The sequence below is a fragment of the Phenylobacterium sp. genome (assembly GCF_036264965.1).
In the GTDB taxonomy this organism is placed as follows: Bacteria; Pseudomonadota; Alphaproteobacteria; order Caulobacterales; family Caulobacteraceae; genus Phenylobacterium.
On sequence record NZ_DATAPY010000150.1, the window covers coordinates 1 to 57,671 of the forward strand.

At 69.0% G+C, this 57,671-nt stretch carries 43 protein-coding genes and 1 pseudogene (1 of these 44 running past the window's edge); 22 read left to right on the top strand and 22 right to left on the bottom strand.

Annotated features, from left to right (window positions below; all coding sequences use genetic code 11):
* The 3 genes and pseudogenes from VHS75_RS19835 to VHS75_RS19845 all read left to right on the top strand — a co-directional run.
* Positions 1–262 (top strand): annotated as a pseudogene (locus VHS75_RS19835) (alkanesulfonate monooxygenase); the annotation flags it as partial.
* A 118-nt stretch (positions 263–380) separates the two neighbouring features.
* Positions 381–620: an antitoxin gene (locus VHS75_RS19840; protein ID WP_329640346.1), complete on the top strand. Its 240-nt coding sequence runs from the start codon at positions 381–383 to the stop codon at positions 618–620.
* Positions 621–623: 3 nt separating this feature from the next.
* Entirely contained in the window at positions 624–1,010 is a 387-nt protein-coding gene (locus VHS75_RS19845) for a PIN domain-containing protein (protein ID WP_329640347.1), read from the top strand.
* Between the two features lie 14 nt (positions 1,011–1,024).
* Here VHS75_RS19845 and VHS75_RS19850 read toward each other — a convergent pair whose 3' ends face one another.
* From VHS75_RS19850 to greA, 3 genes are all read right to left on the bottom strand, one after another.
* Positions 1,025–3,325 (bottom strand): OPT family oligopeptide transporter, encoded by a 2,301-nt coding sequence (locus VHS75_RS19850; RefSeq protein WP_329640348.1) that lies wholly within the window; start codon positions 3,323–3,325, stop codon positions 1,025–1,027.
* Positions 3,326–3,404: 79 nt separating this feature from the next.
* A complete protein-coding gene (locus VHS75_RS19855) occupies positions 3,405–4,472 on the bottom strand; it encodes a hypothetical protein (protein ID WP_329640349.1) in 1,068 nt (355 codons plus the stop codon).
* A gap of 85 nt (positions 4,473–4,557) precedes the next feature.
* Positions 4,558–5,037, bottom strand: coding sequence for a transcription elongation factor GreA (gene greA / locus VHS75_RS19860; protein WP_329640350.1), 480 nt, complete (start codon positions 5,035–5,037; stop codon positions 4,558–4,560).
* A gap of 156 nt (positions 5,038–5,193) precedes the next feature.
* Here greA and VHS75_RS19865 point away from each other — a divergent pair, with 156 nt between their 5' ends.
* A complete protein-coding gene (locus VHS75_RS19865; RefSeq protein ID WP_329640351.1) occupies positions 5,194–5,355 on the top strand; it encodes a hypothetical protein in 162 nt (53 codons plus the stop codon).
* Positions 5,352–7,322 carry an HAD-IIIC family phosphatase gene (locus VHS75_RS19870; protein ID WP_329640352.1) on the top strand — a complete coding sequence of 657 codons (1,971 nt, stop codon included), beginning with the start codon at positions 5,352–5,354 and terminating at the stop codon, positions 7,320–7,322. The genes VHS75_RS19865 and VHS75_RS19870 overlap by 4 nt, the downstream gene beginning before the upstream one ends.
* A gap of 2 nt (positions 7,323–7,324) precedes the next feature.
* On the opposite strand, the gene VHS75_RS19875 is transcribed toward VHS75_RS19870, so the two are convergent.
* Positions 7,325–8,983: a carboxylesterase/lipase family protein gene (locus tag VHS75_RS19875; RefSeq protein WP_329640353.1), complete on the bottom strand. Its 1,659-nt coding sequence runs from the start codon at positions 8,981–8,983 to the stop codon at positions 7,325–7,327.
* Positions 8,984–9,089: 106 nt separating this feature from the next.
* Between VHS75_RS19875 and VHS75_RS19880 the strand changes: the two genes are divergently transcribed.
* The 3 genes from VHS75_RS19880 to VHS75_RS19890 are packed head-to-tail and all read left to right on the top strand — an operon-like array spanning position 9,090 to position 11,358.
* A complete protein-coding gene (locus tag VHS75_RS19880) occupies positions 9,090–9,557 on the top strand; it encodes a hypothetical protein (protein WP_329640354.1) in 468 nt (155 codons plus the stop codon).
* A 57-nt stretch (positions 9,558–9,614) separates the two neighbouring features.
* Entirely contained in the window at positions 9,615–9,803 is a 189-nt protein-coding gene (locus tag VHS75_RS19885; RefSeq protein WP_329640355.1) for a DUF3008 family protein, read from the top strand.
* A 52-nt stretch (positions 9,804–9,855) separates the two neighbouring features.
* Positions 9,856–11,358, top strand: coding sequence for an amidase (locus VHS75_RS19890; protein WP_329640356.1), 1,503 nt, complete (start codon positions 9,856–9,858; stop codon positions 11,356–11,358).
* Here the strand turns inward: VHS75_RS19890 and VHS75_RS19895 are convergent.
* The gene (locus tag VHS75_RS19895; RefSeq protein ID WP_329640357.1) at positions 11,355–12,452 is read right to left on the bottom strand and encodes an acyl-CoA dehydrogenase family protein; all 1,098 of its coding nucleotides are present in this window, start codon (positions 12,450–12,452) and stop codon (positions 11,355–11,357) included. The two genes, VHS75_RS19890 and VHS75_RS19895, sit on opposite strands and share 4 nt — an antisense overlap.
* Positions 12,453–12,456: 4 nt before the next feature.
* Positions 12,457–13,635 (bottom strand): acyl-CoA dehydrogenase family protein, encoded by a 1,179-nt coding sequence (locus VHS75_RS19900; protein ID WP_329640358.1) that lies wholly within the window; start codon positions 13,633–13,635, stop codon positions 12,457–12,459.
* A gap of 120 nt (positions 13,636–13,755) precedes the next feature.
* Here VHS75_RS19900 and VHS75_RS19905 point away from each other — a divergent pair, with 120 nt between their 5' ends.
* Complete coding sequence (locus VHS75_RS19905) at positions 13,756–15,090, top strand: sorbosone dehydrogenase family protein (RefSeq protein WP_329640359.1); 1,335 nt, start codon at positions 13,756–13,758, stop codon at positions 15,088–15,090.
* Between the two features lie 8 nt (positions 15,091–15,098).
* Here VHS75_RS19905 and VHS75_RS19910 read toward each other — a convergent pair whose 3' ends face one another.
* The gene (locus VHS75_RS19910; RefSeq protein WP_329640360.1) at positions 15,099–15,470 is read right to left on the bottom strand and encodes a VOC family protein; all 372 of its coding nucleotides are present in this window, start codon (positions 15,468–15,470) and stop codon (positions 15,099–15,101) included.
* A gap of 1 nt (position 15,471) precedes the next feature.
* Positions 15,472–15,843, bottom strand: coding sequence for a VOC family protein (locus VHS75_RS19915; protein ID WP_329640361.1), 372 nt, complete (start codon positions 15,841–15,843; stop codon positions 15,472–15,474).
* 120 nt (positions 15,844–15,963) lie between these two features.
* Between VHS75_RS19915 and VHS75_RS19920 the strand changes: the two genes are divergently transcribed.
* The 3 genes from VHS75_RS19920 to VHS75_RS19930 all read left to right on the top strand — a co-directional run bounded on the left by VHS75_RS19920 (position 15,964) and on the right by VHS75_RS19930 (position 20,370).
* On the top strand, positions 15,964–18,360 hold the full coding sequence (locus tag VHS75_RS19920) for a penicillin acylase family protein (RefSeq protein ID WP_329640362.1): 2,397 nt from the start codon (positions 15,964–15,966) through the stop codon (positions 18,358–18,360).
* Complete coding sequence (locus tag VHS75_RS19925) at positions 18,357–19,811, top strand: tetratricopeptide repeat protein (protein ID WP_329640363.1); 1,455 nt, start codon at positions 18,357–18,359, stop codon at positions 19,809–19,811. The genes VHS75_RS19920 and VHS75_RS19925 overlap by 4 nt, the downstream gene beginning before the upstream one ends.
* 88 nt (positions 19,812–19,899) lie before the next feature.
* Positions 19,900–20,370, top strand: coding sequence for a hypothetical protein (locus VHS75_RS19930; protein ID WP_329640364.1), 471 nt, complete (start codon positions 19,900–19,902; stop codon positions 20,368–20,370).
* On the opposite strand, the gene VHS75_RS19935 is transcribed toward VHS75_RS19930, so the two are convergent.
* From VHS75_RS19935 to VHS75_RS19945, 3 genes are all read right to left on the bottom strand, one after another.
* Positions 20,367–21,059, bottom strand: a complete 693-nt coding sequence (locus VHS75_RS19935; protein WP_329640365.1) for an SDR family NAD(P)-dependent oxidoreductase — start codon at positions 21,057–21,059, stop codon at positions 20,367–20,369. The two genes, VHS75_RS19930 and VHS75_RS19935, sit on opposite strands and share 4 nt — an antisense overlap.
* A gap of 12 nt (positions 21,060–21,071) precedes the next feature.
* Positions 21,072–22,253 carry an acetyl-CoA C-acetyltransferase gene (locus tag VHS75_RS19940; protein ID WP_329640366.1) on the bottom strand — a complete coding sequence of 394 codons (1,182 nt, stop codon included), beginning with the start codon at positions 22,251–22,253 and terminating at the stop codon, positions 21,072–21,074.
* Positions 22,254–22,402: 149 nt separating this feature from the next.
* Positions 22,403–22,900 carry a GAF domain-containing protein gene (locus VHS75_RS19945; RefSeq protein ID WP_329640367.1) on the bottom strand — a complete coding sequence of 166 codons (498 nt, stop codon included), beginning with the start codon at positions 22,898–22,900 and terminating at the stop codon, positions 22,403–22,405.
* Between the two features lie 88 nt (positions 22,901–22,988).
* On the opposite strand from VHS75_RS19945, the gene VHS75_RS19950 reads away from it, so the two are divergent.
* Together VHS75_RS19950 and VHS75_RS19955 are read left to right on the top strand one after the other, a co-directional pair.
* Positions 22,989–25,031, top strand: coding sequence for a S9 family peptidase (locus VHS75_RS19950; RefSeq protein ID WP_329640368.1), 2,043 nt, complete (start codon positions 22,989–22,991; stop codon positions 25,029–25,031).
* Entirely contained in the window at positions 25,028–26,575 is a 1,548-nt protein-coding gene (locus tag VHS75_RS19955) for a M28 family peptidase (RefSeq protein WP_329640369.1), read from the top strand. Before VHS75_RS19950 ends, VHS75_RS19955 begins: the two co-directional genes overlap by 4 nt.
* On the opposite strand, the gene VHS75_RS19960 is transcribed toward VHS75_RS19955, so the two are convergent.
* The 5 genes from VHS75_RS19960 to VHS75_RS19980 all read right to left on the bottom strand — a co-directional run bounded on the left by VHS75_RS19960 (position 26,572) and on the right by VHS75_RS19980 (position 32,620).
* A complete protein-coding gene (locus tag VHS75_RS19960) occupies positions 26,572–28,389 on the bottom strand; it encodes an ATP-binding protein (protein ID WP_329640370.1) in 1,818 nt (605 codons plus the stop codon). The two genes, VHS75_RS19955 and VHS75_RS19960, sit on opposite strands and share 4 nt — an antisense overlap.
* 76 nt (positions 28,390–28,465) lie before the next feature.
* The gene (gene ccmI / locus VHS75_RS19965; RefSeq protein ID WP_329640371.1) at positions 28,466–29,665 is read right to left on the bottom strand and encodes a c-type cytochrome biogenesis protein CcmI; all 1,200 of its coding nucleotides are present in this window, start codon (positions 29,663–29,665) and stop codon (positions 28,466–28,468) included.
* Complete coding sequence (locus tag VHS75_RS19970; protein WP_329640372.1) at positions 29,665–30,129, bottom strand: cytochrome c-type biogenesis protein; 465 nt, start codon at positions 30,127–30,129, stop codon at positions 29,665–29,667. Before VHS75_RS19970 ends, ccmI begins: the two co-directional genes overlap by 1 nt.
* Positions 30,126–30,659 carry a DsbE family thiol:disulfide interchange protein gene (locus VHS75_RS19975; RefSeq protein WP_329640373.1) on the bottom strand — a complete coding sequence of 178 codons (534 nt, stop codon included), beginning with the start codon at positions 30,657–30,659 and terminating at the stop codon, positions 30,126–30,128. Before VHS75_RS19975 ends, VHS75_RS19970 begins: the two co-directional genes overlap by 4 nt.
* Entirely contained in the window at positions 30,656–32,620 is a 1,965-nt protein-coding gene (locus VHS75_RS19980) for a heme lyase CcmF/NrfE family subunit (protein WP_329640374.1), read from the bottom strand. Before VHS75_RS19980 ends, VHS75_RS19975 begins: the two co-directional genes overlap by 4 nt.
* A gap of 165 nt (positions 32,621–32,785) precedes the next feature.
* On the opposite strand from VHS75_RS19980, the gene VHS75_RS19985 reads away from it, so the two are divergent.
* The 3 genes from VHS75_RS19985 to VHS75_RS19995 are packed head-to-tail and all read left to right on the top strand — an operon-like array spanning position 32,786 to position 37,934.
* Complete coding sequence (locus VHS75_RS19985; RefSeq protein ID WP_329640375.1) at positions 32,786–35,230, top strand: cyclic nucleotide-binding domain-containing protein; 2,445 nt, start codon at positions 32,786–32,788, stop codon at positions 35,228–35,230.
* A 3-nt stretch (positions 35,231–35,233) separates the two neighbouring features.
* Positions 35,234–36,106, top strand: a complete 873-nt coding sequence (locus VHS75_RS19990) for a hypothetical protein (protein ID WP_329640376.1) — start codon at positions 35,234–35,236, stop codon at positions 36,104–36,106.
* 1 nt (position 36,107) lies between these two features.
* On the top strand, positions 36,108–37,934 hold the full coding sequence (locus tag VHS75_RS19995) for an FHA domain-containing protein (protein WP_329640377.1): 1,827 nt from the start codon (positions 36,108–36,110) through the stop codon (positions 37,932–37,934).
* Between the two features lie 6 nt (positions 37,935–37,940).
* Here the strand turns inward: VHS75_RS19995 and VHS75_RS20000 are convergent, their stop codons facing one another.
* Entirely contained in the window at positions 37,941–38,621 is a 681-nt protein-coding gene (locus VHS75_RS20000) for a Fe2+-dependent dioxygenase (protein ID WP_329640378.1), read from the bottom strand.
* A gap of 10 nt (positions 38,622–38,631) precedes the next feature.
* Positions 38,632–40,827, bottom strand: a complete 2,196-nt coding sequence (locus tag VHS75_RS20005) for a TonB-dependent siderophore receptor (RefSeq protein WP_329640379.1) — start codon at positions 40,825–40,827, stop codon at positions 38,632–38,634.
* 67 nt (positions 40,828–40,894) lie between these two features.
* On the opposite strand from VHS75_RS20005, the gene VHS75_RS20010 reads away from it, so the two are divergent.
* A complete protein-coding gene (locus VHS75_RS20010; RefSeq protein WP_329640380.1) occupies positions 40,895–43,066 on the top strand; it encodes a tetratricopeptide repeat protein in 2,172 nt (723 codons plus the stop codon).
* On the opposite strand, the gene gdhA is transcribed toward VHS75_RS20010, so the two are convergent.
* On the bottom strand, positions 43,051–44,412 hold the full coding sequence (gene gdhA / locus VHS75_RS20015; RefSeq protein ID WP_329640381.1) for an NADP-specific glutamate dehydrogenase: 1,362 nt from the start codon (positions 44,410–44,412) through the stop codon (positions 43,051–43,053). The two genes, VHS75_RS20010 and gdhA, sit on opposite strands and share 16 nt — an antisense overlap.
* A 209-nt stretch (positions 44,413–44,621) precedes the next feature.
* Between gdhA and VHS75_RS20020 the strand changes: the two genes are divergently transcribed.
* From VHS75_RS20020 to VHS75_RS20035, 4 genes are read left to right on the top strand one after another with little or no spacing between them, the layout of a single operon-like run.
* On the top strand, positions 44,622–46,268 hold the full coding sequence (locus VHS75_RS20020; protein WP_329640382.1) for an acetolactate synthase large subunit: 1,647 nt from the start codon (positions 44,622–44,624) through the stop codon (positions 46,266–46,268).
* 22 nt (positions 46,269–46,290) lie between these two features.
* Positions 46,291–47,739, top strand: coding sequence for an aldehyde dehydrogenase family protein (locus tag VHS75_RS20025; protein ID WP_329640383.1), 1,449 nt, complete (start codon positions 46,291–46,293; stop codon positions 47,737–47,739).
* A gap of 49 nt (positions 47,740–47,788) precedes the next feature.
* Positions 47,789–48,622: a phosphodiesterase gene (locus tag VHS75_RS20030; protein WP_329640384.1), complete on the top strand. Its 834-nt coding sequence runs from the start codon at positions 47,789–47,791 to the stop codon at positions 48,620–48,622.
* Positions 48,623–48,624: 2 nt separating this feature from the next.
* Positions 48,625–50,466: an adenylate/guanylate cyclase domain-containing protein gene (locus tag VHS75_RS20035; RefSeq protein WP_329640385.1), complete on the top strand. Its 1,842-nt coding sequence runs from the start codon at positions 48,625–48,627 to the stop codon at positions 50,464–50,466.
* A 3-nt stretch (positions 50,467–50,469) separates the two neighbouring features.
* On the opposite strand, the gene VHS75_RS20040 is transcribed toward VHS75_RS20035, so the two are convergent.
* The 3 genes in view from VHS75_RS20040 to VHS75_RS20050 are tightly spaced (at most 7 nt apart) and all read right to left on the bottom strand, a layout consistent with a single transcriptional unit that may run on beyond the window.
* Positions 50,470–54,381, bottom strand: a complete 3,912-nt coding sequence (locus VHS75_RS20040) for a multiheme c-type cytochrome (RefSeq protein WP_329640386.1) — start codon at positions 54,379–54,381, stop codon at positions 50,470–50,472.
* Positions 54,382–54,388: 7 nt separating this feature from the next.
* Positions 54,389–56,245, bottom strand: a complete 1,857-nt coding sequence (locus tag VHS75_RS20045; RefSeq protein ID WP_329640387.1) for a hypothetical protein — start codon at positions 56,243–56,245, stop codon at positions 54,389–54,391.
* 3 nt (positions 56,246–56,248) lie between these two features.
* Positions 56,249–57,671 carry the 3' portion of a heme-binding protein gene (locus VHS75_RS20050; protein ID WP_329640388.1) on the bottom strand. The gene runs 539 nt beyond the window's last position, so the window shows 1,423 of its 1,962 coding nt (coding positions 540–1,962); its start codon lies off the right edge, out of view; it ends in the stop codon at positions 56,249–56,251.

Genomic DNA, 57,671 nt, shown 5'->3' on the forward strand with positions numbered 1-57,671 from the left:
CCGGATCACCACGCTGGACCCCAACGCCCCGGGCTTCGGCAACTACGACCAGTGGCTCTCCGGCACCCAGCTGGAGCGCGAGATGAAGATCGCCGAGTACTCGGTTTCCAACCGCGGCCTGCGCCCCAACCTGATCGGCACAGCCGAGCAAATCCGCGAGCGCATCGCCGCCTACGAAGCAGCCGGCCTCAACCTCCTCCTCCTGCAGATGAGCCCGCAGTACGAGGAGATGGAGCGGTTCGCGGAAAAGGTGATCAACTGAACGACGCGACGCCGCCGTAACTCTGGCTTGGCTCGCGGGTAGAACGATCAGCTCGCGCGCCAAATCTTGTCTTCGACGCTCCCGAGACGTATATACACGTGATGACGCGGAGGACGCGATGACCACCGTCGACAGCAGGACCTTTCGCAGCGGCAACAGCGAGGCCGTCCGGTTGCCGAAGGAAGTGGCCTTCGGTCGCGATGTAGAAGTGACTGTGGTGCGGTCCGGCGACGTGCTGACGATCTATCCGAAGAAACCTCCGATGCGCGAACTTATTGACCGCCTCCGGGCGCTTCCGAAACCCAGCAGCATCGAAGTGCGCGACGAAGAGGAATTGCCGGAACGCCCGGGCCTCTGAATCTTGGCCTACCTGCTGGACACCAACATCGTGATCCGTCTTCGCGACGGTGAGGCGGAGATCGAAGACCGCGTCGCGGCCCTGTCGACCTCGGCCGTCCTTTCGATCGTAACCCGCATCGAACTCGAAGGCGGCGCTCACCGCGATCGGGCGGACGCGCTGGCGCGGCGCCTCAGGCTCGATGAGATTCTAGAGCGGATGCCCGTCCTCGCGTTCGGCGACGCAGACGCGGAGGCCTACCGCACCATTGTCGAGGCCGCGGGCTATTCGCGCCGCAAGCTGCTGGACCGGATGATCGCCGCCCAAGCGCTGGTTCACCGCGCGACGCTGGTCACCCAGAACCCGGCGGCCTTCCAGGACATCCCGGGCCTCGATCTGCTGGCCTGGTGAACCGAGATGGCTCCCTAACGCTTCCTGATCGACCCGGCGCGGAAGAGCAGCGCCATCAGGCCCAGGAACGGCAGGCAGGAGAGCAGGTCCGACCAGGCGCCGTTGAACACCGGATTGATCCCCTCCATCAGCTTGGTGATATCGCGGTCGAAATTGCCCAGGACGCCGGCGGAAAAGGCGATGCCGATGCCGGCGATCGCCCCGCCGGCGATATAGCCCGAGGCCATGAGCACGCCCGGGCTGCGGTCGGACTCCGCCGACAGTTCGGCCTCCGACAGGGTCTCGGCCCCCTCGCTGGTCTTTGGGGCCAGGTTGCGGCTGTTGCGGTCCACCAGCCAGCGCACGGCGCCGCCGACGAAGATCGGCAGCGAGGATGAGACCGGCAGGTAAACGCCCACCGCGAAGGCCAGGGACGGGATGGCGCACATCTCCAGCACTGCCGCGATCATCACGCCCAGCAGGACCAGCGCCCAGGGCAGCTGGCGGCTCAGGATGCCCTTGATGATGTAGCTCATCAGGGTCGCCTTGGGCGCGTCGTACTTGGTCACCGAGGTGCCGTCGGGGCGGACCTTCACGTGGCCGTTGATGCCGGGATCGACCAGATAGGCCAGCGTGCCGTCGTTGCGGACCAGATAGCGCGTCGCGGCGCCGCCCGACGGATCGGCCTTCTGCCAGACGTGATAGACGCCGCCGTCCTGAGCGTGCTGCGGGCCCTTCAGCGCCTCCGTAGGCAGGGCCGCGGCTGCGGCAGGCGCCACGGCGGCGGGACCGGCCGGCTGAGGCACATAGACCGTGGCCGCCTGGTTCAGCGCGAGCAGGATCGGTCCCAGCGCGATGGCGGACGCCAGCGCGCCGATCATGATCGCAATCTGCTGGGACCGCGGCGTGGAGCCCAGTAGGAAGCCGGTCTTCAGGTCCTGGGAGGTCGTGCCGCCGTTGGAGGCGGCGATGCAGACGATGCCGCCCACCGACAGCGCGGTGACGTAGTAAGTCGGCCCCGTCCAGCCCACCAGCAGGAAGATCAGGCAGGTGAGCAGCAGGGTCGCCACGGTCATGCCGCTGATCGGATTGGAAGACGAGCCCAGCTCGCCGGTCAGCCGCGAGGAGACCGTGACAAACAGGAAGCCGAACAGCACGATCAGCAGGGCGCCCAGGATGTTCATCTGCAGAGAGTGGGCCATCAGGATGCCGGCCACCAGCACCAGCAGGCCGAGCGCCACCCACTTCATCGACAGGTCCCGGTCGGTGCGCGGGACCGCGGCCGCCGCATCGCGCCTGACCCCGAAATCGGTCAGGCCGGCCTGCAGGCTGCGCCAGATGGTCGGCATGGCGCGCGCCAGGCTGATCAGGCCGCCGGCGGTCACCGCGCCGGCGCCGATGTAGAGGACGTAGGCGCTGCGAATTTCGCCCGGCGACATTCCGGCGATGGGCGCCTTGCCGGGCGGGATGATCCCCGTCGCGGCCGAGCCGAAGAACTGGATCATCGGGATCAGCACCATGTAGGCCAGCACCCCGCCGGCGGCCATGGCCGAGGCGATCCGCGGCCCGATGATGTAGCCGACGCCCAACAGCTCCGGCGAGATCTCGGCGGCGATTGAGGCCTTCGCCAGCGGCGCGCCGAACACCTGTTCCGGGGTGTCCTTCCACAGTTTGAAGACGCCCTCGCAGAGCTTGTAGACAAGGCCGACGCCGAAGCCGGTGACGATGGTCCGTGCGCCGGCGGCGATCTCCGCCTCGGTCTGCGCTTGGCCGGCCTCCTGGCCGATCTCATGCTCCCCGCGCGTCGCGCCGGCCTTCAGCACCTCGGCGCAGGCCGTGCCCTCGGGATACTTCAGGATGCCGTGCTGCTCGACGATCAGCGCGCGGCGCAGCGGGATCATCATCAGGATGCCGAGCAGACCGCCCAGCACGGCAACCAGCATCACCCGGGCGATCTCCATGTCGAAGCCCAGGATCATGATCGCCGGCATGGTCACGCCCAGGCCGAAGGCGATGGATTCCCCGGCCGAGCCTGCCGTCTGGACGATATTGTTCTGCAGGATCGAAGCCTTGGCGATGCCGAACCGCTGCAGCAGGCGGAACAGGGTGATCGAGATCACCGCCACGGGAATCGAGGCCGACACCGTCAGGCCAACCTTCAGCACCAGGTAGAGTGACGAGGCCCCGAAAACCACACCCAGCAACGCGCCGATCACCAGGTGCAGGACCGTCAGTTCCGGCAGGACGACGCTGGCCGGGATGAAGGGGATGAACCCCGACCGGGCAGGCTTGACCGGCTTGGCCTTGGCGGCGGGCTTGATAACGGCGTCGGTCACTCGGTGTCCTCCCCAGAGACGAGGGGACTAGAGCATCGCCCGCCCGCCTCCGCTAGACAGAGCATGGCGCCCGGGGCGATCAGCTGGCGTGCTGCGCCTTGCCGCCGGGCGCGGCCACCATCAGCTTGATGATCGCCTCGGTGACGTGCGGTTCGAGCCCCTCGGTGTGGCCCTTGTCCAGCCGCTCCACATCGGCGACCACGCGGCCATCCTTGCACTTGGGATAGACCCAGACGTGCGCCGAGCCGGGCCGCGCCTTCATCCCCCACACCGGATAGCCCTGGCGGGCGTAGTCCCAGACGTAGCCGGGCGTCGTATCGACCACGTCCCTTTCCTCGACCCGGGCGCTGCAGCCCCATTGGTCGGCGAGCGGCGAGGTCGCGGGCAGGCTGACGATCTCATGCTCGCCGGTCTCGAAGATGTGGCTGAACTGGCAGGCCGGCAGGTTCGCCGCGCCCAGCAGGCCGCCGCCTGCGCCGGCCGGCCGCGGGTCGGGCGGCGAGCCGTCCGCCTTCGGCGGGCCGAACCGCGGATTGATCTCGGCGCGGCCGATGCGGCCGCCGGAGAGGCTGAGCAGGCCGTCGACCTTGTCCTTGAAGAAGTCGCTACAGACTATCCGGTGCGACGTCGCCCCGCCCTGGCTGTGGCCGGCGAGCCAGAAGGACTTGATGTTCTGCTTTCCGAAGGCGTCGAACACCGCGGTCGTGATGTTCTGCAGGTGGGCGTCGTCGGCGTCGGCCACCCAGACCCGCACGCCCGGCTGGCCGGGGACACGGGATGGGGAGGTCGCCGCGGTCGGCGTCGCCACCACCAGCTTGTACTTGTCCTTGTAGTCCATGGCCGGGAAGTAGTGGCGCTGCCACTGGCCGATCGAACCGGCGCCATGGATGTTCAGGATGAAGACGACCTTGTCGCCCGGCTTCAGGTCGCAGGGGTAGTCGAGCCAGAACTTGCGGCCGGTCTTGGGGTCGGTGGCGTTGCCCGGATCGGCCAGCAGCGGCTGGCAGGCGTCGCCGTTGCAGTGGGCCGGCGGCGGGCTCTTGCAGGCCACGCCGAGGTAGTCCTTGGCGCTGGCGGCGCCGGCGGCGCAGAGCGCGGCCAGGGCGGCAAGCCCTGCGGCTATCGTGGTTCCGAGTCTGCGGTTCATCTCACCCCTCCCAAGCGGACGCCCTTGTTGGCGTCTCGGCGCGTCCAGGCTAGCAACAGCCGGCGCATTTGGCGAGCAGGTCTGACTAGTGAACCGCGACGACCTCGACCTCGGCGCCGTTGATCGTGGCGACGTCGCCCTCGCCCTTGCCGAGCAGAGCTCGGGCCAGGGGCGAGACGTAGGACACGCTGCCCTTGGCCGGATCGGCTTCGTCCTCGCCGACGATGCGGAAGGTCTGGCGGCGGCCATCCTCGCGCTCGATCTCCACCGTGCCGCCGAACTGCACCTTGCCGGCCTGCGGCTCCGGCTCGGTGAGCTGTGCGCTGCCACGGCGGGCGGACCAGTAGCGCAGGTCGCGGGTCGCCCGCGCCATGGCCGTGCGGTCGGCGCTGATCCCGCCCTCGGCCTGGGCCGCCGCATAGGCCGCCCGTGCGCTCGCCAGGTCCGCGTCGATCGCCGCCAGGCCGCTGGCGGTCACCAGGTTCGGGTGTGTGGAGATCGGCCGGTCCGGCAGGTTCGCCGCCTGGGCCTCGTAGTCTTCCTCGCGGGTGAAGGCGACAGCCATCGGTATCATCTAGGCGGTCGCGAGCTCCGGCGAAAGGCGGATACGCCCAGTGCGCCGTTGGCTCTGAAATCGGATCGCATCAGACTCAGGCGTTAATCCGCTGCTCGCCGGTCAGACCCTAAGGATCGGGACCGCCATCCGCCTGGACCGCCCTCGATGATCTTGCGCCTCTCGCAGTTCGCACACTTGGCGCCCGTCGGCGACGGGCGCGTGCTGGTGATCCATGCCGCAACCCAGATGCGGCTGGTGGTCGACCACGAGCTGGCCGAAATGATCGAGTTCTTCAGCATCGAGAAGGAGCCCACCTGGCCGAAATGATCGAGTTCTTCCGCACGCCGAGGGATCTCGGCGAAAATGCCGAGGTGGGCTCCTTCTCGATGCTGATCGAGCGCCAGATCCTGACCGACAAATCTCCCGAGGAGGAACTGGCGGAGCTTTCGGCGGAACTAGGCGCCTACTACGGGCGCGATCCGGTCGAGGCCCTGGACCGCTTGCGGCGCGAGGCCAAGGAGGGCGGCGAGGCCTACTGGTCGACGGGCGCGGCGCTGAGTGCTGCGGACCTGCAGCCGGGCGCCCGGCGCCTGGACGTGCTGCTGTTCGGCGACTGCGACATCCAGATGGAGGCCGACTTCCTTCGCCGCGAAGCCGCCGCACGCGGCGTCGACCTGAGGGTCGCCGCGACCTTTCCCGACGACCTTCGTCTGGCCGCCGAGCGCCAGCACGACGCGATCATCATCGGCGCGCTCTCCGCCCGCCACGCGATCACCGATCCGCTGGCCGCCGACAGCCAGGCGCCGCCATGCGCGCCCTACATCGCCCAGGCCCGCGGGATCATCGAGGGCCTGCGCGAGCACACCGCCGCCCCGATCCTGATCGACAACCTGCCTGAGCCGACCGTCCAGCCCTTGGGCATGGCCGACCGCGGCGGCTATGGCCACCGCAACCGTTTCCGCCTGGCCAACGTCCTGCTGTCGGACCTGGCCGAGACCTATCCGGACGTGCATGTCATCGACGTCGCCGCCACCCTCGCCGCGGCCGGCGCCGAGCGACTGCTGGACGACGGCCAGGTCGGCTACACCCACTTCGGATCGCCCGGCTGGATGCTGCAGCGGCCGGCCGACGAGAAGTCCGCGGTCCACGACATCTTCCCCGACACCGCCCCTCTGGCGCAGGCGGTCGGCGGCGACGCCTATGGCCGCGAGGCGGTCATGGCCAAGGCGCACGTCAACGCCTTGCTGACCGTCACCGGCCAGGACCGCAAGAAGTGCGTGATCGTCGACCTCGACGGGGTGCTCTGGCCGGGGGTCCTAGCCGAGACCGGGACGCCGTTCGCCTGGTCGCCGGAGGTCAGCGGACCGTTCTCCTACGTCGGCCTGTTCTTCGGCCTGCACGAGGCGTTGCTCAGCCTGAAGCGGCGCGGAATCCTGTTGGCCTGCGTCAGCAAGAACGATGAGGCCACGGTCCGCGAGCTCTGGAAATACGAGAACCACTATCCGCGCGAGCGCCTGCTGACCCCCGACGACTTCGTCACCTGGCGGGTCAACTGGACCAACAAGGCCGACAACATCGCCTCGATCGCCGAGGAGCTCGGCTTTGCGCTCGAGACCTTCCTGTTCATCGATGACAATCCGGTGGAACGGGAGAACGTCCGCCAGCGCCTGCCCGAAGTGGAGGTGTGGGGCGAGGAGCTATTCAGCCTGCGCCGGCGGCTGTTGAGCGACCCCCGGCTCCAGGCGCCGCGGGTGACCGAGGAGTCGGCCCAGCGCACCGCCCTCACCCAGGCCCAGCTCAGCCGCCAGCGCACCCGGGCCGACAGCGCCGACGAGCAGGCTTTCGTCGCCTCACTGAACGTGCAGACGAGCATCGTGCGCCTGGAGCCCGGCGCGCGCCTGGACCGCGTCGAGGAGCTGTTCCAGCGCACCACCCAGTTCAACGCCACCGGCGCGAAGTTCTCGGCCCTCGACCTGGCCCATCTGATCCTCCGCGACGACGCCAGCGTCTTCACCGTCCAGGTCGCCGACCGCTTCGGCGACCACGGCCTGGTCGGCGCGGCGGTGATCGACGCCGGGGAGATCACGGCCCTGGCGCTGAGTTGCCGGGTGCTCGGCCTCGGCGTCGAGCACCGGTTCCTACAGGCCATCCTCAAGGCCCTGAGCGCGGACCACGCGCAACTGACGGCGCGGATCATCGAGACCTCGCGCAACACGCCCGTGCGCAACCTCTACCGCGACAACGGCTTCGAGCTGGTCGGCGATAACCTCTGGCGCCGCAGCCTGGAATCCTGACCTCAGGCCAGCGCCGCGCGCTGGGCGCGATCCGGGTCGTCCTTCACCGTGCAGACCGCGTCGAACAGCATGTTGGGGATGGCGGCCGTCGACACCGCCGGCCAGTGCGGCAGGCCTTTGTGGTTGGGATTTCCGGTGCGCGCGAAGGCGATCCAGGCGTCCGACATCCTGGCCGACAGGGCGCGGGCCTCGGCCGTGCCGCCGGTGGCGTTCAGGCAGCGGTCCACATTGTCGAAGGCATAGGCCATCTCGGCGCAGTGGAAGGCGCGCACCCGGCCGTGGAGCACGGTCTTCGGGTTATAGTCGAAGCGATAGAGGTAGGCGGACGCCGCGCCCTGCCTGGCCTTGGTCTGCGCCTGCACCACCGCCGGGACCCGGAACTGGGCCGAGACGACGCGCGACAGGATCTCCACCGGCTTGGCCTTGGGATCGGCGGAGCGAAAGGCCGCCCAGGCGGCGGGCGACGCGCCGCCGAAGGAACGGGCCGTAGCCTTGGCGCGATCCTCGTCGATGTCCTCCAGCGTCGTATTGCCCAGGCTGGGCGAGAACTCGTTGAGGTTGGTCCCGATGATCATCGGCACATTGGCCGAGAGCGCCGGCGCGCCATTGGCCCAGGTGGGCCCCGGGATCGCCGTCCCGTCGACCACGGGCGCCCAGCCGAGGTTGATCTTGCCCGGCGGGGGTTTCGGCATGGCGTTCTTCGCCTTCTCGGCGGCGGCCACCAGGGCCATCGGCGGCACGGACGCGAGTTTGCCGAGCTCGCCGGGCGCGATGTCGAGGTTCTTCAGGACGGCTTCGGCCAGACGCTTGGTGTAGCCGGTGTCGCCCACATCAAGCAGCGAGCCGCTCTCGACGATGGCCTTGTGGAACAGGCCCCTGGCGCTCGGCATGGCCATGAGCGTCGAGACCTTCGCCCCGCCGCCGGACTGGCCGAAGATGGTGACGTTGCTGGGATCGCCGCCGAAGGCCGCGATATTGTCGCGCACCCACTGCAGGGCGACGACAAGGTCCAGCTGGCCGGCGTTGCCGGACATGGCGTAGCGGCTGTCGCCGGAGGACGACAGGTCCAGGAAGCCGAAGGCGCCCAGCCGATGGTTCACCGAGACGAACACCAGGTCGCCTTTGCGCGCCAGTCGCTCGCCATCATAGGCGGGTAGTTCCTGCGAGGAGCCGGTCTCGTAGCCGCCGCCGTGGATCCAGACCATCACCGGCCGCGCCTTGCCGGTGACGCCGCCCGACCAGATGTTCAACCGCAGGCAGTCCTCGCCCGGATAGCCGTCGTCCCAGTCGTAGATGAAAGCGGTCTCGTCGCTCTGCCAGCCGCCGCGCACCACCTGCGGGCAGCAGGGGCCGTAGCTTAGGGCCGAGCGCACGCCCTTCCACGGCGCCGGCGCCTCAGCCGGCAGGAAGCGCGCCGCACCCGCCGTGGTCCTGCCGTAGGGGATACCTTTGAACGTATGGACGCCCTGGCGCACGCAGCCACGCACCTTGCCCGAGCGGGTCTCGACGATGGCCGACGGCGGCGTCGACAGATGCTGCGTCCCGGCCCCGGCGCTGCCGCCCGGCTTGGCCTGTGCTGCCGGCGCCGCGGCCATCAGCCCGCCAAGCGCGCCCGCGGTCAGCAGGCCCCGTCGCGCCACGCCGTCTCTGGCCTCGCCCATCGCCGTCTCCCCTTTTGTTGTTGGAAGTATCCGATCATCCGGTGCGGACGGTGGCAACGGGCAAGCCTGCAATTGAACCGCAATCCGGCGACGCTATCGTCGCGCCATGAAGCACGCATTCAGCCTCGCCCTGCTCCTCGCCGCCGCAGCAGGCGCCGCCGTCGCGGCCCCGCCCCAGCCCGACTATCACCCCAGCATGGGCGACCTGATGACCATGGCCGTCCAGCCCCGGCACACCAAGCTCAGCCTGGCCGGACAGGCCCATAACTGGACCTACGCGGCCTACGAGACCGACGAGCTGCGCCACGCCTTCGACCGCATCGCCAAGACCATCCCGGTCTACCGCGACAACGATATCGCCGGCGCCGCGCAGCAGAACATGAAGGCGCCCCTGGATGCGCTCGATGCGGCGATCAAGGCGCGCAATCCGGCGGCCTTCACGCTCGCCTACGGCAGGGTCACCAAGGGCTGCAACGCCTGCCATCAGAACCTCTCGCATCCCGAGGTGGTGATCAAATCGCCAGCCGCGGGCGCCTATCCCGATCAGGATTTCCGGCCGCGCGCCGGCAAGTAGCGAAACCACGCCGGCGATTTCGAGTTGAAGGGGGACCTTGAAAATCAGGAGGTCCACATGCCCGCCAAGTCCGCCACCCAGCAAAAGGCCGCCGGCGCTGCGCTCTCCGCCAAGCGCGGCGACACGCCGAAGTCCAAGCTCCGGGGCGCGTCCAAGTCGATGATGTCGATGAGTGAGACGGAGCTAGAGAAGATGGCCCACACCAAGCGCAAGGGGAAACCCGAGCACGTCGGCAAGAGCCACTAAGGCTAGCTCGGCCGGCATTGCGCGCGGGGGTCGCCGCGCTCAAGCTCGCGCCATGACTCGCATCACCCGTCGCGCCCTCGCCGCTGCGCCGCTGGCCCTGGTCGCCGGCCACGCCCTCGCCGCGCCCAGGCCGCTGCCGCCGTCGCTCGCGCCCGCCTCGCCCTGGCCTGATGCGACGGAGACCGCCGCGCGCATCCGCCGGGGGGAAATCACCGCCGCCGAGGTGGTCGAGACCGCCATCGCCCGGTGCGAAGCGCTGCAGCCGACCCTGAACTTCATCGTCAACTCGGACTTCGACCGGGCGCTGGCCAAGGCCAAGGCGGGGCCGCCGGCGGCCCCTTTCGCGGGCGTGCCGTTCCTGGTCAAGGACCTGGTCGACTACAAAGGCCTGCCGACCCGCTTCGGGTCGCAGTCCGCCCGGATGGCGCCGCCGGCGACCGAGCAGGCGCCCAACTGCGACGCCTTCGACCGCGCCGGCCTGATCGTCCTGGGCAAGTCGGCGACGCCGGAAGCGGGCTTCCTGCCCAGCACCGAGCCCCTCGCCACGGGACTGACCCACAACCCCTGGGATCTGACCCGCTCCACTGGCGGCTCTTCGGGCGGCTCGGCGGCCGCGGTCGCGGCGGGCGTCGTGCCCGCGGCCCACGCCACCGACGGCGGCGGCTCGATCCGCATTCCCGCCAGCCACTGCGGCTTGTTCGGACTCAAGCCTTCGCGCGGCCGGATCGACGATTGGGAGGGCAAGGGCGGCATCACCGCGTTCGGCGTCGAGCACGTGCTGACCCGCAGCGTGCGCGACAGCGCCGCCCTCCTGGCCCTGACAGAGGACCACAAGCCCGACGCCAGCTTTCCGCCGGTGGGCGTTGTGGGCGGCCCCAGCAAGAAGCGCCTGCGCGTCGGCGTCATGATGGCCAACGGCGAAGGCCATTCGCCGACCGCGGAGGTGATGGCCGCCAACGATCATGCCGCCAAGCTGGTCGCAAGCCTCGGCCACCGCGTCGACTACGTCCGCCTGCCCTACGACGGCGACCAGTTCATCCATGACTTCCTGGCGCTCTGGGCCAGTAGCGCAAAACAGCTGGCCGACCGCGTGGCCAAGGCCACAGGCCGCAAGCCTGACGACAGGCTGCTGGAGCCCTTCAGTCTGGGACTGGTGGACATGGCGGCGCGCGCCAAACCCCAGGAGCTGGACCAGGCGCTGAGGCGCCTCGAGGCCAATGTCCTGGCCTATGACACCTGGTTCACCGCCTATCAGTTCGACGTGGTGCTTTCCCCGGTGCTGTCGTCAGATCCGCCGAAGCTGGGCGAGATCGGGCCGCTGGTTCCATTCGACACCCTGGTCGCGCGGCTCATCGAGTACGTCGGCTACACCCCGATCCACAACATCGCCGGCGCCCCGGCGATGAGCGTCCCGCTCTACTGGACCGAGGCCGGCCTGCCGATCGGGACCATGTTCGCCGCGCGCGCGGGCCACGAGCGGATGCTTTTCGAATTGGCCTACGAACTGGAAGCCGCCAACCCCTGGGCCCAGCGCGTCCCGCCGGTGCACGTCTAAGCCGCCGCCAGTCCCTGCAGACGCGCCGCGATCTCCCGCACCCGCTCCGGGCCGCCGAGCAGCTGGCGGTTGAGGCCCAGGCGCTTGAACCAGAAATGCAGGCCCAAGAGGTCGGTGATGCCCATGCCGCCGTGCACCTCTGTCGAGGTGCGGGCCACGAAGCGGCCAACCTCGGAGGTCAGCGCCTTGGCGTGCGCCGCCATCAGCGAGGCCTCGCCAGAGACGCCTTGGGCCGCGGCGTCGAAGGCATAGGCGGCGTACCAGACCAGCGAGCGGCAGGGCTCCAGCTCGGCGGCCATCTCGGCGCACAGGTGCTTCACCGCCTGGAAAGACCCAATCAGACGGTCGAACTGGCGGCGCTCCTTGGCGTAGGCCACGGCCTTGTCGAGCATGACCTGCGCCGCGCCCAGGCTGTCGGCGGCCACCATCAGCCAGCCGGCGTCGCGCAGCGCCGCCAGCAGTTCCGGCCCGCCGCCCAGAGGCTCGGCGACGACGCCGCTGAAGGTCAGTTCCGCCAGCCGCCGCGTCTCGTCGATCCCGGGCATCAGGCTTCGTGTCAGGCCCGTCGCGTCACCCTTCACCAGATGCAGGCCGCCACTAACGTCCGCTACGACCAGCAGTCCCGCCGCCATGCCGCCCGGCACGAACAGCGCCTTGCCGCTGAGCTTGCCGCCGTTCGCCGTCACGCCCGCGCCGTCACGCGCTCCAGCGATCGGCTCGGAGATCGCCGCGGCCGCCATGACCTCGCCGGACGCCATCTTCGGCAGCCACAGCGCCTGCTGCGCCGCCGAGCCGCCGCGCAGCAGGGCGATGGGCCCGAGCACAACGCCCATGAACGGCACGGGCGCGATGGCCGCGCCGAGGGCTTCCGAAGCCAGGGCCGCGTCGAGCATCGTCAGGCCGAGGCCGCCATGCGCCTCCGGGATCACGATCCCCGCCAGGCCGAACTCGACCAGCGCCTGCCAGACGTCGGCGCCCTTGTCCTTCAGGTCGCCGGCGAACCTGCGCACGCGATCCAGACTGGACGCCTGCTCCAGCGTGCGGACCAGGCTTTCCTGCATCAGCCGCTGGTCCTGGGTGAGGGCGAAATCCATGCGTCTAAGCCGCCGCCGGCTTGGGTTCGCGCGGAAGGCCGAGCCCGCGTTCGGAGATGATGTTCTTCTGGATCTGGGCGGTCCCGCCGCCGATGATCAGCCCCAGGTCGAACATGTAGTTCCACTGCCAGCGGCCCTTGGCGCGCAGGTGCGGCCCGTCCGTGTAGAGGATGCCCAGCTCGCCCAGGGCGTCGATAGCCAGCGCCGCCAGCTGGTGGTTCAGTTCGCAGCCCTGCAGCTTGACGATCAGGCCCGCCAGGCCCGTCGGCTCCTGCGTGAGCTGCGCGGTCAGCAGGCGAAGGCCGTTGAACTTCATCGCCAGCACCCGGCCCTGCAGCTGCATCAACCGGTCGCGGAAGACCGGATTGTCGATGACCTTCTGGCCATCGACCGTCTCGGATTTCATCAGCTCGATAAGGGCGTTCAGCCGCGCTTCCGTGGCGTTCGGATCGCCCAGCATGCCGCGCTCGTGCTTCAGCGTGGTGTTGGCCACGAACCAGCCGCGCCCGCGCCCGCCGACCACCTGATCCTGCGGCACCCGGACGTCGGCGAAGAAAACCTCGTTGAATTCCGACCCGCCGGTCATGGTCTTCAGCGGCCGGACCTCGATGCCCGGCGTATCCATCGGGATCAGCACGTAGGATATCCCCTCGTGCTTGGCGGCCTGTGGCTCCGTGCGGATCAGGGCGAACATCATCTGGGCCATGTGCGCCGTGCTCGTCCAGATCTTGGATCCGGAAATTACGAAGTCTTTTCCGTCCTCTACAGCCTTTGTTTGAAGGTTCGCGAGATCTGAGCCTGCGCCCGGCTCGGAGTAGCCCTGGCACCAGACGATGTCGCCCCTCAGCGTCGGCTCGATCCAGCGCGCCTTCTGCTCTTCGGACCCCACCTCCAGCAGGGTCGGGACCAGCATGGAGACGCCCTGGTTGGCGATGCCGCGCGGCGCGGCGGCGGCGATGAACTCCTCGGCGATGATCCGCGACTTCAGGATGTCGGGCTCGGCGCCATAGCCGCCGTACGCACGCGGGATCGTCCGGGCCGCATAGCCGTGGGCGATCAGCGTCTGCTGCCAGGCCTTAGGGGCCTTGGCGGCGCCGGCGGCGTAGTCGTCGCGGTGGGCGGTGAGGAAGGCCTTCACCTCGCCGCGGAACGCCGCCATTTCGGGCGTTTCGTTCAGGTCCATGTCGTCGCTCCCTGACCCCATGGGAGCGCCTTTCCGGCCCCTGCGCAACGGCGCCGCCACGTCAGGGTGCAACAGATGCGGCGAAGCTTGGGTTATAGTTCGGACAGGGAGACTTCACACATGCGCCAAACCAGCCTCTTCGCCGCCGCGGCCCTTGCCGCCCTGTCGCTCAGCGCCTGCATGCCCGCGGGTTCCTCCGACGCCTGGAAGGGTTACGGCCCCAATCCGCCGCTGCCCAAGCCGGAGCATTCCCTGATCCCCACCGTCGGCACGCCCAAGGTCGTGGGCTGGGCCGAGGGCGCCGCGCCAGTCGCGCCAAAGGGCTTCACGGTCACCCGCTACGCCGAGGGCCTGGACCATCCGCGATGGCTCTACGTCCTGCCGAACGGCGATGTGTTGGTGGCGGAGTCGGCCTCGGAGGTCTCCACAGCTGACAAGTCGAACCAGGGGATCAAGGGCTTCTTCCAGAAGATGTTGATGAAGAAGGTGGGCTCCGCCAAGCCCAGCCCGAACAAGATCTTCCTGCTGCGCGACTCCGACGGCGACGGCGTGGCCGAAAGCCGGATGCTGTTCGCCCAGGGCCTGACCCGGCCGTTCGGCATGACCCTGGTCGGCCACACCCTCTACGTCGCCAACGACAACGGCGTGGTGAGCTTCCCCTACGCCGATGGCCAGACCAGCGAGACCGGGACCGGCCAGAAGGTGTTCGACCTGCCGGGCGGGCCGATCAATCACCACTGGACCAAGAACGTGGTCGCCAGCCGCGACGGGACCAAGCTCTACGCCACGGTGGGGTCCAACTCGAACGTCGGCGACAACGGCCTGGAGAACGAGACCGGCCGCGCGGCGATCTGGGAATACGACATCGTCACCGCCCACCCGCGGATCTTCGCCAGCGGCATCCGCAATCCCAACGGCATCGACTTTGAGCCGACCACCGGGGTCATGTGGACGGTCTCCAACGAGCGCGACGAAATCGGCAACGATCTGCCGCCGGACTTCCTGACCAGCGTCAAGGACGGCGCTTTCTACGGCTGGCCCTGGAGCTATTGGGGCCACAACGTCGACGTCCGCGCCAAGCCGGCCAATCCGGAGATGGTCGCCAAGGCCATCGCCCCGGACTTCGGCCTGGGCGCCCACACCGCCTCGCTGGGCCTGATCTTCTACACCGGCGCGGCCTTCCCGATGTCCTATCGCGGCGGCGCCTTCATCGGCCAGCACGGCTCGTGGAACCGCAAACCGCTGAACGGCTACCAGGTGGTGTTCATCCCCTTCGCGGGCGGCCAGCCGCAGAACGCCCCGCAGGCCTTCCTGACCGGCTTCCTGGACAAGCATCAGCAGATCCAGGGCCGCCCGGTCGGCGTGGTCGTCGACAGGACCGGCGCCCTGCTGGTCGCCGATGACGTCGGCGGGATCGTCTGGCGGGTGACCCCGACGCCGGCCGCGGCGAAATAGCTTCGGCGCTATTCGCCCATATAGACAACGCAGAGCTTGTTCCCGTCCGGATCGCGGAAGTAGGCGCCGTAGAAATTGGCCATCCGCTGGCCGGGCGGGCCCTCGCAGCTCGCGCCCGCCGCCAGGGCCGCGGCGTAGGCCTGATCGACCGCCGCCGCCGAGCCCGCCGCCAGGGCCACCATCGCGCCATTGCCCCCGGTCGCCGCTTCGCGATCGAACGGCAGGACGATCCCCAGCATCGCCCCGCGGCCCGGCCCGCCATAGTACTGCGACCGCTCATAAGTGAGCGTTCGGCGGCCGCCCAGCGGCGCCAGGGCGGCGTCATAGAACGCCCTGGCCCGATCGAGATCGTTGGTCCCGATCGTGGCGTAGCTGATCATCTCAGCCCAGCTTGAAGACGCAGATCTTGTTGCCATCGAGATCGCGGAAATAGGCGCCGTAGAAGGTCGGCATACGTTGGCCGGGCGCGCCGTCGCAGGTGGCGCCCGCGGCGATGGCGGCGGCGTGCGCCGCGTCGACCTGCTCGGTCGTCGCGGCGGGCAGGCCGAACATGCTGCCGTTGCCGACGCTCGCCGGCTGCTCGTCATAGGGCTTGGAGATGGCGATCATCCCAGGCGTCTCCTTGGAGCCGTAGAACTGCATCCGCTCGCCGTTGGCGAAGGTGCGTCGGCCGCCCAGCGGCTCCAGCACGGCATCGTAGAAGATCTTGGCGCGGTCGAGGTCGTTCGTTCCGATGGTTGCATAGCCGATCATGGCGTTTCCCCTTGCTGGTTCAGGGAACTCTAAAACCCTACCCCAGGGGCGCCGCAAGCCTGCGTGGACGAAACCGTCGATCTGTCGTCAACTCTTCGCAACAAGGGTTGGGGAGCGGACATGATCAGGATCGGCAAGACGCTGCTGGGCGCGATCGCAGGCCTGCTGTTCGCCGGCGCGGCGTCGGCGCAGTCGACCGCGGTGAAGCAGGAGGCTTGGAGCGTCGCGGGCCTCAACGCGCCGGCGCAGATGGTCGTCGACCGCTGGGGCATCCCGCACATCTTCGCCGCCAGCAGCCGTGACGCCTTCTTCCTACAGGGCTACAACGCCGGCCGCGACCGGCTCTGGCAGATCGACCTGTGGCGCAAGCGCGGCCTGGGGCGGCTCTCGGCCAGCCTGGGGCCGTCCTATGTCGCCCAGGACCGCGCCGCACGGCTCTTCCTCTATCGCGGCGACATGGCGGCGGAGTGGGCCGCCTATGCGCCGGGCGCGCGCGACGTAGTCGAGGCCTTCGCGTCGGGCGTGAACGCCTATGTGGCCGAGGTGAACGCCGGCAAGCGGCCCCTGCCGGTCGAGTTCAAGCTGACCGCCAGCAAGCCAGAGATGTGGGCCGCCGAAGACATCCTGCGCATCCGCAGCCACGCTCTGGTCTCCAACGTCTCATCCGAAGTCGCCCGCGCCCAGGTGGCCTGCGCCGCGGGTCTGCCCGCCGACCGCCTGCGCCGCACGCTGTCGCCGGCGCACACCCCGGTCGTGCCCGCCGGCCTCGACCCCTGCGTGGTCCCAGCGGACCTCTTGAAGGACTATCTGCTGGCCACTGAGCCGGTGAGCTTCGAGGCCCTGACCGCCGGAGGGAGGAAGGCCGAGGCTGCGCCGCAGGTGCAGCTGGCCGAGGCGCTCGACGCCTATCAGAACGAGGGCTCCAACAACTGGGTGATCGCGCCGTCGCGCACCGCCACCGGCCGCCCGATCCTGGCCAACGACCCGCACCGGCCGGTGGGCGCCCCGTCGCTGCGCTACATCGTCCACCTGAACGCGCCGGACCTCGACATCATCGGCGCGGGCGAGCCCGCCCTGCCCGGCGTCTCCTTCGGCCACAACGGCCAGATGGCCTGGGGCCTGACCATCTTCTACATCGATCAGGAGGACCTCTACGTCTACGACACCAAGGGCGACTCCTACCGCTACAAGGGCGGCTTCGAGCCGATGAAGGTGGTCCACGAGACCATCGAGGTGAAGGGCGAGGCGCCGCGCGACGTCACCCTGAAATTCACCCGCCACGGCCCCGTGCTGGACGAGACGCCAGACACTGGAAAGGGGGGCCACGCCTTCGCCATGCGCACGGTCTGGAACCTGCCCGGCGCCTCCGGCTACTTCGGGTCGTCGCGGATGTGGCGGGCGAAGTCCTGGGCCGACTTCAAGGCCGGTCAAGAAGCCTGGGGCACGCCGCCGCTCAACCTGGTCTTCGCCGAGGCCGGCGGCGACATCGGGTGGTCGGCGGCCGGCCTGACGCCGTCGCGGCCCAACTGGGACGGCCTGCTGCCCGTGCCCGGCGATGGGCGCTACGAATGGGCCGGGATGATGCCGGAGAGCCAGCTTCCGGCCCTGCACAATCCGCCCAGGGGCTTCGTCGCCACCGCCAACCAGATGAACCTGCCGGCCGACTACCCGGCTAACCGGACAATCAGCTACGAGTGGGCCGACCGCTCGCGGATCACCCGCATCGAGGAGGTGCTCTCGGCCCAGCCCAAGGCGACGCTGGCCGACTCTATGGCCCTGCAGACCGACAGCCACGACGCCATGTCGCGGCGGACCATCGCCCTGCTGAAAGGCCTGAGCTCACCCGACCCCGCGGTCACGCGGGCCCTGGCGTTGCTCCGCGCCTGGGACAATGACGAGACCACCGGCAGCGCCGCCGCCGCCATCTATCAGGTCTGGGTAAGCAACCATCTGGGCAAGGCCGTCGTCGCGTCCGCGATCCCGTCGGCCGCGCGTACGCTGGTCGGTTCGGGCAGTGTCGACGGGGTGGTGACCTGGCTGGAAGCGCCCGAAGCCGCAGCGACCCGCGACGCTCTCCTGCTGGCCAGCCTCGCCGAGACCGTGGGCGACCTGAAAACCCGCCTGGGGCCGGACATGGCCACCTGGAGCTGGGGCCGGCTGCACCATGCCGACTTCGTGCCGTCCATCGCGGTCCTGGCCAACCGCCAGCTCGCCCAGCAGATGAGCACCGGCGCACTGGAGATCCCGGGCTCGGCGCAGAGCCCGCGCGCGGCCACCTATCGCCCCGGCGACTTCAACCAGACGGCCGGCGCCTCGGTCCGGCTGGTGATGGACGTCGGCGCCTGGGACAACTCCGTCGCCGTCAACACCCCCGGCCAGTCCGGCGACCCGTTCAGCGTCCACTACCGCGACCTCTTCCCGCTGTGGGCCGCCGGGTCCTACGTGCCCCTGGACTTCAGCCGCGCCGCCATCGATCGCGACGCCGAGTTGGTGGTGAAGCTGGAGCCCGCGAAATGAGAGCGATCCTCCGCAACCTGCTGGTAGCCGCCCTGGCGCTGGCGGCTACCCAGGCCGCCGCCCAGGAAAACGAACGCGCGACCAAGAGCCCGGACCGCACCGCCTGCGGCTCGCCCAAACCGGATGACGCGATCCGGGGTTGCAGCCACATCCTGCAGGATAAGGGCCTGCCCAACGGCGACCGGGCCATCGCGCTCCGCGATCGCGGCGTCGCCTTTCAGAACAAAGGCGATCTCGCCCACGCTATCGCCGACTACGACGCCGCCATTGGGCTCGGCGAGAGCGCGGCCGGCAACGCCACCGTCTTCGCCAAGACGCACGTCAACCGCGGCATCGCCTACGCCGCCAAAGGCGACGACGCCCGCGCCCTCAACAACTACGCCGCAGCCATCGCGCTCGATCCCCGGGTCGGCGTCGCCTATCTCAACCGCGCCGCGATCTCCTTGAAGCGCGGGGACAAGGCCGCCGCCCTGGCCGATCTCAGCGAGGCAGTGCGGCTGTCGCCGAAGGACGCAGCCGCCGTCGTCAGCCGCGGGGCCCTCTACGCCAACGCTGGCGACTACGCCCACGCCATCGCCGATTTCTCAGCCGCCATCGCCCTCAATCCCGCCGACGCCAACGCCTGGCGCAACCGCGGCATCACCTACCGCAAGACCGGCGACGCCGCCCGCGCCGCCGCCGACGCCGCCGAGGCCCTGCGGCTAGAGCCCAACCTGAACGGCGCGCATCGCGACCGCGCCCTGGCGCTCGCCGCCAACGGCGACGCGGAGACCGCCATCGGAGAGTTCGGCCGCGCCATTGCGCTCAACCCCACCGACGCGGAGACCATCAAGGCGCGGGGCGACGCCTATTTGGCGCGCAATCAGCACGACCTGGCCATCGCCGACTATAGCCGCGCCATCGGCCTCGATCCGGATTTTCGCGACGCCTACAACAACCGCGGCGCGGCCTATATCGCCAAGGCCGACTGGGACCACGCCATCCCCGATCTCGGCCGGGTGATCGAGCTCGATCCGAGTCTCGCCGCCGCCTATTTCAACCGCGGCCAGGCCTTCGAGGCTAAGAGCGCCCGCGCCCACGCCATCGCCGACTTCGACAAGGTGATCCAGCTCACCCCCGACGCCCAGTCCGCCTGGCGGCATCGCGGCTTCCTGCGCCATGCGAACGGCGACTACGCCGGCGCGGCCGCCGACTACGCCAAGGCCGTGGCGCTCGACCCCAAAGACCAGGAAGCCTGGCGCGGCAAGGGTGCCACCGAACTCGACGCGCGCAAGACCGACGCCGCCATCGCTGACCTGACCCAGGCGATCGCGCTCAACGACAAGGACGCTCTCGCCTACCGCTTCCGTAGCCAAGCCTACGGCATGAAGAAGGATATGCGGCACGCGGTCGAGGATGACGAAGCGGCGATCCGCCTCGATCCGAAGCTGGCACAGCGCGCCCCGCGCTAGCCGGTTTGGCCGCCTGTCGTTTCCCGCGCTGTCCGCGCGTCTGACCTGATGGGCTCGCCGATCGGGGCGGGCGGCGGGAGGTCATCGGATGAGCAGCGACATCAACCGCAGGGGATGCCTGGGCCTCGCCCTGGCAGTCACCTCGGGCGCGCAGGTCAAGGCCGCGGACGCAGGGCCGGCCCTCGGCAATCGCGCGCATTTCCTGGCGCGGCCGGAATATCGCGACGCGCTGGTGAAGTGCCTTTCAAAGGTGCTCGGTTGTGGAGAGGCGACGGTCCTGCCGACCCATGACCCGGCCGGGCCGATCCTGGCGTTCAGGTTCCCCGGCGGCGGTTCGATCAGCGTCCAGTTCACGGCCGGCGCCCTCGACGAGGCCTCGGCGCGGCGTGGAGCCTGGCTGGAGCTCCGGACGTCCGATCCGGCGGGCTTGGAGGCGGCCGTGCACGCGGCGGGCCTGCCGCAGATCCACTACCCCGCGACTGCGACCTTCTATTTCGCGGTCCCCGGCGGCCAGGTGTTCGGTATCGCCCGTCAAGATCGTCCCGAGCTGGCGGGCTAGACCCGTCCGGTCACCGGGATCAGGGCGCCGGTGACGGCGCTGGCCTGCTCGCCGGCCAGGAACAGCATGACCGCCGTCAGTTCCTGCGGCGTCACCCAGGTCGCGAAATCCGCCTTGGGGAGGTCGGCGCGGTTGGCCGGTGTGTCGATGATCGAGGGCAGGACCGCATTGACGGTGACGCCGCTGCCCTTGAGCTCCTCGGCCAGCGCCTCGGTGAGGCGATGCACCCCGGCCTTGGAGGCGGCATAGGCGCCCATGCCGAGCGCGGCCTTCACCGCGCCATTTGCGCCGACGTTGACGATGCGTCCGGCCTTGCTGCGCTTCAGGTGTGGGATGGCCGCGCGGCAGACGTTGGCCGCCGTCTCGACATTGAGCCGGAAAAGCTTGCGCCAGGTCTCGGCGTCGCCTCCCTCCACCTTTTCCCAGGCAAAGCCGCCGGCGATGTTCAGCACCGCGTCCAGGCCGCCGAACCGCGCCGCCGCCGCGTCGATGGCCGCCTTGGCGCTCTCCGCGTCGGTGAGGTCGACGCCGCCCAAGATCAGGACGTCATCACCGTCGGCAAGTCCGTGCGGCGTGTCATGAACGTGGTCGATCAGGGCCACACGGCAGCCCTGGCCCACCACGGCCTTGGCGACCGCGGAACCCAGCGCGCCGGACGCGCCGGTGATGGCGAAGACGCGGCCGGCCATCGCGGGTAGGCCCTAGAGCCGCTCGACGATGGTCACGTTGGCGAGGCCGCCGCCTTCGCACATGGTCTGCAGACCCCACTTCTTGTTGCGGGCCTTCAGCGCGTGCAGCAGCGTGGTCATCAGCTTGGTGCCCGAGGCGCCCAGCGGGTGGCCGAGCGCGATGGCGCCGCCGTTGACGTTGAGCTTCGACGGGTCCGCGCCCGTGGTCTTCAGCCAGGCCACCGGCACCGAGGCGAAGGCCTCGTTCACTTCGAAGAGATCGATGTCGTCGATCGACATGCCGGCCTTCTTCAGCGCGCGCTCGGTGGCCGGAAGCGGGGCTTCCAGCATGATCACCGGGTCGTGGCCGATCAGGGTCAGGTTGTGGATGCGGGCCAGGGGTGTGAGGCCGTATTCCTTCAGCGCCTTTTCCGAGACCACCATGACGCCGGAGGCGCCGTCGCAGATCTGGCTGGAGGTGGCCGCGGTGATCGCGCCGCCCTCGCGCAGAAGCTTCACGCCCTTGATGGCGTCCAGGCTGGAGTCGTAGCGGATGCCTTCGTCGCTATCGTGGCGAACGGTCGAGCCCTCGTCGCCCTTCCCGTCGCGGCCGTCGATGGCGATGATCTCGTCCTTGAAGGCGCCGGCTTGCGTGGCGGCGATCGCCCTTTGGTGAGAACCATAGGCGAATTCGTCGAGCTGATCCTTCGACAGGCCGTACTTGGCGGCCATCATCTCGGCGCCCATGAACTGGCTGAACTGGATGTTCGGATAGCGCTTCTGCTGGTTCGGGCTCATCGGATTGCCGAAGCCTTCCTTGGCCGGCAGGGCGACGGAGAGGCCCATCGGCACGCGGGTCATGCTCTCGACACCTGAGGCGATGACCACGTCCATGGTGCCGCTCATCACCGCCTGGGCGGCGAAGTGCAGCGCCTGCTGCGAGGAGCCGCACTGGCGGTCGACGCTGGTGGCCGGGACGCTTTCGGGAAGCTTGGACGCCAGCACCGCGCCGCGCGCGATGTTGGTGGCCTGCTCGCCCACCTGCATGACGCAGCCCATGACCACGTCTTCGACGACCGCCGGATCGATGCCGGTGCGATCGATCAGTTCGTTCAGCACCACCGCGCCCAGGTCGGCCGGATGCCAATCGCGGAGACGTCCGCCCTTGCGCCCGCCGGCAGTCCGCGTTGCAGCTACGATATAGGCTTCGGCCATCGCCGTACTCCCTGGTGAAAATCCAAGCGCTCTATAGGCGCGTCAAAACGACTGTATGCCAAGCGCCTCTATGGGCGCGTCAAAACGACTGTATGAAGGCGCCGCTGCGTAAGACAAGACCGGTTGACGCGAACGTCAACGTGCCGGCGTCAATCCGCGAAGGTGTCCTGCAGGATTCTTTCCAGCCAATCAGCGTCCAGCTGGTCGAAGGCGCCGGTGGCCTCGGCGTCGACGTCGAACACCGCGATCAGCCGGCCGTCGGCGTCGACGACCGGCACCACGATCTCGCTTTTCGAGCGGCTGTCGCAGGCGATGTGGTCGGGGAAGGCCTCGATGTCCTGCACGATCTGCGTCTGGCGGCTGCGCGCCGCCGTCCCGCAGACCCCGCGCCCGAAGGCGATGCGCAGACAGCCCAGCGTGCCCTGGTAGGGGCCCACCACCAGCTCCTCGCGCTTGTCCGGATCGACCACATAGAAGCCGGTCCAGAAATAATGGTCGAAGCTGGCCGCCAGCATCGAGGCCACCGTGGCCATGCGAGCCGTCAGATTCAGCTCGCCGTCGAGCACCGCGGCGATCTCCGCGGCCACAGCGGCATAGCGTTGCGCCTTCTCGGTGGGCAGATTCTTGTCGTTGAAGGCTTCGGCCATGGAACAGGCATGTAGCGATCCGCGGCGCGCTGGACAAACCCTCCCGGCGCAGCCTTTCTAGGCGCGCTTCAAGTTTCGGGGATCATTCATGCGTCTTGCCTTGCTCGTGTCCGCGCTCGCGATCGCCTGCGCGTCGTCCGCCTCCGCCCAGGCAGTCGACGGCCCCAACCGCCTCTTCCAGGGCCGCGACATCTTCGGCCTGCGCGCGGCCGGCGATCCGCAGGTGCGGCCGGACGGCGGCATGATCGCCTACGTGCGCACGACCCAGGACATCATGACCGACAACGGTCACCCCTCGATCTGGCTGATCGATCCGGCGACCGGCGCCCAGACGCCGCTGGCCGCGGACGACACGGCGAACCTGCATCCGGTCTGGTCGCCGGATGGGACGCGCATCGCCTACATCTCCGCCGGCCCCGGCGGCGCTCAGCTTTACGTTCGCTGGATGGCCACCGGCCATTCGGCCAAGGTCGCCAACCTGGAGCAGGCGCCCAACGCCATCACCTGGTCGCCGGACGGCAAGACGCTCGCCTTCGTCATGCTGACGCCCGTCCCGCCACAGCCGCTGGGCGCGCCGATGGCGCCGCCTCCTGGGGCCCACTGGGCCGAACCGCTGAAGCTGATCGAGCGGCTCACTTACCGCCGCGATGGCGCGGGCTATATCAGGCCCGGCTACCGCCACCTGTTCACGGTCTCCGCCGACGGCGGCCAGCCCCGGCAGATCACCTTCGGCAAGTTCGATGAGGGCGGCCAGCTCGCCTATACGCCGGACGGCAAGAGCCTGCTCTTCTCGTCCAATCGTTCGAAGGACTGGGAGCGGGACGCCGGCGAGAGCGACATCTACGAGGTCTCCATCGCCACCGGCGCCATGACCCAGCTGACCACCCGCAAGGGACCCGATCAGGCGCCGACGCCCTCGCCGGACGGCACGAAGATCGCCTACGTCGGCTTCGACGACAAAGGCCACCGCGGCTACGACAACGTCCACCTCTACGTCATGGACCGAGACGGCAAGAACAGCCGCGTGATCAACGGCGACTTCGACCGCAGCGTGGGCCGGCCGGCCTGGGCCGCCGACGGCAAGAGCATCTACGTCGACTACGCCGACCACGGCGTCACCAAGGTCGCGCGTGTCAGCCTGGACGGGAAGATGACCGAGGTCGCCAGCGGCCTGACCGACGGCGCGGAAATGGACCGGCCCTATACCGGCGGCGAGTTCTCGGTCGGCAGGAACGGGCTCGTCGCCTTCACCATGGGCGACGCCTGGTCGCCGCCGGAGATCGGGGTGATCAAGGGTGGCAAGACCGTCAAGCTGACCCACCTCAACGAGGACCTGTTCGCCGACAAGACCCTGGCCAAGGTCGAACCCCTGGCGGTGAAATCGTCCTTCGACGGCAAGCCGATCGACGCCTGGCTGGTCACCCCGCCCAACTTCGACCCGTCGAAGAAGTACCCGCTGATCCTGGAGATCCACGGCGGGCCGTTCTCGGCCTATGGCCCGGTGTTCTCCACCGACGACCAGCTCTATGCGGCCGGCGGCTACATGGTGGTCTACGCCAACCCGCGCGGCTCGACCTCCTACGGCGACGCCTTCGCCAACGAGATCGACAAGAACTACCCCAGCCACGACTACGACGACCTGATGAGCGCGGTGGACGCCACCATCGCCAAGGGCTCGGCCGATCCGAACCACCTCTATGTGACCGGCGGCTCCGGCGGCGGGGCGCTGACCGCCTGGATCGTCGGCAAGACCGCCCGCTTCCGCGCCGCGGCCGCCCAGAAGCCGGTGATCAACTGGACGAGCGAAGTGCTGACCACCGACGGCTACAACTTCATGGCCACCTCGTGGTTCGGCAAGATGCCGTGGGAGGACCAGGCGAACTACTGGAGGCGTTCGCCGCTGTCGCTGGTCGGCAATGTCACGACGCCCACCCTGGTGATCGTCGGCACCGAGGACCACCGCACCCCGCCGTCGGAAGCGGAGCAATTCTTCGATGCCCTGCAGCTGCGCGGCGTGCCCACCGAGATGATCCAGGTGCCGGGCGCCTCGCACGGCGGCCTCGCGGAACGGCCCTCGCAGGCGGCGGCCAAGGCCGCAGCGATCATGGCCTGGTTCCACCGCTACCAATGAGCGCGCGCACCCTCGCCACGGCCCTTGTCCTCGCCGGCCTGACCGCCGGCGGGGCGAGCGCCGCACCGCCACGCTCGGCCGGGATCAAGAACCCCGACACCAAGGCCTGGTGGCAGATCGCCGAGGCGCTCTCCTCCGACGCCATGGAGGGCCGCGACATCGGCTCAGCGGGCTACGACCGCGCCGCCGACATCGTGGCGGCGAAGTTCAAGGCCGCGGGGCTGAAACCGGCCGGCGACAACGGTGGCTGGTTCCAAGTCTTCCCAGTGCACGAGAGCCGGGTCGAGACGGCGGGGACCAGCTTCACCATCTGGCGGGGCGACCGAGCGGCCACGCCGCTCAAGTTCCTGCACGAAATCACCGTGCGTCCCACCGACAGCCTACCCGCGCAGATGGACGGCGAGCTGACCTTCCGCGGCTATTGCGGGTCGAAGGACCTGGCGGAGGCCCGCGGCAAGGTAGTGGTCTGCTTCAACACCAAGCGCACAGGCCTGCCCACCGCCGGTCAGCGCGTGCAGGCCGCGTCGGCCGCGGGCGCCGCCGGCTTGATCCAGGTGGACGACCCCTATTTCACCATCGAGCCGCCGCGTTGGCCGGCGGCCTACGCGCGCGCGGTCGCTATCGTCGGAACCCCAGCGCCCGCTGCGGCGAGCCTGCCGGTGATGACGTTGAGCGCCGAGGCCTTCAAGACCATGCTGGCGGGGTCGGGCCAGAACGCCGACACCGTCCTCAAGGCCGGCGGCGACAGGCAGCCGCTGACCGCCTTCGACCTGCCCGGACTGCGGCTGAAAGCGCAGTTCCACCTCACGCGTCGCGACTACACGGCCAAGAACGTGATCGGCGTCCTGCCGGGCCGCGACCCGAAGCTGAGCGACCAGTACCTGGCGCTGACCGCCCACCTGGACGGCTATGGCTACGGCGAGCCGGTGGGCGGCGACAACCTCTACAACGGCGCGCTGGACGACGCGGCCTATGTGGGCACGCTGATCCGCTTCGCCGACAAGCACAAAGCCAAGCCTCTGCGCCGCAGCGTGGTCATCGCGGCCTTCACCGGCGAGGAAAAGGGCCTGCTCGGCGCCCACTGGTTCGTGGACCACCCGACCGTGCCCAAAGCCGCCATCGTCGCCGACATCAACCTCGACCAGCTTCGCCCGCTGTTCCCGCTGGAGCTCATGACCGAGCTGGCCGTGGACGACACGACGCTGGGCCGCATGGCCCGCGAGGTCGCCGCCTCCATGGCGATCCGCATCCAGCCCGATCCGGAGCCGGAGCGCAGCCTGCTGACGCGCGCCGACCACTGGCCGTTCATGCAGGCCGGCATTCCCGGGACCGGCTTCATCTTCGGCTATGTGCCCGGAACCGAGGCGGAGCGGCGCTATCGCGAGTGGTACCAGGTCCGCTACCACCGCCCGCAGGACGACCTGACCCAGCCGATGGATTTCGAGGCGGCGGGCAAGTTCAACCGGTTCTTCTACAGGCTGGCCGAAAGCGTCGCCGACGCCGACGACAAGCCGACGTGGCTGAAGGCCCCGCCGGCGCGCTAACCCACTTCCGCCCGCGCGCCGCCGCCCGGCTTGGCCTGCGCGGGAACCGCGGCGCTGGTCAGCGCGGCGTAGAGGTCGGCGGCCTGGATCGGCTTGGCCACGTGGCCGTCCATTCCCGCGGCGGTGTACTGGTCGACGTGGTGCGACATGGCGTTGGCGGTCAGCGCCACGATCGGCGTGCGCGGCCGGCCCGTCGCCAGTTCCTGGGCGCGGATCTGGGTGGTGGCGGTCAGGCCGTCCATCACCGGCATCTGGATATCCATGAGGATCACGTCCCAGTCGCCGGCTTCCCAGGCCTCAAGCGCCAGGCGGCCGTTGTCGACCACGGTCGGATCGACGCCCATCTGGTGCAGCAGGGTCTTCAGGACCAGCTGGTTGATGGCGTTGTCCTCCGCAGCCAGCACGCGCAGGGCGATTTCCGACTGCTCGGCGCGCAGTTCCGCCACACCGCCGCCGGACGCCACGGCCTTTTCCTCGCCGACCCACCTGAGCGGGACACGCAGGATGAACTTGGATCCCAGGCCCAGCTCGCTCTGGACGTCGATCTCGCCTTGCATCAGCTGGGCGAGCTCGCGGCAGATGGCCAGGCCCAGGCCGGTGCCCCCGAACCGCCGCGTCGTGGACGAGTCCAGCTGGTCGAACTTGGCGAACAGCTTCGGCAGGCTCTCCGGCGGGATGCCGACGCCGGTGTCCTTCACCGACAGTTCCAGGATGTCGCCGTCGCGCCGCGCTGTGACGCGGATTTCGCCCTGCTCGGTGAACTTCAGCGCGTTGGAGATCAGGTTGTAGAGGATCTGCCGCAGCCGCGTGGGGTCGCCCAGATAGCGGCCGCGGGCGGCTTCGATGTCGAGGGCGAAGGAAAGCCCCTTCTTGTTGGCCAACGCTGTGAAGGCCGAATAGGCGCCGCGCGCCACCTCGGCCAGTTCGAACTCCAGCTCCTCCAGCTCCAGCTTGCCGGCCTCGATCTTCGACAGGTCGAGCACATCGTTGAGGATGGCCAGCAGGGCTTCGCCGGAGCGGTGGATGACGCTTAGACGATCGCGCTGGCGCTCGGAGAGCTCGTCGCCGACCATGGCCTGGGCCATGCCCAGGACGCCGTTCAACGGCGTGCGGATCTCGTGGCTCATGGTGGCCAGGAAGGTCGACTTGGCGGCGTTGGCGGATTCGGCGGACAGCTCGTTTTCACGCGCCTTTTGGCGGGCCTGACGCAGGGCCGAGCGCGAGCGGTCGAGCAGACGGCGCGACAGGAAGAAGAAGTTGGTGATGCTGACCGCCGCGGCGAGGCAGGTGACGATCTCGCCCACCCGCCATCCGCCGGTATGGGTCAGGTCGAAGGCGATGAAGAGGAAGGTCCCGACATAGGGCGCCAGCAGCATCCGGAAACGCTTGAGGTCGGAATAGTACTGCAGCAGCACATAGGCCGAGCCGACGAAGGTGGCGACGATGGCGAAGGCGCGCTGTAGATCGTCGCCGGCAGCCCAGATCGCCACCAATATGCCGGCCTGCAACAGGGTCGAGACGGCGGTGTTGAGGCTGATCAGCCGGCTCACCCAAGCCTGGGCGCTCGCGGTCTGTTCCCTCTCGGCGGCGCTGACCAGGCGAATGCCCGCGGCCAGGCCGATCCAGACGATGGCGAGCCAGGCGCAGGTCCATATGAGACCGATGGATTGGACAGCGACGGCGGCCACGGCCAACGAGGCCACGATCCGGGGCCACAGGTTGCGGGCTGACGCGCCATAGAGGCGCAAGCCCTCCGAGACCTGCTGACGACGCGCGGGCGCTTGCGGCGCCGTACGGCTGGCCTCTCCGCTCAACAGCAAATCCCCCCATATCGTTGGGATGATCCTGGCCGAATAGAGTTAACCGCGCGTCAAACGCATACCCATGTTTTCACACTCCGGGCACGCCCAGGCCCGCGGCTGTTTGGCGCAGAGCCGCCTGGTCGGCCGGCGATCCGGCGAAGGCCTTGGCCGCGTCGCGGTAGGCCTGGGCGGCGGCCTGCGGCTGGCCCAGCACCATCCGGGCGCGGATCAGCCGCTGCCAGCCGTCCAGATCGCGCGGATTGGCCTTCAGGGCGGCGGCCTGTTTCGCCACCATGCCTTCGATCATCGCCTGGCGGCCCTCGGCGCTCATCTGGCCGGCGGCGGCGACCTGATCGGAGGTCGGACCCGGCGCAGGACTGGGCGGTCCCGCGTCAGCCGACGCGGTGGCGGCCGGCGCAGGCGGCAGGCGGCCGGTCAGGTCGATGTGGCGCTCCTGGGCGACCTTCTCCACGAAGCTGCGGACCTCCGGCGCCCAGGGCGCGTCCGGCGGGGCGCTCTTCAGGAGCGCGATCCAGTCGTCCATCGCCCCTTTGGCGTCGCCCTTCTGGTCCTTGGCGATGGCCAGGTAGTAGCGGGCGCGCGGGTCGCTGGCGTCCAGCGACACGGCCTTGCGGAAGATGCCCTCGGCCGCCGGCGTCACCTGGCCCTGGGCGGCCAGGACGGTGGCCTCGCCCTGGGCGGAGAGGTACTCGCCATTGTGCGGATCCAGGGCCACCGCGCGGCCGTAGGCGGTGGCGGCGTCGGCGTTGCGGCCCACCTGCAGGTAGGACCAGCCGAGCATCCGCCAGCCCTCGGCGTCGTTGGGCGAAGCCTTCATGCGCTGTTCGAGCTGGCCGATCATCGAAGCCACCTCGCCGTTCGGATGGCCGGGCGGCAGCGCGCCGCTGGCGGCGGTCGCCGGGGGCTGACTGCCCGTCGCGTTGGGCTGACCGATCTTCAGGTAGAGCCCCGTGGCGGCCAGCACCACGACGGCGACCAGGCCCAGCGCCAGGATCAGCAGCGTGCGTTCGCTGAGCGGCCGCGCGGGCGCGTCCGGCTCCTTGCCCTCGGCCAGCACCCGGCGCTTGACGTCGGCCTTCAGCGCCTCGGCTTCGTGCGCCGGCAGGGCGCCGGCGGCGGCCTGGGCTTCGATCTCGCCGATCTGGCCCTTCAGCACCTCGGCGACCGAGCCGCGGGCGGTCCGCGCCGCGTCGTGGCGGCGGATCAGCGGGATGGCCAGGCCCACAGCGGCCAGGGCGACCATCAAGGTCAGGATCATCCAGAGCATCAGTCGCCTTTGTCCGCCGCGAGCAGCCGCGCCGCCTCGGCCTCGTCCGCCGCCGAGAGCGGCGACTCGGACCGCGCGGCCCGTCCGCGCATGTAGACCGCCACGCCCGCGCCGCCCAGCAAGAGCACCGCCAGCGGCCCCAGCCAAAGGGCCCAGGTGTTCGGCTGGAACGGCGGCTTCAGGAGCACGAAGTCGCCGTAGCGGGCGACCAGATAGTTCACCGCCTGCTTGTCGCTGTCGCCGGCCGCGATCCGCTCACGCAGGATCACCCGCAGGTCATGGGCCAGCGGGGCGCTGGAATCGTCGATCGATTGGTTCTGGCAGACCAGGCAGCGCAGCTCTTGGCTGAGGGCGCGGGCGCGGGCTTCCAGCGCGGGGTCCTTGAGTTGCTCGTCCGGCGTCACCGCCAGGGCCGGCCCGGCCAGCACCAGGGCGGCGGCGGCAATCAGGGCCAGGCGCCTCACGACTCCGCCCTCAGCCTGGCCATCAGCGGCGCGATGGTCTGGCTCCAGACTTCCGGCGTGATCGCGCCCACTTGGCGGTAGCGGACGCGGCCCTGGCGATCGAGGATGAAGGTCTCCGGCACGCCGGAGACGCCGAGATCGATACCGGTCCGGCCGCTCGCGTCATTGCCGGCGCGGACGTAGGGATCGCCGTTGGCCGCCAGCCAACGGGCCCCGGCCATGGCGTCTTCCTTCCAGTCGAGACCGACGATCTTCACGCCCTGCGACTTCAGCTGCAGCAGGACCGGATGCTCCTCCTTGCAGGGGCCGCACCAGGAGGCGAAGACGTTCAGCATCACCGGTTCGCCGGTCAGGTCGGCCGAGGCGAAGCCCGGCTCATCGGGCCGCAGCGGCGCCAGCGCAAAGGCCGGCAGCGGCTTGCCGATCAGCATCGACGGCAGGATCGACGGATCGCGCCGCAAGCCCACCATGAAGGCGACCAGGACCAGCGCCAACAGGCCCACCGGCAGGATGGCGAGCGCACGTCTCATTCCGCCGGCGCCGGAACCAGCGCGGGCCGGGGCGCGCGGGCCGCGACGCCCAGCCTCAGGCGCCGGTCGCAGAGCGAGACCAGGCCGCCAAAGGCCATGACGAAGCCGCCGATCCAGATCCAGACGATCAACGGATGGTCCCAGAGCCGCACGACGATCCCGCCGTCCTGCTCATCGCCGCCGGAGATGTAGAGGTTTCCGAGCGGCGTGACATGGATCGCGGCCTCGGTGGTCTGGTTGCTGGCATAGGCCCGCCGCTCGGCCACCAGCGTGTAGGGTCCGCCTCTGCCGGTGATTTCGAACCGCGCCTGGCGGGCCTGGTAGTTGGGGCCATCGGCCAGGCCCACGGAGTCGAGGGTGATCGTCCGCCCGGCGAAGGCGGTGGAGTCGCCCGGCCGCATGGTCAGCACCTTGTCGCTGTGCCACGCACTGACGCCAGTGATCCCCAGCAGAAGCAGCCCCAGGCCGGCGTGCGCCAGCGACAGCCCGAAGACCGCCGGCGGCGTGGTGCGGATCGCGCGGCGCAGGTTCGCCCGGCCGGCCCACCAGCGCCGCGCCGGGATGGCGGCCGCGCCGGCGACCAGCCAGGCGGCCAGGCCCAGCGCCAGGGCGGAGACCACGCCCTTCCAGCCGACGGTGATCAGGCCGATCAGGACCGCGACAGCGGCCATGGCGGCGGGAATCCGGACACGGCGAAGCACTGTGGCGACCGTATCGCGCTTCCAGTTCAGCATCGGCCCGAAGACAACCAGCGCCAGCAGCGGGATCGCCAGGGGCGCGAAGGTCCGCGCATAGTAGGGCGGCCCAACGGAAATCTTGTCGCTGCCCACCAGTTCGATGAACACCGGGCTGAAGGTGCCCAGGAACACCGTCGCGGTCAGCGCCACCAGGAAGAGGTTGTTGAGCGTGATCCCGCCCTCCCGCGACAGCGGCGCGAACAGGGCCCCGGTGCGCAAGGATGGCGCGCGCCAGGCGTAGAGGCCGAGCGCGGCGCCGGTGGTCACGGCGATGATGCCCAGGATGTAGATCCCCCGCTTCGGATCGACCGCGAAGGCGTGCACGCTGGTGAGGATGCCGGAGCGCACCAGGAAGGTGCCGACCAGGCTCAGCGAGAAGGTCAAGATGGCCAGGAGGATCGTCCAGGAGACCAGGGCCCCGCGCCGCTCCAGCACCAGGGACGAATGCAGCAGGGCCGTGCCCAGCAGCCAGGGCATCAGCGAGGCGTTCTCCACCGGGTCCCAGAACCACCAGCCACCCCAGCCCAGCTCGTAATAGGCCCAGAGCGACCCCAAGGTGATGCCGCAGGTCAGCGGGACCCAGGCGGCCAGAACCCATGGCCTGACCCAGCGCGCCCAGGCCGCGTCCACCCGGCCTTCCAGCAGGGCCGCCACGGCGAAGGCGAAGGCCACCGAGAAGCCGACGTAGCCCAGGTAGAGCAGCGGCGGGTGGCTGACGAGGCCGGGGTCCTGCAGCAGAGGGTTGAGCTCGGTCCCCTCCAGCGGAACCGGCGATAGCCGCAGGAACGGGTTCGAGGTGAAGATCAGGAAGCCGAGGAAGGCCACGCCGATCAGCCCCTGCACGCCCAGCACCCGGGCCTGCAGCGTCTCGCGCAGGGTCCCGCCGAACAGGGCGACCGCCGCGCCATAGATGCCCAGGATCAGCACCCACAGCAGCATCGAGCCCTCGTGGCTGCCCCAGGTGGCGGCGAACCGGTAGGCCAGCGGCTGCTGGCTGTTGGAATGCTCGGCCACGAGGGCCACCGAAAAGTCGCAGGCCACATAGCTCACCGCCAGGCAGCCGAAGGCCAGGATGACGAAGCCGCCCTGCAGCACCGCGGCCGCGCGGCCCAGCGCCATCAGCACCGGCTCTCCGCGCCCGGCGCCCCAAAGCGTGGCGCCCGACTGCACCACAGCCAGGACCAACGCCAGAATTAGCGCGAACTGCCCGACTTCCGCCGCCATCGACTTTTGTGCTCCCCTTCCGGCCTGTGGCGCTTTGGAGCGCATTGTCACGGCACGGGAAATGCTACAGTGCCAAAGGTTCGCGGGGGCGGGAAGCCGCCAACCGTGCGATCTTTGGGCTTCTCGGGCCCATAGCGTCTCGGGATGGGGGTTCTGAGGTCGGGGATGTCGGAAGTGTTTCGGATTGCGATCGTCGGATCGGGCCCTTCGGGCCTGAGCGCCGCTGCGCACGCCGCGGCCAAGGGGGTCAGCCACGTCCTTTTGGAGAAGACCGACCACCTCTCCGACACCATCTTCCGCTACCAGAAGGGCAAGCACGTCATGGCGACGCCGGCCCAGCTGGTGTTGCGCTCGGACTGCGATTTCGCCGCCGGCAAGCGCGAGGCGGTGCTGGCCCAATGGAACGCCGACGCCGCCAAGGCGGGCGTGAATGTCCGCTACAAGGCCGAGGCCAAGGCGATCACCGGCGCCAAGGGCGACTTCTCCATCGCGCTCACCAACGGCGACGTGATCCGCGCCGAGACGGTGGTCCTGGCCATCGGCACCCAGGGCAATCCCAATCTGATGCGCTGCGACGGCGCGGCCCTGCCCCACGTCCAGTACCAGCTCGACGATCCGGCCGAGTACATCGACGAGCACATCTTCGTCTTCGGCGGCGGCGACGCCGGCATCGAGAACGCGCTCGGCCTAGCCGCCGACCAGGCGCAGGGCAATGTCGTCACCCTGGTCAACCGCTCGGCCGACTTCGCCCGGGCCAAGGACGCCAACGTCAAGGCGCTGACCGCCGCGCGCGATTCCGGCCGCATGACCATCCTGTCGGAGACCACGCCCAGCCTCATCGAACAGGGCTGGGTGACCGTGGAAACACCGCAGGGCACGGCGCGGCACAAGTGCGATCGGATCATCGCGCGGATGGGCTCGGCGCCGCCGCGCAAGTTCGTAGAGGCCGCCGGCGCCGCCTTCACCAGCGACGCGCCGAGCGCCTTCCCGCAACTGTCGCCCACCTTCGAGGGCACGACGCCCGGCGTCTATGTGATCGGCGCCCTGGCCGGCTATCCGCTGATCAAGCACTGCATGAACCAGGGCCACGACGTGGTCGAATACATCTGCGGCCGCACCGACCTGAAGCCTGCCGACGAACCGATCCTGGAGGCCAAGCTGGCCGGCCTGCCCGGCAAGATGTCGGTCTCCGAATGGCTGGAGTTCCTGCGCAGCCGGGTGGAGATCCTCTACGGCCTGTCGCCCCTGCAGATGCGCGAGTTCCTGCTCGACTCCGAGGTGAAGGCCTTCCGCGTCGGCGAGGCGATCTTCGAACGCAACGGGGTCGGGTCCTCGCTGTTCGGCATCGCCCAGGGCTCGGTGCTGGTGGAGGTCGATCCGAAGAACCCCTCGATCACCGTGCCGATCCCGGCCGGCTCGATCTTCGGCGAGGTGGGCCTGATCTCCGGCCGCCGCCGCGGCGCGACCATCCGAGCCGGCGAGAACACCATCGTCATCGAGATCCCCCGCACCGCGGCCCTGAAGCTGATGGCCCAGGTGGCCGAAGCCCGCGAGACGGTGAACCGCATCACCACCGAGCGGCAGATCCTGCAGATCTTCAAATCCGGCCTGACCCCGGCCGACCTCGCCGAGGTGCTGCCCGAGGCGCAGATGATCGAGGTGAAGCCCGGCCAGCCGATCATGACCGAGGGCGACGAGGGCGACGACCTGTTCATCATCCGCTCCGGCTCGATGATCGTGGAGAAGATGGTCGGCGGGAAGAACGTCTTCCTGTCCTACGTCCCGGCCGGCTCCTACTCCGGCGAGATGGCCCTGCTGGACGGCGGGCGGCGCACCGCCACGGTGAAGGCCGCCATCCGCTCCCAGGTGGTGCGCCTGCCCGGCGAACCCTTCCGCCGGCTGCTGGCCAAGAAGCCGGCGCTGCTGAAGCGGATGCGCGAAGAGGTCACCGCGCGGCGCAAGATCAACGCCTTCGTCGAGGAGCAGAAGGACAACTTCGGTGGCGTGGTGGACATGTATTCCTCCGTCGCCAGCTTCCTGATCGACCAGGGCATCGGCGAAGCCACCGACGTGCTCTTGATCGACGAGACCCTCTGCGTCGGCTGCGACAACTGCGAGAAGGCCTGCGCCGACAGCCACGAGGGCCTGTCGCGGCTGAACCGCGAGGCCGGCAAGACCTACGCCAAGATCCACGTGCCGACCTCCTGCCGGCACTGCGAGCACCCCTATTGCATGACCGACTGCCCGCCCAACGCCATCCAGCGCGGGCCGGACGGCGAGGTGTTCATCTCCGACGCCTGCATCGGCTGCGGCAACTGCCAGCGAAATTGTCCTTACGACGTGATCCAGATGGACAAGCCGCCGCCGGAGAAGCCCGGCCTCTTGGCCTGGATGCTGTTCGGCATGGGCCCCGGCCCCGGCGAACCGGACAAGGCCTGGCGCGAGAAGCAGCCCAAGGGGCCGACCGAAAAGGGCAAGGTCGCCATCAAGTGCGACATGTGCATCGGCAAGGCCGGCGGGCCCGCCTGCGTGCGGGCCTGCCCGACCGGCGCGGCGATCCGGGTGTCGCCGGAAGAGTTCCTGTCCGTCGCCCTGCTGGAGCGGGGCTAGGCCTTGGCGGTCGCGCGGGCGCAGTCACAGAGGCGCAAGACCTCGACGCATGAGAGCTTCCTGCGTCATGGCGGCTTCATGTTCGCCAAGGCCTCGGCGGTCCTCTGCGTGGCGGCCATCGCCGCCTATTTCCTGCAGGACGCCCGCCCACGGCCGAGCGGCGGCACGGCGCTGGGCTATGTGCTGGGGATTACCGGCGCGGGCCTGATCGTCTGGCTGTCGCTGCTGGGCCTGCGCAAGCGCGCGGTCAGCCACGGCCACTATTCGCTGAAGGCCTGGGTCTCGGCCCACGTCTATCTCGGCCTGTCGCTGATCGTCATCGCCACCCTGCACACCGGCTTCCAGTTCGGCTGGAACGTGCACACCCTGGCCTACGGCCTGATGCTGCTGGTCATCGCCTCCGGCGGTGTCGGGGTCTGGGCCTATATCGCGCTGCCCCGCTCGCTCAGCGACAATCGCGGCGAGGTGACCCGCAAGCAGATGCTGGCCCAAATCCATGCCCTGGACGAACAGATCCACGAGGCCGCCCAGCCCCTGCGGCGCGCCGAGGCCGACATCGTGCGCCTGTCTCTGGAGGAGACCGACATCGGCGGCGGTTTCTGGCGCCGGCTCTTCGCCCGCTACGGCGACTGCGCCAACGGCCGCGCGCTCGCCCGTCTGGGCCCGGCGCTGGGGACCGCCACCGGCCAGGAGGCCGAGGCCCTGCGCAAAGTCACCGACCTCCTGCAGCGCAAGGCCGACGCCCTCGCGCTGGCGCGGCGGCAGATCCACATCACCGCGCTTCTGGAAGCTTGGCTCTTCGTGCACGTTCCGGCCACCTTCGCCCTGCTGGCGGCCCTGACGGTGCACATCGTCAGCGTCTTCCTCTACTGGTGACATGACCCAGGCGATCACCCTTCGCATGATCACCCGCCAGGCGGGCGGCGGTGAGATCGTCCGCACCAGGCGGCTTGAGTGGAACGACGCCTCGATCGGCCGCGCGCCGGCCAGCGACATCTATCTGCCGGACCTGTCGGTCGACATGGAGCACGCGCTCCTGAAGGTCTCCGGCCAGGACCGGCTGACCATCGAGTCGATCAGCGGGCGGCCCTTCCTGGTGGACGGCGCCTCGACCACCCACGCCGAACTCAGCGCCGGGCGCGGCCAGGTCGTGACCTTCGGCGAATACGACCTCCTGATCGGCGAGGCGGGCGAAGAGGACATCTTCGTCACCGTCACCCGCCATGAGGACGAACATCACCCCACCGTCAGCCTGTTCTCCCTCAAGGCCTCGATGTTCGGCCGCCGGCGGATGGCCTGGACGCTGGGCCTCGCCATCCTGGCCCTGTGCCTGATCCTGCCGCTGGCCGGCCGCGCCTGGCTGCAGCACACCCGCATCCATCCCGACCAGCAGTGGTCGACCGGCCCGCTCTCCAAGGCCCACGCCTTCCTCGACAAGGACTGCCAGGCCTGCCACGCCAAGGCCTTCATCGCCGTCCGCGACGAGACCTGCCTCGGCTGCCACAAGGCCAGTTCCGACCCCGCCGCCGTGGCGCGCATCGACGCCAGGGCCGCCGCCGAGGGCAGCCCCTTCCTCCCGCTGCTGGTCTCCGAACACGCCGACCACGCCAAGCTGGCCCGCGCCATGCCGCCGCCGCCCACCATCCGCGGCAAGGTCGCCGGCATCTTCGAGACCGCGCTGAACCATCCGGCCGACCGCTGCGCCAGTTGCCACCGCGAGCACACCACCGCCCCGCCCGATCCCGCCGTGCCGAAGACCGCCGACGTGGTGCGGCCGGGCAAACCAGCGCTGGTCGTGGTCGCCGACTGCGCCGGCTGCCACAGCCGACTGAAGATGCGCCTGCCCTCTACGGGCCTGATCGACACGCCGGATTGGAACCGGCACCCAGACTTCCGCCCCCTGGTCACCGTCGGCTTCGACGGCCCGCTGCCCCGGCTGCAGCGCGTGGCGCTGTCGAGCCATCCGACGGAAGCCAACGGCCTGACCTTTTCGCACCGCATCCACATGAACCCGGTCGGCGGCGTCGCCCGGCAGGGCGAGGCGCTGGGCGCCGCGCGGGGTTATGGCGCGGCGCTGACCTGCCAGTCCTGCCACCGGCCGGACGGCGGCGGGTTCAAGCCGATCGAGATGGAGCGCGACTGCGGGTCCTGCCACTCCCTGGCCTTCGCCCAGGTGGGCGGCGCCTTGCAGACCCTGCGCCACCACGACATGCGCAATATCGTGGGCGTCCTGCGCGGCTCGCTGCCGCCGGAGCATCCGCCCAACGTCGATCAGGCCGTCCTGCGCCGCGCGCTCGCGCCCGGCGGCCTCTGCGTCGATTGCCACACGGTGCGTCCCGCCGCCGGTCCCCTGGGCGGCGAGATTTCGCCGGTGCACCTGGCCAACCGCATGCTGCCCTGGGGCGACTTCAACCACGGCGTCGCGGCCCACGCCGGGGTCGGCAAGGGCGCGGCGGTCTGCGCCGACTGCCACAAGGCCGCCACGTCGGACCGCACCCAGGACCTGCTGATCGAAGGCATCGCCACCTGCAAGGCCTGCCACGGCAAGACCGAGCACGACACCACCGCCTTCGCCAGCGCCCAGTGCTCGGCGTGCCACGGCTTCCACGCGCCAGGCCAGGCGCCGGCTACCGGCCAGGACCGTCTGTTCACCGCTCTGGGCCTGCCGGCCGGGCAAAAACCCCGCGGGTTGCCGACGTTCTGAGGCCCGTCAGAGCTCGGCCCAACGGCGAAGCAGCCGGTGATAGAGGTTCGTAAGCTGCAGGCGGGCGCCGTCAGCCTCAGCGCCGGACGGCAGCTTCTGGAGCGCGGCGTCGAATTCGAAAAGCAGCTGCCGGTCCGCATCGTCGCGCACCACGCTCTGGATCCAGGTGAAGGCGGCGAGGCGCTCGCCGCGCGTCACCGGCGTCACCTCATGGATGGTGTTCGCCGGGTAGACGATGGCGTCCCCCGCCGGCAGCTTGATGGTCCGGCCTCCCAGCAGGTCTTCGATGACCAGCTCCCCGCCGTCGTACCCGGCCGGGTCGCTCAGCATGACGGTGATGGAAAGGTCCGTGCGGATCCGCCGGTTTGTCCCGTCGATGGGGCGGAGCGCGCCGTCGATGTGCGGGCCATAGTAGTCGCCGCCGGCGTAGCGGTTGAACAGCGGCGGCAGGATCGCGGCCGGGAGCGCCGCCGACAGGAACAAGGGGCTCTGCTCCAGCCGGGCGCGCACCAGCTCGCCCAGCCGGATCGCCACGGGGTCCTGCCAGTGGAGTTGGGCGTTGTGCTTGACCGGCGCCGACAGGAACCCGGCCGTGCCCCTTCCATCGGTCCAGGCGGCGTCGCGGAGCGCGGCCCGGCACTCGGCCAGATCGTCGCCGCCAAGGACCCCCGGGATGTGCAACAGCATGGACTGGAGGCTAGTCGGTGTAGGCCAGGGTGAACAGCGCCGTGCGGCCCTCGCCGGGGACGACGTGGAAGCCGTGGACCTGGTCGAAGAAGAACTTGTCGGTGACGTTGTTCACATTCACCTGCAGCCGGATGTGGTCCGTCGCCTGCCACTTGGCCATCAGGTCCAGTGTCGTATAGCCCGGCACACTGGTAAACGGCACGGTCGTCAGCGACGCGAAGCGGCGGGACAGGTAGTTCACGCCGCCGCCGATCTCGATCCGCATGGGCAACTGATAGGTGGTCCAGAGCGCGGCGCTGTCGCGCGGCGCATTGAACAGCGGCGAGTTGAGCGGCGGCCCGCCAGGGACGGTCTTGATGGTCTTGCCGTCGAGATAGGTGTAGCTCGCCGTCACCTGCCAGGCGTCCGTCACCTTGCCCGCCAACTCGACTTCCGCGCCGTCGACCCGCTGGTCGCCGGCCAGGATGTTGACCGCCGAATTGGTGGGGTCGGGAACCCGGGCGTTTTGCTTTTCCTCATGGAAGATCGCGCCCTGGAGCTGCAGGCGGTTGGCCAGCAGGTTCCACTTCGTCCCGACCTCGAAGGTCTCGTTCGTCTCAGGGGCCAGGCCGATGTTGCCGACGTTGAACGAGCGGACCGCGACGATCTGGGACAGAGCCTCGGCCGAGGGGTTGAAGGACGTCGAGTAATCGAAATAGATCGAGCCATTGGGCATGGGCTTGTAGACTACGCTGCCGCGCCAGCTCGGCTTCTCGTCGGTCTGGTGGACATCCTGGCTCGTGGTCGGCTGGTTCAGGGTCGCGACGGTGTTCCCGAAGAACTGCGCCGCGTAGTGCGACGAGAACCGGTCCCAACGCACCCCGCCGGACACCTCCCAGTGCGGTCCGAATTTCAGGGTGTCGATCAAGTAGACGCCGACCGTGTCGGCCGTCGTCGAGACCTTCACCCGCGGCAGGTCGATGCCTGAAAACGGCTGGCCCTCGGTGGGCGTCAGCAGCGACGTGGCGGGGATGTTCAGGCCGTTGTCGTAGGTCGGCTTGGAACTCTCCGGCCCCACCTCCCAGCCGGCGGCCAGATGGTGCTCGATGGCGCCGGTGCGAAAGGTCGCCAGGACGTCCATCTGGTTCTGCAGGAAGGTCTCGCGGCTGGTCCCGCCCTGCAGGGCGCGGTTCACCTGGATGGCCGAGAGCGGCGTCGCCGACGTCACGCCCGTGGTGATCACCTGGGGCTCGGTGTCGCGCCAGTGGCGGCCGTAGTCCGCGTAACGGAGCTGATCGCGGAAAGTGATGTCGGGCGAGAAATCGTGCTCGAACCTTGCCGTCGCGACGTTGGCGCGGGTCCGCAGATAGTCGCTGTCGAAGCCGTAGAAATTGTTCCGCGCCACCGGCGCCGGCGCCCCCCGAAAGTAAGGCAGTCCGTAGTCGGGGATGTCGTCCTCCCACTGGTAGAGGTAGCTGAGCGTCAACCGCGTGGCCGTCCCCAACCCGAAGGCCAGGCTCGGCGCCACGCCCTCGCGCCGGTAGCGGGCCTGGTCGCGGTCGGTGAATTCCTGGGTGTGCGCCATGGCCGCGACGCGTACGGCCGCGCCCTCGCCGAGCTGGGGCAGCGGCGCGTCGAGGTCGACTGTGCCGCGGGCCAGGTTATCGGTGCCGCCGACCGCCTCGCCGCGGATAAAGCCCTGCAGCGTCGGCGTCTTGGAAACCTGGTTGACCACGCCGCCGGTCGAGCCGCGGCCGAAGAGGATCGATGACGGACCCTGCAGGAGCTCAACCTCCTCCAGGTTGAACGGGTCGCGGGTATAGCTGCCGAAATCCCGCATGCCGTCGAGGTACATGTCGTTGCGGGCGTTGAAGCCGCGGATCGACAGGTTGGTCCCCTGCCAGCTCGACTCGCCGGCGCCGAGCGAGATGCCCGAACTGTTGCGGAACACCTCGCTGAGGCTCGTCGCACCGCGGTCCTCGATCACCTGGCGCGGCGTGATGCTGAGCATCTGCGGGGTGTCGATGACCGACTCGGTGAGCTTGCTCAGCGCGGGCGCATCGGCCTTATAGCCTTCGGGCGGCTGACCTTTGACGGTGACGCCGCTGACCGAGGTCGCCTCCTGGGCCGCCGCCGTGCCTGCGTCGCAGAGGAAAAGCGCCGCGGCGATCGAGCCGGCGAACTGTGGAAGCCGCGACGCCCGGCAACCCCTATTGTCGTCCGCCATGGCTTCCCCCTTTGCGCGCTTGCCCGGATCGTTGTGATGTCGTCCGCGCTCTGCGCCATAAGTCGTTATGCAGCTAGATTGCAAGTCGCTTGAGCGGGAAAACTGCGGGGATCGGGTGGAGGACGTCGAGCGGCTCTTGGCGAATGCAACGGATCGTTTCCGGGCGCGCGACGCCGCCGGCGCCGAAACCCTCTTGCGGCGCGCCCTCGCCGCGGCGCCGGACCATGCGCCCAGCCTGAGCCTGCTGGGCCTGATCGCCGGCCGCGCCGGGCGCGACGCCGAGTGTGTCGCGCTGCTGGAACGGGCCGTCGCCAACGGCGCCCCCGAGCAGGCCGCGGCGGCCGGCCTCCTGCTGGGGGCCGCGCACCACCGCGCCGGACGCAAGGAGGCCTCCGTCGCAGCCCTGCGCGCGGCCGTGGCGGCTGACCCCGGCCTGGCGGCGGCGCAGGATGCGCTGGCCTCGGCGCTCTACGCCGCGGGCGACTTCGCGGCCGCAGTGGATCACGCCGAGCGCGCCGTCGCCCTCGCGCCTCAGGACCCCGGCTTCGCCGGCAACCTGGCCGTGGCGCGCAACGCCGAGGGCCGCTTCGCCGAGGCGGCCGGCTTGTGCCGCGCGGCGCTGGGCGCCGGCGAAGATCCGGCGCTGCTCAACACCCTGGGCGTCGCGCTCAAGGAACTGGGCGACCTGACCGCGGCCGGCGCCGGCCTGGAGCGGGCGCTGGCCCTGAGCCCCGGCTTCGCCGAGGCGCTCTACAACCTGGCGGCCGTGCGCAAGGATGAGGGCCGCACCGACGAGGCGGTCCGCCTTCTGCGCGAGGTCGTGGCGCTGCGGCCGGACCTGGCGTCCGCGCGGTTCGCCTTGGTCATGGCGCACCTTCCGCCGCTCTATCGCGATGCGGCGGAGGTGGAGCTGCGGCGCGCCGACTATTCCGCCGAGCTCAACGTCCTGGCGGACTATGTCGCGCGGGTCGATCCCGCGGCCCTGGCAGCCGGCGTCGGGGCCGCGCAGCCGTTCCACCTAGCCTACCAGGGCCGCCACGACGACGCCCTCCAGCGCCACTACGGCGAGATCGTCTGTCAGGCGATGGCGGCGGCCTTCCCCGCCGCGGCCCAGGCCGCCCCGCCGCGGCCCGGCGAGCGCCTGCGCATCGGCGTGGTCTGCGGCTACCTGCGCGATCACTCCGTGTGGCGTCTGCCGACACGGGGCTGGGTGGCGGGCCTCGACCGCAGCCAATTCGAGCTGATCGCCTTCCACACCGGGACGGTCTGCGACGCCGAGACCGAGCGCGCGCGGGCCCTGTTCGACCGCTTCGTCCAGGGTCCGCTCACCCTGGCGGACTGGCGTGGGCGGATCGTCGATCTGCAGCCGCACGCCCTGATCTATCCGGAGGTCGGCATGGATCCGATGGCGGCGCAGCTCGCCGCCCTGCGCCTGGCTCCGGCGCAGTACGGTTCCTGGGGCCATCCGTCGACGACCGGCTATCCGACCCTCGACTTCTACCTCAGCAGCGACGCCATGGAGCCGCCGGGGGCCGAGGCCCGCTACACTGAAACCCTCGTCCGGTTGCCCGGCCTGTCGACCATCTGCACCCTGCCGCTGGCCGACGCGTCGCCACCTGCGCGGTCCGCGCTGGGCCTGCCCGATGACGCGGTCGTCTACTGGTGCGGCCAGTCGCTGTACAAATACCTGCCGCAACATGACGGCGTGTTCGCCGAGATCGCCGCTCGGGTTCCGAACAGCCGCTTCATCTTCATCGAATTCCCCGGAAGCGCACCGCTGACCCAGCGCTTCCGGGATCGCCTCGCCGAGGCCTTCGCCCGGCGCGGCCTTGACGCGGAACGGTGCTGCGCCGTCCTGCCGCGCATGGGGTCACAGGCGTTCCGGGCCGCCATGGGCTGCGCCGACGTCATGCTGGACAGCATCGGCTGGTCCGGCTGCAATTCGGTGCTGGACGCCTTCGCCCGCGGCCTGCCGGTCGTCACACTGCCTGGCGACACGATGCGCTCGCGTCATGCGGCCGCGATGTTGCGTGAGATCGGACTGGATCGGCTCGTCTGCGAGACGCAGGCCGACTACGTCGAAACAGCTGTAGCCCTGGGGCTCGACGGCAAGGCGCGCAAGGCGGCCAGCGAAGCGCTCGCCGACCAGCTCCCGCGCCTGAACCAGACAACCGCGATCGCGGCGCTGGCGCAGCACCTTATCGGCGCGTGTCGCAGCCCCGCCTACACCACTCCGTAGGCCAGCATCGCGTCGGCCACCTTCTTGAAGCCGGCGATGTTGGCGCCGCGGACGTAGTCGATGACCTTGGAGTCCTTGCGCCCGCCGTATTCGACGCAGCGCTCGTGGATACCGGCCATGATGTCCAAGAGGTGCTGCTGCAGGTCGGCTTCCTTCCAGGAGATGCGCGCCGAATTCTGGCTCATCTCCAGGCCCGAGACCGCCACGCCGCCGGCGTTGGCCGCCTTGCCGGGCGCGTAGAGGATTTGCGCCTGTTTGAAGACGTGCACGCCGTCCAGGTCAGTCGGCATGTTGGCGCCTTCCGACACCGCCATGCAGCCGTTGGCGACCAGGATCTTAGCCTCGGCGCCATTGAGTTCGTTCTGGGTGGCGCAGGGAAGCGCTACGTCGCAGGCCACGCCCCAGGGCCGGGCGCCGTCGCCGTGGAAGGACGAGCCCTTGAACTCTTTCACATATTCGGAGATGCGGCCGCGGCGCTTGTTCTTGAGCTCCTTGATCCAGTCGATCTTAGTCTGGTCAATGCCGGCCGGGTCGTGGATGAAGCCCTCGGAATCCGAGAGCGTCAGCACCTTGCCGCCCAACTGGACGACCTTTTCCGCCGCGTGGGTGGCCACATTGCCGGAGCCGGAGATCACAGCCGTCTTGCCGTCGACGCTGTCGCCGACGTTCTTCAGCATGTTCTGCAGGAAGTAGACCGCGCCATAGCCCGTGGCCTCGGTGCGGATCAGGCTGCCGCCGTATTCCAGCCCCTTACCGGTCAGGACGCCGGTGAACTCGTTGGTGATCCGCTTGTATTGGCCGAACATGAAGCCGATCTCGCGGCCGCCCACGCCGATGTCGCCGGCCGGCACGTCCGTGTCGGCGCCGATATGCCGGTAAAGCTCGGTCATGAACGACTGGCAGAAGCGCATGACCTCGTTGTTGGACTTGCCCTTGGGATTGAAGTTCGACCCGCCCTTGCCGCCGCCCATCGGCAGGCCCGTCAGCGCGTTCTTGAAGGTCTGCTCGAAGGCCAGGAACTTCAGCACGCTTTCCGTCACCGACGGGTGGAAGCGGATGCCGCCCTTGTAAGGGCCGATCGAGTTGTTGTTCTGCACCCGCCAGCCGCGCTGCACGCGGATGTTGCCCTTGTCGTCTTCCCAGCAGACCCGGAAGCTGATCACCCGGTCCGGCTCGGCGATCCGGCGCAGGATCTGGTACTCGTGGTACGCCTCCTTGTCGGCGATGAACTCGAAGATGTCCTCGGCGACTTCCTGCACCGCCTGGACGAATTCCGGTTGCCCCGGATTGCGCTTGCTGACGCCCGCGATGAAACGTTCGAGATCGACGTGATCGGCTGTGGCCATGGTTGTGCGCCCCCGGTTGATGTTTCGCCAGCCGCCGCGCCGAAGGCTCTCCGACACGCACAGGCCAGTCCCCGGCGCCTACATAACAACGGAATCCGTCCGGGTTTAAGCGATTAAGGCGGAGCTTGGCGCCGAGCTCGCCCGTGCCCCCTTCACAAAGCTGCGCAAATGGACCCAACTCTGCCCTTCGGCGGGGGAGCGCGAAGCGGATGACCAAGGCCTCGGATCTTTTTATCGCCTGTCTGGAAGAGGAAGGCGTCGAGTACATCTTCGGCGTGCCCGGCGAGGAAAACCTCGATTTCCTGGACAGCCTGTCGCGGTCGACCAAGATCAAGCTGATCCTGACGCGCCATGAGCAGGGGGCCGGCTTCATGGCCGCCACCTACGGCCGCCACACCGGCAAGGCCGGCGTCTGCGTCGCAACGCTCGGCCCCGGCGCCACCAACTTCGTCACCGCCGCCGCCTACGCCCAGCTGGGCGGCATGCCGATGATGATGGTCACCGGCCAGAAGCCGATCAAGAGCTCCAAGCAGGGCCGGTTCCAGATCCTCGACGTGGTGGCCATGATGGGGCCGCTGACCAAATACACCCACCAGCTGGCCTCGGCCGACAACATCCCCTCGCGCATCCGCGAGGCCTTCCGCCTGGGCCAGGAGGAAAAGCCCGGCGCGGTGCACCTGGAATTCCCCGAGGACATCGCCCACGAGCAGACCGACTCCACGCCGATCCCGCGCAGCAACGCGCGCCGTCCGATCGCCGACGAGAAGTCGATCCGCGCCGCGGCCAAGCGGATCGAGAAGGCCAAGTCGCCGATCCTGGTGATCGGGGCCGGCGCCAACCGCACCATGACCAGCCGCATGCTGGCCCAGTTCATCGAGAAGACCGGCATCCCCTTCGTCTCCACCCAGCTCGGCAAGGGCGTGGTCGACGAGCTGTCGCCCAAGTTCCTGGGCTGCGCGGCCCTGTCGGCGGGGGACTTCGTGCACCGCGCGATCGGGGCTGCGGACCTGATCATCAACGTCGGCCACGACGTGATCGAAAAGCCCCCATTCTTCATGCAGAAGGGCGGCGCGGAGGTGATCCACATCAACTTCCGCTCGGCCGAGGTCGATCCGGTCTACTTCCCGCAGTACGAGGTGATCGGCGACATCGGCAATTCCATCTGGCAGATCAAGGAAGACATCCTGCCCCAGGCCGGATGGGATTTCTCCAAGATGATGAAGGCCCGCGCCGCCGAGGTGGCGCACACCGCCAAGCAGATCGGCGACATGCGCTTCCCGATCTATCCGCAGCACCTGGTCGACCAGATCCGCAAGGCCATGCCCGCCGACGGGATCATCTGCCTGGACAACGGGGTCTATAAGATCTGGTTCGCGCGCAACTATCCGGCGCGGATGACCAACACCGTGCTGCTGGACAATGCGCTGGCCACCATGGGCGCGGGCCTGCCCTCGGCCATGGCGTCGTCGATGGTCTATCCGGACCGCAAGGTCATGGCGATCTGCGGCGACGGCGGCTTCATGATGAACAGCCAGGAGATGGAGACCGCCGTCCGCCTGAAGCTGAACATCACGGTCCTGATCCTGAACGACAACTCCTACGGCATGATCCGCTGGAAGCAGGCCAACATGGGCTTCAAGGACTGGGGGTTGACTTACGGCAACCCGGACTTCGTGAAATACGCCGAGAGCTATGGCGCGAACGGCTACCGCGTGGGATCGGCGGCCGAGCTTCCGGCCTTGCTCGAGAAGTGCCTCAACACGCCCGGCGTCAATCTGATCGAGGTCCCCGTGGACTATTCCGACAACGACCCGATCCTCAACAAGCAGATCAAGGAGCTGAGCGCGGCGGTCTGACCGACCGTCGCCGACCGTCGCCATGGCCGCTCCCGCGCTGAAAGCCTCCTACCCGCTCTACCTCGCCAACGAGGCCAAGAGCCCGAACCAGGACCTCGTGGTCACCGACAAGTTCACCGGCGAGGTCGCAACGCGCGTCGCCCAGGCGGACGCGGCGACCATCAGCGCCGGCATCGCCGCCTGCGTCGAGGCGACTGAGCCGATGGCCAGGATGGCGGCCTATGAACGCCAGGCGGTCCTCGCCCACTGCGTCACCCGCTTCACCGAGCGGTACGACGAGTTGGCCATGGCGCTGTGCATCGAGGCCGGCAAGCCGATCCGCGACTCGAGAGGCGAAGTCACCCGCCTGATCGACACCTTCCGCATCGCCGCCGAGGAGAGCGTTCGGATGGTGGGCGAGGTGCAGCCGCTGGACATCTCGCCGCGCGCCAAGGGCTATCAGGGGATGTGGAAGCGGGTGCCGATCGGCCCCTGCTCTTTCGTCTCCCCGTTCAACTTCCCGCTCAACCTGGCGGCCCACAAGATCGCCCCGGCGCTGGCGGTCGGCTGTCCGTTCGTGATGAAGCCCGCCAGCCGCACGCCGTTGGGCGCGCTGATCATCGGCGAGGTGCTGGCCGAGACCGACCTGCCGAAGGGCGCGTTCTCCATCCTGCCGGCCCACCGCGAGGGCGCGGACCTGTTCACCACCGACGACCGGCTGAAACTGCTCTCCTTCACCGGCTCGCCCGATGTGGGCTGGGACCTGAAGGCCCGCGCCGGCAAGAAGAAGGTGGTGCTGGAGCTGGGCGGCAACGCCGCGGTGATCGTCGATGAGACCATCTCCGGCGCCGACCTGGACGACGCGGTCGAACGGATCATCTTCGGCGCCTTCTACCAGTCCGGCCAGTCCTGCATCGGCGTGCAGCGGATCGTCATCCACGCCAAGATCTACGACGAGCTGCGCGACCGGCTGGTGGCCAAGACCAAGACCCTGATCGCCGGCGATCCCAAGGACGAGAAGACCTTCATCGGGCCGATGATCGACGTGAAGGAAGCCACCCGTCTGGACAATTGGATCCAGGCCGCGGCGGCCGGCGGCGCCAGGATCCTCTGCGGCGGCAAACGCGAAGGCGCCATGCTGGAAGCCACCTTGGTGGAGGGCGTCGGCCGCGACGCCAAGCTCTATGCCGAGGAGGCTTTCGGCCCCGTCGCGATCCTGTCCCGCTTCGAAGATTTCGAAGCAGCACTGGACGAGGTGAACGACTCGAAGTTCGGTCTGCAGGCTGGGCTCTTCACACGCGATCTCTTCCGGATGCTGACGGCTTGGGACAAGCTGGACGTCGGCGGCGTAGTGATCGGTGACGTGCCCAGCTACCGGGTCGACAACATGCCGTATGGGGGCGTGAAGGACTCCGGTCTGGGGCGTGAAGGCGTCAAGTTCGCCATGGAAGATATGACCGAAATTCGCAACCTGGTCATCCGTCGGCGCTGAATCGACGTACTACGTTGATGGTGAATTGCGTAAGGCCGGGGAGAAACCTGTGTTGACCATCGCGCAGATCACGGACCTGCACGTCACCACGGGCCATGATCCCCTGAATTCGCTGCGCAACGAACAGCGCCTGCGCGAGGTGCTGCGCGCGATCCACAGGCTGAAGCCGCGCCCCACGGCGATCATCGCCTCCGGCGATCTGGTCGACCACGGCGAGCCGGCCGAATACGCCGCCCTGAAAACCATCTTCGCCGAGTGCGAGATCCCGATCTACTACGCGGTCGGCAATCACGACCGCCGTGTCCCCTTCCTGGAGGCGTTCGGCGGTCCCTTCGCACCCACGGACGCCAACGGCTTTGTGCAGTACGCGGTCGACTTCGACGGCTTGCGGATGGTGGTCTGCGACACCCTGGAAGAGGGCCACGACCGCGCCGGATTCGACGCCGCGCGCGCGCGCTGGCTGGCGGAGACCCTGGCGGCGGACACTAAGACGCCGACCGTCGTGATCATGCACCACCCGCCGATCCTGTCCGGCGTGAGGTGGATGGACCCCGAACCGGACGCCCCCTGGATCGGTCGATTGGCCGATGTCATCCGCGGCCAGAATCAGATCCGCGCCGTGCTCTGCGGCCACGTCCACCGCGCCTTCCACGGCATGCTGGCCGGCCAGATCATCGCGACCTCGCCGGCCACCTCTATCCAGGTCACGCTCGACCTCAGCCCCATCGACATGGAGCGGCCGGACGGCCGCGAGATCCTGGTGGCCGAGCCGCCGGGCTATGTGCTGGTCGTCGTCGATGAGGGCCGGGTGACCACCCACACCTGCGTTGCCGGGGACTTCGAACCGGCCGTGGCCTACACCCGACCCTTCGGCTTCGACTAGCGATGGCGGGCCGGACCGGCGGAGCCATCACCCAGCTGCTCGCCCGCCTGTCGGCGTTCCGCAAGGTGCGCGGCGTGTGGAGCGGCCTGGCCATGCTGACCGGCGTGGCCCTGGCCTCGGCCGTGGTCGCCCTGGCGCTCAACGGCACCACGCCTTTCCGGTTCGTGGAGAACCTGACCTACGACCTGCGCCTCGCGCTCACCGCCCCGCCCGCGCAGCACGACTTCGTCATCGTCAAGATGGACGACGCGGCGGACAACGCCATGCGCGACGCCTCGCCCTGCCGCTGCCTGGCGCCGATCAACAAGGCCTGGCTGGGCGACCTGCTGGCGGCGCTGGACAAGAAGGGCGTCAGGGCGATCGCCGTCGACTACCTCCTCGACACCTGGAACCCTGCGTCGGGAGAGTTCGAAGACTTCTCCAGGCGCATCGCCAACATCAAAGCGCCGATCGTCGTGGGAGCAGACCCATCGCTGAAACCCGGGGTCGACTACCCGGTGAGCCCCAAGCTCCGCTATGCCGACGCACGCGCCCTGGTCCACTTGGACTACGACAATGTCATCCGCCACTACGACCCGCTGCCGGGCAAGAAGCGGGCGCTCTCGGCCGAGGTGGCCGCCGCCATCGGCGTGACCCCGCCGACTAAGCCGTTCGCCATCCGCTACCGCGCGCCCTACGCCGGCGCGACGGCGGAGAACACCGGCGCCATCGCGCCCTCCTATTCCGCCGCCTACGCATCGGCGCTGCCGGACAGCTTCTTCAAGGGCAAGATCGTCTTCATCGGCGCCGTCGCGCGCTCGGCCCACGCCGACGCCGACACCCTGCCGGAGGACATGCACGCGACCCCGCTGCGCTTCCTGGCCGGCAACGACGTCGGGATGCCCGGCGTCGAGGTGCACGTCCATGCGCTCAGCCAGATGCTGGCCGGCGACCGGATCCGCGTGGCGAGCCCGCTGGTCATCGCCCTGATCGTCTTCGTGGCCGGCCTGGCCGGCGCGGCGCTGGGCCAGGGCGGGGTGCGCTGGTGGGCGGCGATCGGGATCGTGCTGGGCGGCATGGCCCTCTCCTTCTTGGTAGCCTTCACGACCTTCGCCTGGTTCGCCTTCGTGGCGCCGATGACCGCGCCGGGCGTCAGCTTCGCCTTCGCCTTCTTCGTGATGAGCCGCCTGACCGCCGCCGAGCTCTCCAGCCAGCGCGCCTTCTATTCCTCCACCCTGGAGCGCTACCTGGCGCCGCAGGTGATCGACAATATCGTCGAGGGCCGCGAGGCGGTGAAGATCGGCGCCGACAAGCGCGAGATCACGGTGATGATCTCCGACCTGGAGAACTTCTCCAACCTGGTCGCCACCCTGCCGCTGGAGACCTTCCAGGTGGTGATCAACGGCTACCTGGACGGCATCTTGGAGATCCTCTGGGCCCACGGAGCGATGATCGACAAGATGACCGGCGACGGGGTCATCGTCTTCTTCGGCGCGCCGGTGCCCTACGCCGACCACGCCGACCGCGCCCTGATCTGCGCCCGCGAGATCGACGTCTTCGCCGAAGGCTACCGCGCCACGATGATGGGGCAGCACGGGGTCTTCGGCCATACGCGGATGGGCCTGGATTCCGGCGTCGGCCTGGTCGGCAACTTCGGCGGCGAACGGCGGTTCAACTACACGGCCTACGGCGAGGTGGTGGTCATCGCCGCGCGCCTGGAAGCCGCCAACAAGACCTTCGGCACCCGCATCCTGTTCTCCGAAGCCACCAACCGCCTAGCCACCGAAGCCGGCCCAACCCGCGCCGTCGGCGAAATCCAGCTGAAGGGCGTCCCCCTGCCGATCGCGGCCTATACGGTGGCGTGAGGCCTACCGCGCCGCGGCCACCCAGGCCGCCAGGTCCGGATCGTTGGTCACCCGGTACGGCCGGTCGAAGCGGTCGATGAAGAAGTGCTCCATCTCCGGCCGGGTGAAGGGCCGCGAGCCCAGGCGGCCGAAGACGGCGATCTGATGGCCCGTCTCGTCGACGGCGCGGTCGCGGTCGAGGCCCTTGGAGAGCGCCAGCGCCGGGGTCGCGGTGCGGGCCCAGGCGATCAGCTCCGGCTTCGGCGGCGGCGAGAAGCCGTAGAAGTTGGGCTGGCTGGAGGGGCTGGTAAGCTGGATCACCTTCATGCCGTTCCTGCCGTCCGCCACGTAGGCGAACAGCGAGGCGTTGGTGGCGGCCACGACCACGTCCTGGGCGTCGTTCATCCGGCCGCCGAAATCGACCTTCTGGTAGACCTTGGGCGCTTCCGGCTGCTTCACGTCGACGATGATCAGGCCGTCCTTGCCGGCGGCCACATAGGCGTAGGTGCGCGCCACATAGACCCTGTGCGCATCGGCGATCGGCACGGTCGCCCCGGCCACCAGCACCGGCTTCTCCAGCCGGGTCACGTCGACCACCTCCAGCCCCTTCGCGTCGGTGACGAAGAGGTAGCGGAATTGCAGCGCCGCGGCGCGGACGCCCGGCAGGGCCAAGGTGGTCACGTGGCGCGGCCTCAGCGGGTCGTTGAGGTCCAGCACCACCAGGCCCGCGTCGGCGGCGATATAGGCGTAGTGCCCGCCCAGCGTGATGTGCCGCGCGCCCTTCAAGAGGCCGCCGGGGTTCCAGGTCAGCGCCCGATGCAGGCTGTTATTGCGCGGATCGCCGTCGGACAGGGTGTCGACGTTGACCTCGATCAGACCTTCCTCGGCGTCGGTGATGAAGGCGTAGTGATAGATCGGGTGGAACGGCTGTTCCTGGTTCTCGGTCTGCATCAGCGCGGTGTTGCGCCCGGGCGCGATCGACTGGTTGGTCGGCAGCGCCATGCAGGTGGCGTTCTTCGACGCGATATGCGTGTCGTCGCCCAACGGCGAGAACGGCGCTGAGACGATCTTCTGCGAGATGTCCTTGTTGGAGATCGAGGCCACGTCGTAGACGCGGAAGCCGCCCTTCCCCTCGGCGACGTAGACATATTCCCCGCGCAGCTGCAGGCAGTTGGCCGCGCCGCCGGTCTTGTGGGTGACATTGACGATGTCTTCTTCCGCATCGCCCTCTCCGCCCTTCAGCCCCTTGGCGAAGGGCTTGCCGCGGCGCCAGTTGATCAGCTCGCGGCCGTTCTTTTCGACGTGCAGCTTGTAGAAGTCGGGATAGGCATACTTCTGCAGATAGGAGCCGAACACCGCCTGCGGCTCGCTCCATTCGGTGACCCGGACGGCCTCCAGACCGCCCTCCAGCCCGACCCAGGCGTGAAGGCCCATGAAGTTGATCGTGTTGGTGCCCAGCAACAGCAGCTGGGCCATGATGGCGTTGTTGTCGTTGGCCTCGGCCACGTGGCAGTCGTCACAGGTCTTCGTCTCGGTCTTGCGGACCGTGTGGGCGAAGTGCGGGGCGAAAGCCTGGCTCGAATAGCCGCTGGCCGAGATCGGCGGCTGCTGGGTGTAGATCCGCTCGCGGTTGATGTTGGTCGACGACAGGATCAGCGCCGAGGATGAGCGGACCGGCGCGATGGTATTGCCCTTGATCGTCGAGTGGCGGCCCAGCTGGAACATGTCGTCCCGCGCCACCTGCGGGTTGTAGGTCGCGTAGTTCCGCGTCTCGCCGTCTTCGTACTTGTGGCTGGTGGTCTTCCAGTTGGCCTCGATCGGCAGGTGGCAGCCGCCGCAGGACGTCGTCCACGACGTATGGCAGGCGTAGCATTCCATCTCGCCGTCCTTGTGGGCGAGGTTGGCCTTGTCGACGCCGGGGCCCCATTGGAACGGCTTCCCGTCCTGGCCGATCTTGGCCATCAGCTTGGCGCGGGCGGCCTTGGGGTTGAAATCGGGGCTGTCGCGGTCGACCGAGTCCTTCACCAGGTGGATCTGCCACTCCAGCTTCGGATCGATGATCGAGCGCTGCATCAGGACGCGGCGGCCGTCCTTCTCCACCCACTCGAACCGGCGCTGGCCGTCGGGGTTGCGCAGCAGGGTCAGGTCCGTGCCTTCGGGGCTGGCCGCCACATTGGAGGTCTTCAGCGTCGGGTAGGCCGAGACCGTGCCGTGGCAGTCGCGGCAGCCGATCTCCACGGCGTTGGCGACCTCGCCGATCAGCAGGCCGGAGCCGTGGGCGTCCTGGCTGAAGTGGCAGTCGGCGCACTGCATGCCCTTCTCGGCGTGGATGTCCATCATGTGGACCGCCTTGCCGGCGCTGACGCCAGGCTCGACGAACTTGCCCTCGCCGGCCTTGCGCCACTTCTCCGGGTCGTCGTTGGCGACGATCTTGCCGTCGGCGTCCAAGAGGTTGCCGTCGCGGTCGCGTTTGAACACCCCGCGGAAGTTCCAGCCGTGGCCGTGGTAGTCGGCGAACTGGGTGTCCTTCAGTTTCGGATTGAGGTCGAAGACGTTGCGCAGGAAGTCCAGGCTGGCCCACAGGCCGCGCGGGGCTGCGCCTTCCGGATTGCGGTCCAGGACCTTGCGGATCTCGGCGGCGGTCGGATAGCGCTGCCGCTCCGGCCACATGAACGGCGCGTCGGCCTCGTAGTCCCACATGGTGTTGCCGAGGTAGGTGTTCATGAACATGTTCGGCTGGTGCATGTGGCAGTTCATGCACTGCGACGTCGGTATCGCGCGGGTGAAGGCGTGCTCGATGGGGTGCCCGCTCTCGGTCTTGTCGATGGTCGGATCGAGGCTCGCCGACTGCCCGTCGCGGCCGAACTTGGCGTAGGTCAGGCTGTGCTGCGGCTGGCGGTCGTTGGCGTAGACCACGTGGCAGCCGGCGCAGCCCGACTGGCGGTAATCACCCGGCTGATCGTTGGTGCCCATGAACCACATGAAGGGGTCGTTGAGGCGGGTCTTGTGGATGTTCAGCACCGGGATCGCCACGCGCAGGCCGGTGCCGGGGCCGCGGTTCGACTGGCGGATGTCGGGCCGGCCCGGCTCCTCCAGTTTCTGGATCTCGCCGGCGCTATCCGGGAGGCCGATTTCCGGGAAGGTCGGGTTGATGTTGCGCCCGCCGCGTTCGAAGACGCGGAAGATGTCGCCGGGCGGCGTCACCTGCCAGGCGGGGATCGGATAGAGGGTTCCCACCGCGCCCTTGGCCTTCTGCTCCGGCGTCACCGCGCCGGGCGGCGAGCCGGGCGACAGGGTCCGGGCCGGCTCACCCTTGGCGGTATAGGCCTCGCCCAGGATGGCGGTCTTATTGGGCAGGACGCCGTTGTTGTAGGACGCGCCTTCCAGGAACATCGCCCCATTGGCCATCAGCGACCGCTCGGCCTTCTGGATCAGGTCCAGGTGGCAGGCGCCGCAGGACTCGCGGGCGACGCGGTAGTCGGACGGGTTCACGAAGCGCACGAACTCCGGCGCCTCGCGGTTCAGCAGCGTGTAGCTCTGCTTCGGCTTGGCCGAGCTCGGGAAGTTCCACGACTTCGGATAGCGCGGCAGGACGTGGGCCTTGTCGCGCAACACGGCGTATTCGGGCGAGCCCTTCTTCAGGCTCACCGCGGCGGTCACGCTGGCGTCTCCCCCATGGCAGTCGGCGCAGCCCAGCACCACGGCCGAGGACTTGTGCATCGATGGCGCGTCGGAGGCGGTGTGGCAGCTCTCGCAGCCGACGCTCCTGGCGTGGGCCTGCGCCTCCGTCTCACCGGCCGGCGCGGCCGGGGCTGTGTGATAGGTCCGGGCGACCGGCTTTTCCACATCGGCCGCGGCGCGCAGGGACGCAGGCGCGACCAGGAGCAGCGCCGCCAGCGCCGCCGCCCTCCAGCCGATTTTGCCCGCCCACCCCATCTGGTCCCTAGAAGCTGAGAATCGCGTCCAGCAGCACCGAATAGTATCGGTTGTCGCCGCTGGAGTTTGCGAAGAGATCGTTGAAGCCCGCGCCGGGGTCGAAGATCGCCACGGAGCCGCGGAAGACGATGTTCTGCGTCATCTTCGGCCGCCAGATCGCCGACACCGAATAGTCCCAGCCCAGGTCGCGCGAAATCGAGCCCTCGTTGCGCAGGACCCGAAGCACCGCAGTGTTGTCGAACCACAGCCGGTTGATGTTGGCGCTGAGCCGAATGCGCGGCGTCAGGTCGAAGTCCGCTCCGGTCCCCAGAAGGATCGTGCCCGGATTGTTGAAGTTCGACTGCCCCTCGTCCTTCGACGAGCGCAGGTCAGCCAGCACGCCGTTGCGACCGTTCAGCGAGATCGCCTGGCCGCCGCCGATGAACGGGATCGACTGGCGGATCCAATAGCTGGTGTCGGCGCCGGCGAACTGCGGGTTCTCGACGATGGCGTCGAAACCGGTCTCGCGGTTGTCATAGGGCTTGCGGTCGCCGGACGCATAGAGCGCCGAACCGCGGACGCGGATCCAGTCCAGGTCATAGGACGGCTCGAAGGCGGCGAACCACGATTGGATGTGCGCCTTACGGCCCGTGAAGATGCTGTTCCGGTCCTCGCCGGTGGCGCTGTAGGCCGAGGCCGTGAGATTGAGGCGCCCGATGTGGCCGTCGGCATTATAGCCAAGATAAACAACGTCGTAATCGCGACTCCTATCGTTTCCGATGAGGGCCGGACGGACCGGGAAGCCGTTGTCGTCGAAATGGATCTGCCCGGCCTCCCGGTCGCGGTCGTAGACGACGCTCACCTGCGAGGTGATCCCCGGGAACGGCAGGTCCTGGCGGTAGAGGTTGGCGACGAAGATCGAGTCCTTGCGCAGCGCCTGGCCAAGGTCGTTCAGGCCGGAATTGGTGTCCTTCTCGAGCCGCTGGAAGGCCGCCAGATTGTATTGCCAGCGGTTGTTGTCACGGTCGCCGAACAGCCGGACGCCCAGTTGATTGTCCTGGAAAAGAAACCCACGGAAGTCACTGGAAAATGGCTGGATCCCGACTCGGAGGGAGTCGAAGTCATAGCGGTCCGAGACGTTGCGGATGTGGTAGTCGATGAAGGCTTCCTGGACGCCCACGAAGGCGTCGTTGCGCCGCGGCGGGTTGGACGGACTGATCGACAGGATCCGCTTCTCCGGGACCGAGGCGTAGTTGTCGTTGAAGGCCAGGGTCAGGCGCGCCTCGATCTCCGGCGGTTTGAACGCCGTTGAGCCCTTGGTCAGCGCCAGGCCCACGATGACCGTCTGCGAGCCCACGAAGCTGTTGGCGCGGCCGAAGTTGTCGTTGCTGCCCGGGCGCGTCGAGGTCTGCGAGCCGACCGGCAGCGGGAAGCTGCGCGGCTCGAGGATCGTGTCGGAGATGCCGGTCAGGGTGAAGAACCAGTCCTGCGTTCCCCAGGTCGGCCGGTCGCCCTTGATGGTGTTCTGGTTGTAGGGGTCGAACCAGCGGGAGTGGACGCCCACGGCCTCGATCAGCCGCCAGCGGTCGGGGATCGGGACCTGATCGGTGGGGAAGGCGTCGGGCGGCGGAGCGTTGATCGCCCCTTTGTTCTGCTGCGGCGCCTCGGCGGGCGGCAGGTCCTGCGGACGGCCCGGGCGGCGGCGAGGTTGCTCTTGCGGCGCGTCCGCGGGCGCTTGCGGCGTGGCGTCCAGCGCGTCGGCGATGGGGTCCAAAGACGCGGCGCTGGCGGACATCAGCAGGTCGCCGATCAGATCAGCCGCCCTCGCCCGCTCGGCGAGCGGGATCGTGGTGAGCAGGAGCGCAAGGAGCAGGCCGCCCCGCATTCCCTATTTTCCCTGACAGACGTTCTGGTCCGAGGTGTCCAAGAACGGTGCAAACGGACAGTTAACGTAAAGAAGTCGTTGCGCCGGCGCGGGGCCTACCAGGAGCTGGTCTGCCCGGATCGAAGGGTCCGCCTCGCCTATGCCCACACGGCTTGAGGCGTTGAAAAGGCCCAGGAAAGCGACCATGTCGTCCTGGTCGATGCCATCGCCGGAGACGCCGATGCCGCCGATCAGCTTTCCGTTACGATAAATCGGCACGCCGCCCGGAAAGATCTGCAAACCGTTCTGCAGGCGATTCTGTCCGGCCGCTGCGTCGGGCAGGAAGGTGCAGCGCGGCGCGGTGTCGGTAGGGTTGGCCCCGGTCACGAAGCCCAGGTGCTGGCCGATGTTGGTGATCACCAGCGCCGACTGCAGGCCGGTCGAGAAGATGCTCCACTGCGTGATCGGCCGCGACAGGGGCCCGTTCGGCCGTCCCACCTGACCGTCCGGGAACTGCGGCCGCGCCAGGTTGCCGATCGAACGCGCGCCGAAGGCGGTCTTGCCGGTCAGCGCCGTCTGGTCGGGGAAGAAGTCGCGCACCTTCTGCACGAAGCCGCGGACATCGGAGCTGGGATCGCCGGACAGGTCCGAGGCGGCCGTCGCACCGGACAGGAAGGTGACCGAGCGCGCCTTCTGCACCGACACGTCCGTGCCGAACACCGAGGCGTCCGGCGCGCGCACCACGCCCAGGATCGCGCCGTGGGTGTCGACCACCGCGATCGACATCTGTGCGGTGCTGTCGGAGGGCTGGCGGATCGCGCCGCGCGCGTGCGCCATCACCTTGAACGCCTCTTCCAGGAGCGCGGTCACCTCGGCGGCGGTCAGCGGGGCGGATACGTCGGCCGCGTCGGTGCCGGCCCGCGGCGGATAGCGGTTCTGGCCTGCGCCATTGGTCAGGATGAAGCCGCCGGGCTGCGAGAACTCCGCGGTCGTCGCCGCCCGCACGCCGGAGCCTTCCTGGCCATAGACCTGGCCGGCCAGCACGCCGCCGCCGGCGTAGTAGCCGGTGACCGGCGTCAGCGATCCGGTCCCGGCGGGCAGGTTCGCGAACGGCGTCGCCAGGGTCGGGCTGACCTTCAGAGTGGCTGTGGTGGCGTCGCTGTAGCGCAGCGTCGTGCCGGCCAGCGCCACCTTGTCGGCGGTGATCGTCGCGGGCGGCGCGAAGCCATTGGTGGCGGCCAGGGCGACGTTCTCCTCGTCGTCGTTGTCGATGTTGGAGATGTCGGGATCGAAGCCGTAGTCGCCGTCGGACATCACGCCCACGCCGCCCACCAGGGTGCCGTTCTTATAGAGCGGGAAGCCGCCTGGATCGGCCGCCAGGCCCAGGGGCGAGCGCTTGGGCCCGATGAAGGCGCCGGTCCCACCGGCGGCGTTGAACCGCGCGGTC

Coding starts and splice junctions, on each gene's coding strand:
- VHS75_RS20005 (WP_329640379.1), bottom strand. CDS start 40,827: ATGGCGGACGACAATAGGGGTTGCCGGGCGTCGCGGCTTCCACAGTTC.
- VHS75_RS19985 (WP_329640375.1), top strand. CDS start 32,786: ATGTCGGAAGTGTTTCGGATTGCGATCGTCGGATCGGGCCCTTCGGGC.
- VHS75_RS20040 (WP_329640386.1), bottom strand. CDS start 54,381: ATGGGGTGGGCGGGCAAAATCGGCTGGAGGGCGGCGGCGCTGGCGGCG.
- greA (WP_329640350.1), bottom strand. CDS start 5,037: ATGGCTGTCGCCTTCACCCGCGAGGAAGACTACGAGGCCCAGGCGGCG.
- VHS75_RS20020 (WP_329640382.1), top strand. CDS start 44,622: ATGACCAAGGCCTCGGATCTTTTTATCGCCTGTCTGGAAGAGGAAGGC.
- VHS75_RS19940 (WP_329640366.1), bottom strand. CDS start 22,253: ATGGCCGAAGCCTATATCGTAGCTGCAACGCGGACTGCCGGCGGGCGC.
- VHS75_RS19950 (WP_329640368.1), top strand. CDS start 22,989: ATGCGTCTTGCCTTGCTCGTGTCCGCGCTCGCGATCGCCTGCGCGTCG.
- VHS75_RS19875 (WP_329640353.1), bottom strand. CDS start 8,983: ATGGGCGAGGCCAGAGACGGCGTGGCGCGACGGGGCCTGCTGACCGCG.
- VHS75_RS19930 (WP_329640364.1), top strand. CDS start 19,900: ATGAGCAGCGACATCAACCGCAGGGGATGCCTGGGCCTCGCCCTGGCA.
- VHS75_RS19980 (WP_329640374.1), bottom strand. CDS start 32,620: ATGGCGGCGGAAGTCGGGCAGTTCGCGCTAATTCTGGCGTTGGTCCTG.
- VHS75_RS19855 (WP_329640349.1), bottom strand. CDS start 4,472: ATGAACCGCAGACTCGGAACCACGATAGCCGCAGGGCTTGCCGCCCTG.
- VHS75_RS19900 (WP_329640358.1), bottom strand. CDS start 13,635: ATGGACCTGAACGAAACGCCCGAAATGGCGGCGTTCCGCGGCGAGGTG.
- VHS75_RS20035 (WP_329640385.1), top strand. CDS start 48,625: ATGGCGGGCCGGACCGGCGGAGCCATCACCCAGCTGCTCGCCCGCCTG.
- VHS75_RS19915 (WP_329640361.1), bottom strand. CDS start 15,843: ATGATCGGCTATGCAACCATCGGAACGAACGACCTCGACCGCGCCAAG.
- VHS75_RS20025 (WP_329640383.1), top strand. CDS start 46,291: ATGGCCGCTCCCGCGCTGAAAGCCTCCTACCCGCTCTACCTCGCCAAC.
- VHS75_RS19890 (WP_329640356.1), top strand. CDS start 9,856: ATGACTCGCATCACCCGTCGCGCCCTCGCCGCTGCGCCGCTGGCCCTG.
- VHS75_RS19935 (WP_329640365.1), bottom strand. CDS start 21,059: ATGGCCGGCCGCGTCTTCGCCATCACCGGCGCGTCCGGCGCGCTGGGT.
- VHS75_RS19880 (WP_329640354.1), top strand. CDS start 9,090: ATGAAGCACGCATTCAGCCTCGCCCTGCTCCTCGCCGCCGCAGCAGGC.
- VHS75_RS19945 (WP_329640367.1), bottom strand. CDS start 22,900: ATGGCCGAAGCCTTCAACGACAAGAATCTGCCCACCGAGAAGGCGCAA.
- VHS75_RS19840 (WP_329640346.1), top strand. CDS start 381: ATGACCACCGTCGACAGCAGGACCTTTCGCAGCGGCAACAGCGAGGCC.
- VHS75_RS19865 (WP_329640351.1), top strand. CDS start 5,194: ATGATCTTGCGCCTCTCGCAGTTCGCACACTTGGCGCCCGTCGGCGAC.
- VHS75_RS19905 (WP_329640359.1), top strand. CDS start 13,756: ATGCGCCAAACCAGCCTCTTCGCCGCCGCGGCCCTTGCCGCCCTGTCG.
- VHS75_RS19910 (WP_329640360.1), bottom strand. CDS start 15,470: ATGATCAGCTACGCCACGATCGGGACCAACGATCTCGATCGGGCCAGG.
- gdhA (WP_329640381.1), bottom strand. CDS start 44,412: ATGGCCACAGCCGATCACGTCGATCTCGAACGTTTCATCGCGGGCGTC.
- VHS75_RS19925 (WP_329640363.1), top strand. CDS start 18,357: ATGAGAGCGATCCTCCGCAACCTGCTGGTAGCCGCCCTGGCGCTGGCG.
- ccmI (WP_329640371.1), bottom strand. CDS start 29,665: ATGCTCTGGATGATCCTGACCTTGATGGTCGCCCTGGCCGCTGTGGGC.
- VHS75_RS20045 (WP_329640387.1), bottom strand. CDS start 56,245: ATGCGGGGCGGCCTGCTCCTTGCGCTCCTGCTCACCACGATCCCGCTC.
- VHS75_RS20010 (WP_329640380.1), top strand. CDS start 40,895: ATGCAGCTAGATTGCAAGTCGCTTGAGCGGGAAAACTGCGGGGATCGG.
- VHS75_RS19920 (WP_329640362.1), top strand. CDS start 15,964: ATGATCAGGATCGGCAAGACGCTGCTGGGCGCGATCGCAGGCCTGCTG.
- VHS75_RS19895 (WP_329640357.1), bottom strand. CDS start 12,452: ATGGATTTCGCCCTCACCCAGGACCAGCGGCTGATGCAGGAAAGCCTG.
- VHS75_RS19885 (WP_329640355.1), top strand. CDS start 9,615: ATGCCCGCCAAGTCCGCCACCCAGCAAAAGGCCGCCGGCGCTGCGCTC.
- VHS75_RS19955 (WP_329640369.1), top strand. CDS start 25,028: ATGAGCGCGCGCACCCTCGCCACGGCCCTTGTCCTCGCCGGCCTGACC.
- VHS75_RS20000 (WP_329640378.1), bottom strand. CDS start 38,621: ATGCTGTTGCACATCCCGGGGGTCCTTGGCGGCGACGATCTGGCCGAG.
- VHS75_RS19870 (WP_329640352.1), top strand. CDS start 5,352: ATGATCGAGTTCTTCCGCACGCCGAGGGATCTCGGCGAAAATGCCGAG.
- VHS75_RS19995 (WP_329640377.1), top strand. CDS start 36,108: ATGACCCAGGCGATCACCCTTCGCATGATCACCCGCCAGGCGGGCGGC.
- VHS75_RS19975 (WP_329640373.1), bottom strand. CDS start 30,659: ATGAGACGTGCGCTCGCCATCCTGCCGGTGGGCCTGTTGGCGCTGGTC.